Genomic DNA, 57,671 nt, shown 5'->3' on the forward strand with positions numbered 1-57,671 from the left:
TTTCTTTTTTAATGCAATTATCATTATCGCTGCTGGCTATGTATATGGATGGGAAAAAGCGTTGTATACGCTAGTGACTTTATATGTATCAACGAGAATTATTGATGCAATTCATACTCGTCATGTAAAGATTACAGCATTAATTGTTACGAAGAATGGGGCAGACGTAAGAAAGGCGATTCACTCGCGATTAGTAAGAGGGATTACAACGATACCAGCAACAGGTGCTTATACGAATGAAAATAAAGAAATGTTAATGATGGTTATTACCCGTTACGAGTTATACGAATTAGAGAGGATTATTAGACAAGTGGACCCAGGTGCATTTACAAATATACTGCAAACAGTTGGGGTGTTCGGATTGTTTCGGAAAGATTAAAGAGGACCAAAGTTGGTCCTCTTTTTTAATGTAAATTCGTAATGTTTTGCAATTGCTCTTGCATTTCACGGAGCTGAACTTTTTCAGCAGTTGAAGAGTTTGCGTAAGCGGATTGCAAAGCATTTTTTGCTCTATACACGAGATCTTGTTGCTCAGTACCGCTTGAACAAGATACGGCATTTTCAACAGCATCTCTAGCTTGTTGGAATAGTAAGTTCCCCATTTAAACCCCTCCAAAAGAAGAGTTACTTCTTGCTTTTTCTGCCTCAGCTAATGTACCTCTGTACGGGAATCTTGCATCGTGCTTCATAACAGCATCGGCTCCTTGTTGGATAAAACGTTTTGATTTGTTCTTTTTACCCATTCGAAAAACCCCCTTTATTTAGCTGAAAACAATCGACGCAAAGTCTCATGCGTCTACTTATAGTATGGACATTTGGCAGGAAACTATAAGTAGGGAATTTTTAGATTACAACCCAAGAACCTCTTCTAAATATAAAGCAATACCATCTTCTTCGTTCGTTAACGTCGTATGGTTTGCGAGTGATTTTAATTCAGGGATGGCATTTCCCATTGCGATGCCATGACCAGCAAATTCAATCATTTCAAAATCATTATCTTCATCACCGAAAGCGATAATGCGCTCTTGTGGAATGTTGTAATGACTAGAAATTTTTTGTAATCCAACTGCTTTATTTAATCCGCTTTTCACAATTTCAATAATCGGCCAAGGTGCGCCCCATTTTCTATGGTCGATTACTTCCGCATGCATATCCGTTAAATGTTGACGAATTGCAGTAGAATGCTCGTCATGTGCGTCAATTAATAAGCAAGTTGGATGATCGTTTAAAATATTTAATAAGTCTCCGGTAAAAATCTTAGGAGAGCCGAATTCGAAAATATGTTTTTTATCTTCATCAATTTCACGAACATACACATCGTCCATTACTTCCGCGTATATATTTTTTACGCCAAAATCAAAGCAAGCTCGGACAATTTCTTGCGCTGTTGCTAGCTCAAGAGGAGAGTGATGTGTTCCCCAGTTTGAATCAAGAGGATGATGTACGTAAGCGCCGTTAAAGTTTACGATAGGTGTGTTAAGATCAAGTTCTTTATAGTAATCGTAACTAGCACGGAATGGACGTCCTGTTGAAATAACAACAATATGTCCCTGTTCCTTTGCTTTTGCAATTGTATGTTTCGTTCGAGTGGAAATTATTTTGTTGTCTGTTAATAAAGTGCCGTCTAAGTCTAATGCGATTAAATGTTGTTTGTTCATAATTTCACCTCTTATAATAATTTTTTGTATCTATCTGTATTTCCGTTTTTAATATGCAGAAATAAGAGGTTAGGCTCGGTGAAATCACCATAGATGGAAATTTCACTATATATCCATCTTACGTCTCAAAGTGCTGTGGTGTCTACTATTTATCGTTGGAAATTAAGAAAAGTCAACATCTTTTTAGAAAGTTCAAACAATGTTTCTTTCATTATGTACAAATTGTGAAAAGGGTTACATTGCTCGTGTGGTGAGGCATATAATGAACATGTAATCTTCTCGTATATGTTTGACTCTCCTTTGAAACTAGCCTAGAGTAGGTTGGTTTCTTTTTTTTTCTACAAGTAGGAAAGAAATCCCTGCTTACGCTTGTGTCATTCATATATATGTACAAGAATGAGATGTAGTACTGTTTCCTAAACATGACAGAAAAGCTTTCTTTTAAAATGGATATACTAATGAGGCAAGACGTCATGGAAGGAGAATGAAGATGGGACAAAATCGCAGGTTTCGTTCTGGACAAAAAGCGCCGAATGATGGCATTTACGTAGAAATTGGTGAAACGGGAAGTATGGTGAAAGATCCGCAAATGGTGAAATTAACTGCCGGTGAAAAGTTTCCGGATAACACGAATCATAACCGCCAGTGGACATATAAAAGAAAACCGTAACAGAAGCCGCAATCATTATTGCGGCTTTTTTGTCGTTACACATTGTAATTTCATTTACCGTATTTTTAGCAGTATAATGAATGCTCTCTTTTTCTTTTTCAAATAATAAGTTTGAAAATACATAGGCAAAATTATTGTATAAAAAAGTCAGTTGGCGTATAATCAAATCAAAGGTCAAAGAAAGTCAAACTTTTGGAGGGCTGTAAAGATGGACTTAAATCAAATGACAACAAAAACACAAGAGGCGATTATGAGTGCCCAATCTTTAGCGGTATCTCATCATCACCAAGAGGTGGATACTGTTCATCTATTACTTGCATTATTAGAAGAGCAAGATGGATTAGCAGTACGTATATTTCAAAAAATGAATGTTGATATAGAAGCATTAAAGCAAGGTGCTGAAAGTTTAATTAAAAAGAAACCTTCTGTAACGGGGAGCGGTGCAGAAGTTGGAAAATTGTATGTAACGAGCGCTCTGCAACAACTGCTTGTAAGAGCAGGGAAAGAAGCAGAAAAACTGCAGGATGATTACATTTCAGTAGAACATGTGTTGCTTGCTTTTTCTGAAGAAAAAGGCGATATAAATCAATTATTTACAAGATTGCATATTACGAAAGATAACTTATTACAGTCTTTAATGACAGTTCGGGGGAATCAAAGAGTGACGAGTCAAAATCCAGAAGCAACTTATGAAGCGTTAGAAAAATATGGTCGTGATTTAGTGGCGGAAGTGAGAGCAGGGAAAATTGATCCTGTAATCGGCCGTGATAGTGAAATACGACGTGTAATTCGTATTCTTTCACGTAAAACGAAAAACAATCCTGTTTTAATTGGGGAGCCAGGTGTTGGTAAAACAGCAATCGTTGAAGGGCTAGCACAGCGTATCGTGAAAAAGGATGTACCTGAAGGATTGAAAGATAGAACGATTTTTGCGTTAGATATGAGTGCGCTCGTAGCAGGTGCGAAATTCCGTGGTGAGTTCGAAGAGCGTCTGCAAGCTGTATTAAATGAAATTAAAAAGAGTGAGGGCCGCATTTTATTATTCATTGATGAACTTCATACAATAGTTGGAGCTGGTAAAACAGAAGGTGCGATGGATGCAGGAAATATGTTAAAACCGATGCTTGCGCGTGGTGAACTGCATTGTATCGGGGCGACGACGCTCGATGAATATCGCAAATATATTGAAAAAGATCCAGCACTAGAAAGACGTTTCCAACAAGTATTAGCAGAAGAACCAACTGTTGAAGATACAATCTCAATTTTACGTGGATTAAAAGAACGCTTTGAAATTTATCACGGTGTAAATATTCATGACCGTGCGATTGTAGCGGCGTCAGTTTTATCAGATCGATATATTTCAGATCGCTTCTTACCTGATAAAGCAATTGACCTTGTTGACGAAGCATGTGCAACAATTCGTACAGAAATTGATTCTATGCCGACAGAATTAGATGAAGTAACGCGACGCATTATGCAGCTGGAAATTGAAGAAGCGGCTCTTGGAAAAGAAACGGATCGTGGTAGCCAAGAGCGTCTAAAAACATTGCAACGTGAATTATCGGATTTAAAAGAAGTTGCAAGTGGTATGAGAGCGAAATGGGAGAAAGAAAAAGAAGAAATTCACAAAGTTCGTGACTTACGTGAACATTTAGAACGTCTGCGTCGTGAATTAGAAGAAGCAGAAGGTAATTACGATTTAAATAAAGCAGCCGAACTTCGTCACGGGAAAATTCCAGCAATTGAAAAAGAGTTAAAAGAAGCGGAAGAAATGGGCGCGCATAATAAACAAGAAAATCGTTTATTACGTGAGGAAGTAAGTGAAGAAGAAATTGCAGATATTGTTTCACGCTGGACGGGTATTCCTGTTGCGAAACTCGTGGAAGGTGAACGCGAGAAATTATTACGCTTAGAGCAAATCTTATCAGAGCGTGTTATCGGACAAGAGGAAGCAGTAAGCTTAGTGTCAGACGCAGTTCTTCGTGCTCGCGCTGGTATTAAAGATCCGAACCGCCCGATTGGTTCTTTCATCTTCTTAGGACCAACAGGTGTTGGTAAAACAGAACTTGCAAAAACGCTAGCCCAGTCTTTATTCGATAGTGAAGAGCAAATGATTCGCATTGACATGTCTGAGTATATGGAGAAACACGCAGTGTCACGCTTAATTGGTGCACCTCCTGGATATGTAGGATATGAGGAAGGCGGTCAATTAACAGAAGCGGTAAGACGTAAACCATATTCCGTTGTTTTATTAGATGAAATTGAAAAAGCACATCCAGAAGTATTCAACATTTTATTACAAATGTTAGATGATGGACGCATTACAGATTCGCAAGGTCGTACAGTGGATTTTAAAAATACAGTTATTATTATGACTTCAAATATCGGATCTGCTCATTTACTAGATGGATTAGAAGAAGATGGTTCGATTAAAGAGGAATCAAGAGACCTTGTAATGGGGCAATTAAGAGGACATTTCCGCCCTGAATTTTTAAACCGTGTTGATGAAATTATTTTATTCAAACCTCTTACAACGAATGAAATTAAAAGCATTGTTGATAAAATTGTAAAAGAACTACAAGGTCGTCTAGCTGACCGTCACATTACAGTAGAATTAACAGATGCAGCAAAAGAATTTGTTGTGGAAGCTGGTTTCGACCCAATGTACGGAGCTCGTCCATTAAAACGATACGTACAGCGTCAAGTGGAAACGAAATTAGCACGAGAATTAATTGCAGGAACAATTACTGACAATAGTCACGTAGTTGTTGATGTAGAAAATAACGAATTAGTCGTTCATGTGAAATAAAAATAAAAAAGAGTTCGGATAAAATCCGGACTCTTTTTTTAGTGTTGTTCTACTGGCTCGTTTGGAATTGCAGCTGAAATTGCTAGTACTAACACAGCAAGAACAACTGAGAAAATAGACGCTTGGTTAAAGTCGTATGTACCGCCAGTCATAGAGCCGATTACATAGCTCATCATATGTACAAGTAAGAACGACCAAATTAATGCCCAAATGAAACGCATATTTTACACCTCTATTCGTTCAATCTGTCCTTATTGTAACACAATTGAAAAAAGAATATAGAAAAATATTTGTAGATTTTTCAACGCAAATTTGCATTCCGTTCATACATTATAAAAGAGTACTTTTATATGTTTAGAAAATAAGGCGGGGGAAAAATGAGTATTACGGAACGTTTTTTTTACTTAGAAAAAGAACCATGTGTCATTTATTTACCGGAGAAGCCAAATGGATTTTCTGTTATGCTCCTCGGTGATTATAACTACTTTATTGAGAATGGTACAAGTTTATGGACACAACATGCGGGTAAATCTTATTTTTTACATGGTCTTATTGAACAAGGATACACGGTCTTTTCCTCTAATTTATACGGAAGACATTGGGGAAACGATCAATCTGTTCGTCTGGCAAAACGTTTATATGATGTTGTTTTGAGAAAAGAGACGTTAAATGCGAAAATGCACATTATGGCAGATGGTATGGGAGCGCTTGTAGCACTTGAAATGATGAACAAATATCCTGAATGTATTCGTTCTGTTGTTATGCTAAATCCGTGTTTAGATTTACCGGAATATGTAAGTTTTGAGAAAGAGCATAAATTTTTTTACAAGAGACTCGTGAAGGAATTAAGTTTGGCGTATGATGCCAAAGAAGAAGAATTAGAATCAAAAATAAATAAGAAATCATTTACGCTTCTTCCATCTTGTGTACCTGTTAAAATTTTCGTATCAACACAAGAAAAAAGAGGAAGAAAACAGCAGTTGCGTAGATATGAGAAAATGAGGCAACTAAATCAATGTGATACTTCTGTCTTGTTCCATCTGCAAGATGTGAAATATAAAATGGTTAGGCAAACGACTGATTTCTTTAAAAAATATGAAGAAGAATTATGAAGCTCCCATATACATAAATGAGGAGCTATTTGTTTCAGAGGGAAAGGGTTGGTGGTATGGAACGCGTGCTGATAATAGGTGCACTTACGTTTGTAGGTTATCACCTTGTAAATAAAATGATTGCAGAAGAAGTGGAAGTCTATGGTCTTGATTTTGATGAATTCGATAGTATGACCAAAATTAATGAAGAGAAGTTATTATTAATTGGGCGAAATGCGTTATTTACGTATTATTCGATAAGAGATGAAGATGGATGGAGATCGGTTGAGGAAGAGAGATTCGATACTGTTTATTTTTGCTTATATGAGCCAAATCAGCAAAGTGGATTTCGGAATGAAAGAGTCATATTACAATATTTAAAGCGAATTATAAGAATGTGTGAAGAACAAAAAGTGAAGTTAAATTTAATTTCTTCTATTGAAGTAGGCAGTACAGATGAATCCGAAAATAAGCGCCTATTTTTGAAAGTAGAAGAAGGATTGAAAAAAGGGAATTTACAATATAGTGTATTTCGAGTTCCAACATTATATGGACCGTGGCAACCGTCCTTTATGATGTTTCATCAGCTTATTTTATCAGAATTAGTTGAAAAAGAGTGGCGTTGTACGATTGAGGAAAAGGGGAATGATTTACTTTACGTTGAAGATGTATGTGAATACTTATGGGAACATGGAACGAACGGGGCGCATCTTGGTATATACAATTTACTTAGTGGTAAACAGTCATTATGGGAAAAAGGTATGAATCTTTTACGCGCGGATGATAAAGTAAATAAAAATAATAACGAAGTAAGAGATGAGGCTATCGAAGTAATTTCAATAAAAAGAAATACTCCGTTAGAATACGGTTTAAATAAGCAACTGGCACACATGAAAAAATATAAAGAGTTATACGAAGGGTAGTACGCGTGTTACACTATTGTATGTGAAAGTTTTAATGGAGAGGAAGAGTATAATATGAACGAAAAAAGCATGCAGTTTTTACAAATCGCAATGAAGCATTTACCGGAAGCAAAGGCAATTTTAGATGATAATGGAATTGCACTTGATATGGAGAAGGCACAGCCGGTGTTAGAGTTGTTAATGAAAGTTATGAACGAGGCTTATGAGCTCGGGAAAGCAGATAAAGAATAAAAAGCATCTTTTTAAGATGGAAGAGAGGCCCGAACCGTGGATAGAAGCGGTCAGGGCCTTTTTTATTCTCGCCTGGGGGAAAACCAGAGATATGAAGAGGATAAAGGAAAAGTAGTGAGGAGAACTGTCTAGTTTAGAAGGAAAGCAGATAAAGAATAAAAAGCATCTTTTTAAGGTGGAAGAGAGGCTCGAACCGTGGATAGAAGCGGTCAGGGCCTTTTTTATTCTCGCCTGGGGGAAAACCAGAGATATGAAGAGGATAAAGGAAAGGTAGTGAGGAGAACTCTCTAGTTTAGAAGAAAAGCAGATAAAGAATAAAAAACATCTTTTTAGATGAAAGAGAGGCTCGAACCGTGAACAGAAGGGTTTGAGTCTTTTTATATTTGAGAGGTATGTTTCTGTTTCTTTTAATGAAAAATAAAGTGGATAATGCGTTAGCTTTCTGTTTTATGCGAAATATATTCTAGACAAAAATACATTTATGTTTTAAAATTAGTACCAAGTCATAATAATTGATATAAAACGGAGGGCTGCGATGTGAACGTGGGCATTTTAGGGATCGGAAGATATGTGCCAGAAAAAGTAGTCACAAATCACGATTTAGAAAAAATAATGGATACATCCGATGAATGGATTCGTACGAGAACGGGAATTGCAGAAAGACGCATTGCCGATGATACAATAGATACTTCATATATGGCCGTAGAGGCTGCAAAAAAAGCACTTGAAGATGCAGGGGTTAGCGGAGAAGATATCGATCTTATTTTAGTGGCGACAGTAACACCAGATCGTGCGTTTCCAGCAGTAGCTTGTGTCATTCAAGAAGCGATTGGAGCGAAACATGCAGCTGCAATGGATGTAGGTGCAGCATGCGCTGGCTTTATGTACGGAATGATTACAGCGCAGCAATTTATTAAAACGGGGACTTATAAAAACGTATTAGTAGTTGGTAGTGATAAGCTATCTAAAATTGTAGACTGGAATGATCGAAATACAGCGGTATTATTTGGAGACGGAGCCGGTGCTATCGTAATGGGAGCAGTTTCAGAAGGAAGAGGCGTTCTATCTTTCGAATTAGGAGCAGACGGAAGCGGCGGTAAGCATCTATATCAAGACGAGTATGTTATGATGAATGGCAGAGAAGTCTTTAAATTTGCCGTTCGTCAACTTGGTGAATCTTGTCTTCGCGTTTTAGATAAGGCTGGTCTTACGAAAGAGGATGTGGATTTCTTAGTACCGCATCAAGCGAATATTCGTATTATGGAATCTGCAAGAGAGAGATTAAATTTACCACAAGAAAAAATGAGTATGACAATTGAAAAGTTTGGTAATACATCAGCTTCTTCAATTCCAATTGCAATGGTAGAGGAATTGCAAAATGGACGTATTCAAGATGGTGATTTAATTATACTTGTTGGTTTTGGTGGCGGATTAACATGGGGAGCAGTCGCTCTTCGTTGGGGTAAATAAGGACTGAGAGAAAAAAAGGAGTGTATTTTGTATGGAAAAAAAGAGGGTCGTAATTACAGGACTAGGAGCTGTTACACCGGTCGGAACAGATGTTGAAACAGCATGGGAAAACATTAAAAAGGGTGTATCTGGAATCGGGCGACTTACAAGAATTGATCCAGAACTATTTCCAGCAAAAGTAGCAGCGGAAATTAACGACTTTGAAGTCGAGAAATATATTGATAAAAAAGAAGCGCGCCGTATGGACCGCTTTACACAATATGCAGTAGCAGCAGCGAAAATGGCAGTTGCAGATGCAAAGCTTGAAATTACAGAAGAAAACGGACCTCGAATTGGTGTATGGATTGGATCAGGTATTGGCGGTATGGAAACATACGAAGAACAATTTAAGATTTTTACTGAGAAAGGCCCACGCCGCGTGAGCCCATTCTTCGTACCGATGATGATTCCGGATATGGCAGCAGGTCAAGTATCAATCGCAACAGGAGCAAAAGGAATTAACACTTGTTCTGTAACGGCTTGTGCATCTGGTGCAAACTCAATTGGTGATGCATTTAAAGCAATTCAGCGTGGTGATGCTGATGCAATGATTACAGGCGGAGCAGAAGCACCGCTAACAAGTATGGCATTCGCAGGATTTAGCTCAGCGAAAGCATTAACATTTAATGAAGACCCAGCAACGGCTTGCCGTCCATTTGATAAAAATCGTAGCGGTTTTGTAATGGGTGAAGGCTCAGGTATTCTAATTCTTGAAGAATTAGAGCACGCATTAGCGCGTGGTGCTCACATTTACGCGGAAATTGCTGGTTATGGTGCAACTGGAGATGCGTTCCATATTACAATGCCTGCTCCTGGTGGTGAAGGCGGAGTGCGTGCAATGCGTCAAGCTTTAGCTGATGCAGGCCTACAGCCAGAAGATATTGATTACATTAATGCGCATGGTACAAGTACGGATGCGAATGAAAAATATGAAACGATGGCAATTAAAGAAACTTTCGGTGAGCACGCGTATAAAGTAGCGATTAGCTCAACGAAATCAATGACAGGTCACTTATTAGGAGCAGCTGGTGCTGTTGAAGCGATTTTCTCTATTAAATCAATTACAGACGGAGTAATTCCGCCAACAATTAACTATGAGACACCAGATCCAGAATGTGACTTAGATTACGTACCGAATCAAGCGAGACACCAAGAAGTAAACGCGGTGTTAAGTAATTCATTAGGATTCGGTGGTCATAACGCAGTATTAGTATTTAAATCGTATAAATAATAGATAAAATAAGGAGTTTTTTCGCAATATATTGCGAAAAAACTCCTTATTTATTTTTACGCCTTTTTCTCCTGTAGCATATACATAAGAAAAAGGAGGGATAAAGATGGGGATTGTTGAAACAGCTGAATGGCTACATTTATATTATGGGCGGCCAGAAAAACTTTGTGAGAAATTTACGAAGTATATTCCGTTGCCAAAAGAAAGGTTGTATCGCTTTTTAATTTCAAAAGGGATGTATCGCCCGATCATGCGCGGAGAAAAGGAAATTAAAGAATTAGAGGAAAAGGAAATTTGGAAAGAATTGAGCCTGGAGTATGATAAACTGAAAAACTGGTTAAAAGGTCCAGATGTCCCTGTCTTTATTTTATTATCAGATTCCTATAATCGAACTGTACAAGAAGAGTATAACGGTAGGGCTGGATTATCTATGCGTCATGTTATTTTCTTATTCGTATGTGGACGGAATTCGGTAGAAGAATTAAAAGTGTTATTAGCGCATGAATATCATCACATATGCAGGTTACATCAAATTGAGACGAAAGAAACAGAATATACATTACTTGATACGATGATTATGGAAGGGCTAGCTGAACAAGCAGTAACAGAAAGGTATACAGAAAAAAACAATGCACCGTGGACGGCGTATCTTTCAAAGGAAGAGGCTATTTATTATTGGAAAAATATTGTACATGAAAGAATAAGTATAAAACGAGGAACAAGGGAACATGACATCTTATTAAATGGCTTTCACTCTTATCCGAAGATGCTTGGCTATGCGCTTGGATTTCATATTGTCAAAGATTGTGTAACTTTGGAAGGAGAAGATACACTTTCTTTATTATCTATAGATGCAAAAGAAATATTGAATAAAGCAAGTACATTTCATATATAAAAAAACAGGAGTTCTATTTCCTGTTTTTTTAGTATTAATAGAAGAAAAAATAATAATTAGAATATATTTCCTCAAGTGGAATAAAGTTAAGCAAAAATGAACATAATGATTGGTACAAACAGTAGTGAAGTGAGGGGTAGTGAATGTTATATCTACATGATGTATGGGTAAATTGGTTTGAAGGTGAAGAAAATGGGTATAACGTTTGTCATTTTTACGAATGGCGGAAAGATGATACGATTGAGCTATTAGATCAAGTGCCATTATTAAAAGTAGATGCCACATTATATCATTACATCGAGAACGAATTGTTAGAGCTTCCGCAAAAAATGCTGGAAGACGTACATCATAAGGCTTATATTCGTAAAAATCATGAACGTTTGCAGCAAGAGTATTGCTTTGTTGTTACAGATGGAAAAGGAATTATTGCGATTGACACAATTGGCTACAATGTACCAATTCGCAAAAGCAGACTTATACCACGCCAAGAGCAGATGGTATATGAGATGGTAGAAAACGTACAAGCAGAAAAGTATGAGTTCCAAGTAGAAGAAACAGAAAAAGAACATCACATTTTATCACCATCGCCTTTCATTATGAATGGCTTGACTCGTAAAGAAAGACAGCTAAAACAATTATTATTTATGGCGTTAGATCAATTACATACAACGAAAAATACAGCAGAAATTCGCTATTGGTTCACAGAGTGGGATCCATCAGCATATGGAATGGTTCAACATATGGAATTTGAAGATATTTGGGTTAAGCTGTATGATGAAGCGAAAACAGGCTGGTCTGATAAGCATGAACAATTATGCGAGCGTCTCGTAAAAGGACAGCCATTTTTTGAAAAGTTATGGGAAATGGAAAATGAGCAAAAGGTAAATTAAAAAACCGCCAATTGGCGGTTTTTTAATTTTGTAGTAATCCAGCTCCGGCGGCAAGAATGTTCGGTGGCTTCGCGCCTTCCTGTGAGGCAAAAAGCGCCTCTACGTCAGGAGCTCTATCCCCCTCGCATTCTAAACGAGCCGCTTCCGCTTTATATGTAATCCAGCTCCAGCGGCAAGCTCTTCGTGTCTAAGAACCTTCCGCATAAGAAGGAAAAAAGCTCCTTTTATGCGAAAGAACCTTAGCCAGTCAGAGCTGAACGAGCCGCTTCCACTTTATATGTAATCCAGCTCCAGCGGCAAGAATGTTCGGTGGCTTCGCGCCTTCCTGCGAGGCAAAAAGCGCCTCTACGTCAGGAGCTCCATCCCCCTCACATTCTAAACGAGCCGCCTCCGCTTCCACTTTATATGTTACCTACGTTTTCTGCTTAGTCCCATTGCGTTTTCTACTTTGCGTAGTTGTTTGAATGCAACGCGGTTTGCTTTTTCTGCACCTTTGTCTAGAATTTCGTCTAGTTCTGGTGAGTTGATTAGTTCGTTATATTTGTCTTGGATTGGACGAATTGATTCTACGACTACTTGCGCTAGGTCGCCTTTGAAGTCGCCGTATCCTTTTCCTTCGTACATTGCTTCAATTTCTTCAACTGTTTTTCCAGAGAATGAAGAGTAGATTGTTAATAAGTTAGAGATACCAGGTTTGTTTTCTTTATCAAATTTCACAATACCTTCAGAGTCAGTAACAGCACTCTTAATTTTCTTTTCAATTGTTTTTGGTTCATCAAGCATACTGATCATTGATTTTGGATTCGGATCAGATTTACTCATTTTCTTCGTAGGTTCTGTTAATGACATAACGCGAGCGCCTACTTTTGGAATACGAATTTCAGGAATTGTGAACACTTCACGGAAGCGTTTGTTGAAACGCTCTGCTAGGTCGCGTGTTAATTCCATATGTTGCTTTTGGTCATCACCAACTGGTACGATTTCAGTGTTGTAAAGTAAAATATCAGCAGCCATTAATGGTGGATACGTAAGTAATCCAGCTGGAACTGAATCTCTACCCGAAGCTTTATCTTTATATTGCGTCATACGTTCTAATTCTCCAACGTAAGCAACAGATTGCATGATCCATCCTAATTGAGCGTGTGCTGGTACTTCTGATTGTACAAATAAAGTAGCTTTTTCAGGATCGATGCCGCATGCTACATAAAGTGCAGCAAGACTGCGGATGTTTTTACGAAGTCCGACGGGATCTTGAGGTACTGTAATCGCATGTTGGTTTACAATACAGAAATAACAGTCGTGTTCATTTTGAAGCTCTGTAAACTGCTTCATTGCGCCTAAATAGTTTCCAAGTGTAATCGTTCCACTTGGCTGAATACCAGAAAAGATAACTGACATAAGTAATTCCTCCTAAAATTGAATGCGTGATGGGGGGGAGAGAAGGCAAACAAAAAAGCCCATTCATCCCAAAAACTATAGGGACGAATGGACCGCGGTACCACCCTAATTATTTCACTACTGTGAAATCTCTCTAATCCATAATAACGTTAGGATATAACGCCAAAGCCTACTACTTTCGGTTCGGTTTGGTGCTCAAAAGCCCATTCCATACTGTACAATTACTTGTTCACACCAACCACAAGCTCTCTGAAATTGCCTCAATATGTACTCTTCTTTATCATCGCATACATATAAATTTATTTATTGTTACTTGAGCTCTTTTAATATGAAAGAACTAAAGTTTTATAACAAAATGTTTTGCTGATTATTATATCATATGGGATAGTGTTTGCAAACTACATCAAAATAGTAAAGCTAATAAGGGTCGAGAACAACCCAAGGAAGATACCTGTAATACAAATTGGATATGTCCATTTGAATGAATATGTTTTATAAATACGTTCTTTCTTATCTGTAGGTTCCTCGACTTCTTCAATTAAAGAGTCAATCTTTTTGTTCGTACCAAATACTCTTTGGAATGCGTAAATGGTTACATTGAAAAAACCATTTTGAAATATGTATAAAAAACCGCCGATAAGAATAAAAAACAGTGCAATATAAAACAAAATGTTGACAAAGTTCAACAAAAATTGAGATGAAATGAGGAATGCACCAATACTAGAAGCAATCATCGCTATAAAAATTAGTATACAAGTATGAAAAAAAACTTTATTCAAAATATTCCCCTCCGTCAAAATATTACTAGAATTATTATACTATAAAAGCTATAATAAGTACTAGGATTAATTTTTTGAAAATTATACGCAATTAAAGGTCTGATTTTAAGATGATGGTAGCAATGTTAATGTATCCCTTTACGAAAAATTAAAAATATAAATATTTTATTAAAAATTTTAACAAAAAAACAAAAAACTATATTCACAATTGTTATATTATATGTATAATGAAAATTGTAGAAACTTGGAGATTATTCTTTCAATTCTACTTTTTAACAAGTTAGGGTACAGGAAGTGCAATTAGGGGAGGCAACACAACATGAAGAAAAAGATACCGTTATTACTTGCATCAACTTTAACTGCAAGTATGTTGCTTAGCGCGTGTAGCTACCAAAAAGATGACGCAAAAGCAAAAGGGAAAGAGAACGCTACGAGTAGTAGTAACGGAAAACAGATTCTTAATTTAACAGAGTTATCTGAAATTCCGTCAATGGATGCATCATTAGCATCTGATTCTTCATCTTCTACAGCATTAAATAATACGATGGAAGGTTTATATCGTATTGGCAAAGATCAAAAGAGAATGCCTGGAGTTGCAGAAGATGTCGAAAAGCTAGATGATGGGAAGAAATACATATTTAAATTAAGAAGAGATGCGAAATGGTCGAATGGGGAACCTGTAACAGCTAAAGACTTTGTGTATTCATGGAAAAGAGCAGTAAATCCAGATACAAAAGCAACGTATTCATACATTATGTTCGATATTAAAAATGCAGAGAAAATTCATAAAAAAGAATTACCTGCTGACCAATTAGGTGTAAAAGCGATTGATGATTATACATTAGAAGTAGAATTAGACAATCCCGTTCCTTACTTTATCGATTTAACAGTTTATCCAGTATTTTACCCACTAAATGAAAACTTTGTAAAAGCACAAGGTGATAAATTTGGTTTAGAGGCAAATACAACATTATATAACGGTCCATTCGTTATGAGTGATTGGAAACATGAACAAAGTTTCCAATTCAAGAAGAATCCTTCATATTGGGATAATAAAACGGTTAAAATCGAAGAAATCAACTTTAATATTGTAAAAAATACAGCAACTGATGTAAATTTATATGAGACAAACGCGATTGATCGGGCGGCTTTAACGTCTGAATTTGTTGATAAGTTTAGAAAAAGCCCAGAGTTCCAAACAAGAAAAGAGGCAGGGGTTGCTTACTTAAGATTTAATCAAAGTAATCAGTACTTAAGTAATAAAAACTTAAGAAAAGCAATTTCAATGTCCTTTGACCGTGATAACATTGCAAAAGTTATTTTAAATAACGGCGCAATTGGAGCTTACGGATTTGTTGGAAAAGATTTCGCTGAAGGTCCAAATAAAAAAGATTTCCGAGCTGAAAATGGAAAGCTAGTTGAAACAAATCCAAAAGAAGCAAAAAAGCTTTGGGAAACAGCGAAGAAAGAGCTTGGAACTGATAAAATCGAACTAGAATTCTTAAACTTTGATAATGAAGATGCTAAAAAAGTTGGGGAATTCTTAAAAGGTGAGATGGAAAAGAACTTACCAGGTTTATCAATTAAAATTAAACAGCAACCATTCGCACAAAAAAATAAATTAGAAGATTCTCAGCAATATGATATTGCGTTTGGTATTTGGGGACCAGATTTCCCAGATCCAATCTCATATTTAGATATGTTTGTTACGAATGGTTCTCAAAATAAAACAGGGTATTCTAATCAGAAATATGATGAGTTAATCCTAAAAGCTAAAACAGATACAAAAGATTTACAAGCTCGCTGGGACAACCTTCTAGAAGTAGAGAAGATGTTAATTAAAGAGGATGCAGTTATCACTCCAATCTTCCAAAAAGGTTCAGCGTATGTAGTAAAAGGTGCCGTAAAAGATATTATCCCAATTAACTATGGTGGTAAATTAACTTACAAATGGGCATCTGTTGAACAAAAATAATCTTTTTTTTCCATCGTTTACAAGGGTATATGCCTATGATGGGCATATGCTCTTATTTTAAAAAAATAAAAGTAAGAATATTTTAAACTATCTTATTGCTTTTGAGAAAAACGGGGAGGTGCTTGACTATGGGACGTTATGTATTAAAACGTTTCGTGTACATGGCTTTGACATTATTTTTAATTACTACAATGACTTTCTTTTTGATGAAATTACTTCCGGGTTCTCCGCTTAAAAACCAGGAGAAGCTATCACCGGCACAAAAAGAAATCATTCTTGAAAAATACGGATTGAATGATCCGGTACCAGTTCAATATGCACGTTACTTAGGTAACTTAGCAAAAGGTGATTTAGGGGTATCATTCCAATATGATAACCGCCCAGTAACAGACATGATTGTGGATCGTATTGGACCATCAGCCCAATTAGGTTTACAAGCGATTATATTAGGAACATTTATCGGTTTAATTTTAGGTATTGTTGCCGCACTTCGTAATAATACGTGGGTAGATTATAGTGCAACAGTTATTTCGGTACTCGGAATGTCGGTACCATCATTCGTATTCGCCGCATTACTGCAATATTTCGTAGGGGTAAAACTAGGCTGGTTCCCAGTAGCATTCTGGAAAGGACCAGAGTTTACTGTAATGCCTACAATTGCATTATCGATGGGAGTTATCGCGACAATCGCACGTTTCTCTCGTGCAGAATTAATTGAAGTTATGCAAGCCGATTACATTTTAACAGCGAAAGCGAAAGGAATTAGCCAAGGCGTTATCATTGTCAAACATGCACTTCGTAACGCGTTAATTCCAGTTGTAACAATTTTAGGACCAATGGTTGCGGCATTAATTACAGGAACACTTGTTATCGAGCAAATTTATGCTGTACCAGGACTTGGGGAACAATTCGTTAAATCGATTACTTTAAATGACTATACAGTTATTATGGGAACTACGATTTTCTATAGTGCGATCTTCATTTTAGTTATTTTCATTGTCGATATTTTATACGGAATTATTGATCCTCGTATTCGTTTAGCGGGAGGGAAAAAATGATGAAAGATGTACAAAAATTATCTCCAGATTTATTTCAACAAGCCAATCAAAATAATGTTGATAATGAAGTCATTGCCCGTCCAAGCTTAACGTTTTGGCAAGATGTAAGAAGACGTTTATTCCAACATAAAGGTGCGATGCTTGGCCTTGTATTGTTAGTTATCATTGCGCTATTAGCGATTTTTGGACCGATGGTAAGTAAACACTCGTATAAAGAGCAAGATTTAGGTCGTGCGAAATTACCACCAAAAATTCCAGTTATTGAAAATGTTCATTGGTTACCATTTGACGGTACAGATCAATATGGTGTTGACCAATATGAAAAACGTGATATTAAAGAGTACTTCTGGTTTGGTACAGATGACCTTGGCCGTGACTTATGGACAAGAACATGGGAAGGTACACGCGTATCATTATATATCGCTCTTTTAGCGGCAGCAATTGACTTAGTAATTGGGGTTGCATACGGAGGTATTTCAGCATTCTACGGCGGTAGAGTAGATAACATTATGCAACGTATTATGGAGATTATTAACGGTATTCCATACTTAATCATCGTTATTTTAATGGTAATCATTATGGGATCTGGTATTTGGTCAATTACACTTGCGATGGCGATTACAGGTTGGATAGGGATGTCGCGTATTGTTCGTGGACAAATCTTAAAGTTAAAAAACCAAGAATATGTATTAGCATCTCGTACATTAGGTGCAACAAATACACAATTAATTGTGAAACATTTAATTCCAAACGTAATGGGACCTATTATCGTAATGACGATGTTTACAATTCCATCAGCGGTGTTTGGTGAAGCGTTCTTAAGTTTCATCGGTTTAGGAATTCAGCCACCATTTGCGTCACTAGGTTCTCTTGTAAATGATGGTTATAAATCTATTCAAACGTATCCGCATATGATGTTCATCCCTGCGGTTGTCATCAGTATATTAATTTTAGCGTTTAACTTAATGGCAGACGGATTACGCGACGCGTTAGATCCAAAAATGCGTAAGTAAAAGAGGGGAGAGGCAAAGATGAAAACATTGTTAGAGGTAAAAGATTTACAAGTCTCCTTTGATACACATGCAGGTGAAGTACAAGCTGTACGCGGCGTTACTTTTGATTTGAAAAAAGGAGAAACATTGGCGATTGTAGGAGAATCTGGTTCAGGGAAATCAGTTACTTCTAAAGCGTTAATGGGATTAATTCCGAATCCTCCTGGACGCATTAAAAATGGTGAAATCGTATTTGAAGGTCGTGACTTAACAAAATTAACAGAAAAAGAAATGCAGCAAGTACGCGGTAAAGATATTGCGATGATTTTCCAAGATCCAATGACATCATTAAACCCAACGATGACAATTGGAAATCAAATTATGGAAGGTCTAATTAAACACCAAGGGATGAGTAAAGCAGATGCACGTAAAGTTGCTTTAGAGTTAATTGACCTTGTAGGTATTCCAAATCCAGAAGCTCGTTTAAAACAATATCCTCACCAATTCTCAGGTGGTATGAGACAGCGTGTAGTTATTGCGATGGCGTTAGCTTGTAACCCGAAATTATTAATTGCCGATGAGCCGACAACAGCGCTAGACGTTACGATTCAGGCGCAAATTTTAGAACTTATGAAAGACATTCAGCAAAAAACAGAAGCAGCAATCATTTTCATTACGCATGACTTAGGTGTAGTAGCAAACGTTGCGGACCGAGTGGCAGTTATGTACGCTGGTAAAGTTGTTGAAATTGGAACTGTAGATGAAATTTTCTACAATCCGAAACATCCATATACTTGGGGTTTAATCGCATCTATGCCAAGTTTAGATGGTTCAGAAGAAGAGTTATATGCAATCCCTGGAACACCTCCAGATTTATTGAAGCCGCCAAAGGGAGATGCTTTTGCACCACGTAACCCACAGGCACTGAAAATTGATTTTGAAATGGACCCACCTTTATTTAAAGTAAGTGATACGCACTATGCGGCAACTTGGTTACTTCACGAGCAAGCTCCAGAAGTAAAACCGCCGGCAGTCGTTGAAAAACGCATTCTTCAAATGAAAGCAGGTGAACAACATGACTAAACAACGTGAGAAATTAATTGAAGTAAAAAATGTAAAGCAGCACTTCGACGTGAGTGGTGGTGTTGTCAAAGCGGTTAATGATATTTCATTTGATATTTACCGCGGAGAAACATTTGGTCTTGTAGGAGAATCAGGTTGTGGTAAATCGACAACTGGAAGAACGATTATTCGTTTATATGATGCAACTGCTGGTGAAGTGTTATTCGATGGTGAAAATGTACATGGTAAAAAATCACGCGCAGAGCTGAAGAAATTCAACCGTAAAATGCAAATGATTTTCCAAGATCCATATGCATCATTAAACCCTCGTATGACAGTAGGGGATATTATTGCAGAAGGTATCGATATTCACGGACTAGCGAAAAGTAAAAAAGAGCGCATGGACCGTGTTCATGAACTATTAAACACAGTTGGTTTAAATAAAGAGCACGCAAACCGTTTCCCACACGAATTCTCAGGTGGACAACGTCAGCGTATCGGTATCGCTCGAGCGCTTGCTGTAGACCCAGAATTTATCATTGCCGATGAGCCGATCTCAGCACTTGACGTATCGATTCAGGCGCAAGTTGTAAACTTACTGAAAAAGCTACAAAAAGAAAAAGGTTTAACATACTTATTCATCGCCCATGATTTATCAATGGTAAAATACATTAGTGACCGTATTGGTGTAATGTATCGTGGCCAAATCGTTGAGTTAACAACAAGTGATGAATTATATGCGAATCCAATTCATCCATATACGAAATCACTATTATCAGCGATTCCACTTCCAGATCCAGATTATGAGCGCAATCGTAAACGTATCGTATATGATCCATCACAGCATAATTATGGTAGTGAAGCACCAACAATGCGTGAAATTCGCCCAGGACATTTCGTACTATGTTCGGAAGCGGAGTACAAGAAATATAAAGAGATTTATCAATAAGAAAAAGAGCCATTCTTCTGTTATGGAAGGATGGCTCTTTTTCTACTATATAAAAGAATTGTATACATTTGTCGGTCAGTCGATATATTTAAAGAATCGCCGATATAAATCTCATGTATCATTAGTGATATCCATATGCAAAATTACTGAACTTGAACAGAAACATTCTCCTCTTGTTCTTCAGGTTTAACAAGCGCATAACGCTCCCATGCTCTACTTTTCCAGCGGAAGAACATAATAATGGCACGTGTCCATTCGTCGATGGCGATTGCTAGCCAAATACCAACGAGCCCCATATCTAAATGAAAGGCGAAAAAGTAACCTAGTGGTAAACTCATTAACACCATAGAGAATGCACCGATTAAAACAGGATATTTTGCATCACCAGCTGCACGAAGCGAATTAATGATGACGATGTTCATCGTACGTCCCGTTTCAAGTAGTACACTTAGTAAAAGAACACTTGCGCCTAACCCGATAATGTGCGGATTATCTGTAAACAGTCCCATTAATTGTGTACGGAATGTAATAACGAGAGCGACCATACATAAAGTTACACCAATTGCCCATTTTACACTTTTCCACAAGCGTTCGTATGCTTCATCTTTTTCGCCACCACCAACGAGGCGGCCAATAATAATGGCTGTTCCCATACCAATTGCAATTGCAAATAAATAAGTGAACATGGAAATGTTAGTAGCGTATTGTCTAGCAGCTAATGATTCCGTTCCTAAGTACGTTGCGTAATAAAGGAAGACGATTTGACAAGCTTGATACATCACTTGTTCAAATGCAGATGGAATGCCAATTTTTAAAATTTTCCCAATGTATTCTTTGGATAAAGTGAAGTAATATTGTAATTTCACACGATATTCCATAACGCGGTATAGTAACCAGAAGAAAACAATAAGTGCGATCAATCGACTGATAGCGGAAGAAATTGCAGCCCCTTGTACACCGAGCTCAGGGAAACCAAATTTCCCGAAAATGAGTACGTAGTTTCCAGCGATATGAATCATATTCATTCCGAGTGAAATAAACATCGCTTGCTTTGTAAAACCGTGTACACGGATAATTGCGGCTAATGAGTTAATAATAGCTTGTAGGAAGATGGCTCCTCCGACGATAGATAAGTAGTTTTGCGCATACGTTAGTACATCGCCTTGTAAGTTCATTGCGAGCATCATATGTTTCGAAAATAAAAGAAAACCAGCGCTTATAACGAGCCCAACTATTAAATTTAATGTGACGGCTAATGCTGATATTTTAGATGCTTCCATAAAGCGTTTGGAACCGAGGTATTGAGATACAACGATAGCAGCGCCGTTCCCGATGACTTCTAATACCAAAATCGCAATATGAAGATATTGATTCGCTGCACCAACCCCAGATACAGCATCGTCTGATAATGCACTTAACATGAAAGTATCAGCGATCCCCATTAACATAAAAAGAAAAACTTCTAGAAAAATAGGCCATGTTAATAAGAATAAACTTAATTTCTCAGTAGGCCCGTTTTTTGCCTGAATTGCTGCCATGTCCGTCCCCTCTTTACCGATATCTATTTTTAGCAAAATGTATCGTAACATACTTTCTTAACCTTTGCACTCATTTTAGCCTACATATTTTTATTATGAAGAGAGTGCTATTTTATGATAAAAACAAAAGGATAATTATACATAAAATATTATGAGATATAAAATTCGTTTTTCTCTGATAATTTAGAAAAGTATAAAAATATTATTTTTAACACTTTAGTATGAATAATCAGCAATATGAAACGTTTACAAAGGTATATTTTTTAACGAAAAATTTTAATGAAATAGAAATATAAATATACAAAAAATATATTTGTGTGTATAATATGAATTATTAGAACATATATATATTTCTTTTTGTTTGAAAATGAAAGGGTTAACATTTTTTTGGAGGGTGGAAGTATGAAAAAAAAGATACCAGTTTTTGTAGCATCAACAGTAGCGATGAGCATGATGTTAGGGGCATGTAGCTATCAAAAAGATGAATCGCAAGCAAACGCTAAAGGGGATAGCGGAAAAAGCGGCGCGAAGCAAGTTATTAACTTAATTGAAACACAAGAAATTCCAACGATGGATCCAGCGTTATCAGCTGATGCAGTTTCTTCAAGAGTAATGACTAATACGATGGAAGGCTTATACAGTTTAGGAAAAGATGATAAGCTAGTTCCTGGTGTAGCGAAGGAATTCAAAAAATCAGAAGATGGTAAAAAATATACATTTAAATTACGTGAAGACGCAAAATGGTCAAATGGTGAGCCTGTGACGGCAAAAGATTTCGTATATGCATGGCAAAGAGCGATTAACCCAGATACAACTGCGAAATCAGCGTACATTATGTATGATATAAAAAATGCAGAGAAAATTAATAAAAAAGAGATGAGTCCGGATCAATTAGGGGTAAAGGCGATTGATGATTATACATTAGAAGTGGAATTAGATAATTCAATTCCATACCTTGTAGATTTAATGGTATATCCAATCTTCTATCCTGTGAATGAAAAGTTTGTGAAAGAGCAAGGTACGAAGTTTGGTTTGGAAGCGAATACAACGCTTTATAACGGGCCATTTACATTAAGTGATTGGCAACATGAACGTAGCTTTAAAATGACAAAGAGCGCGTCATATTGGGACAATAAAGAAGTGAAGATTGAAGAAGTAAACTTTAATATTGTAAAAGATACATCTACGCCAATTAACTTATATGAAACAAATGCAATTGATCGAGCGTCGTTATTAGCGGAGTTTATTGATAAATATAAAGGAAAACCAGATTTCCAAACAGTAGAAGATACATCTGTATTCTTCCTTCGTTTAAATCAAAAAGATCCAGCTTTAGCAAATAAAAATATTCGTAAAGCAATTTCACTTGCTTTTGACCGTAAGCCATTCGTGGATACATTATTAAATAACGGTTCTAAGCCAGCGACAGGATTAATTCCTGATAACTTCATTAAAGGACCAGATAAAAAAGATTTCCGTGCTGTAAACGGGGATATTGTAAAACCAAACGTGAAAGAAGCGAAGAAATATTGGGAAGCTGGTAAAAAAGAACTTGGTAAAAATGAAATCGAATTAGAATTATTAAATGAAGATGTAGAGTTATCAAAGAAAACTGGTGAATATTTAAAAGGTGAATTAGAAAAGAATTTACCAGGTTTAACAGTAAAAATTAAACAACAACCATTCGCACAAAAACTAAAATTAGAAGATGCGGGCGATTATGTCATGTCATTCTCTGGATGGAGTGCGGACTTCCCAGATCCAATTACATATCTTGATATGTTTGTAACAGATGGGTCACAAAATAAGATGAAGTACTCTAATCCAAAATACGATGAAATCATTATGAAGGCGAAAAAAGATGGAAGCGATGTAAATGCTCGTTGGAAGAACTTATTAGAAGCAGAAAAAATGTTACTTGATGATGCTGCGATCGTTCCAGTATATCAACGTGGTAGAGCATATTTACAAAGAGATTCAATTAAAAATATGTATAACCATAAATATGGCGGCGATTTAAGCTTTAAATGGGCGTCAGTAGAGAAATAAGAAAAAAAGCAGGTGATCACCTGCTTTTTTTAATACGTTCGTTTCTTATAAATGCCTTTTCCGCCAACTTGGTTCCAGCCAGATTGTACATCCAAACTTTTGTTAACAAACTTCATTTTTTCTTTTCCACCAAAGAGCTTTTCGCCGATGCTATTTGTAATGACACCAATCAATGCTGTTATTCCGATGATGAGGGCAGCAACCGTAATAAAATCAATAAAAAAAGCAATCATTTGAAAACTCCCCCTTTGCCTGTCTGTATGTTTATTGTATGAGATAAAAAATGAAAAAGAAAGAAATGTCAGAAAAATATTTAATTTACTTTAGAAATCATGTAGACAGGAGGGAGGATATTTGTTAAAATAAGAACAAATGTTCCTTTTTATTCTCATTTGTATAGTCTTACATTTCTTAATTGATTTATCAAGAAAAAGTAAGAAAACGTTCTCTTTTTCATAGGGAAGATTATAGATAAATAACTATATATTATATGAAAAATCTATGGGAAGTGAGTAGTAAAAGGGTTGAAAGTTATTGTTAAAGTACAGCTGAAATGAGCGTAATCATGTTACATAGCAGTGAAATACACGGGAGAGTTTTCTCAACTAGCAGGAAATTTACTGTATATTTCTTGCAAAATCTATTGTATAATGATTATAGAAGTTACTTATTAAAAGTAATTGTTGTTTATTATAAGTTGTTGCTTACATGAAATGTGATTTTTGTACTTTTCAATAAGACAAGTTATCACGAAAAATTGCTGAAGTTAGAAATTAAAACTGTATTTAGTACAGAATTTGTACTCTTTAAGGAGAGTGAGCTTTGTATGGTAACATTATATAGTTCTCCAAGCTGTACGTCTTGTAGAAAGGCGAAATTATGGCTAGAGGAAAATCATATTCCCTATACAGAACGTAATATTTTCTCAGATCCATTAACGATTGAGGAAATTAAAGAGATTTTACGTATGACAGAAAGCGGAACGGATGAGATTATTTCTACTCGTTCGAAAGTTTTCCAAGAATTGAATGTAAACTTAGAGTCTTTACCACTTCAAGATTTATATAAGATGATTCGTGACTATCCAGGGATTTTACGTCGTCCAATTATGATTGACGAGAAACGCCTTCAAGTTGGTTACAACGAAGACGAAATTCGTCGTTTCTTACCACGTACAGTAAGAACGTTCCAATTACGTGAAGCACAACGTCTTGTAAATTAATTATAATAATATGAAAACCTTCTACCTATTATATAGTAGAAGGTTTTTTTTAATGTTTCACATTGCGTAATCGAACTTGTTGTACAATAAAGCCGATGCATAAAATAGTGAAAATGAACAAATAAGGAATGCTTGCAGTGAAACTTGGATTGTTATGAAAAAAGGTTGCAAGTCTGTCTTCATGTGTAACCATTTTTCCTGCAGTATAGGCAAGAATTGCTGCACCGCAATAAATGAGGAATGGAAATCGCTCCATAAGTATTAAAATAAGTTTGCTGCCCCAAATAATAATCGGGATAGAAATGAGTAAGCCGATTATGACGAGTAAAAATCTCCCGTGAGCTGCACCTGCAATGGCAATAACATTATCAAACCCCATAACGAGATCCGCGAAAACAATTGTCCGCACAGCTTGAAATAAAGTTGTTTTTCCTTGAATAGAAGATAGATCGTTGCTATTATCGGTTAATAAATTGACTGCAATTAATGTAAGTAAAACCCCGCCAATCAATTGTAGAAATGGAATATCGAGTAAATAGACAGCTAGTATAGTAAGGACAATTCTTAGTACAATCGCTAAAAGAGTACCGATCAAAATAGCCTTATTTCGTTTCGATTCAGGTAAATTTCGGCTAGCTAGTGCGATGACGATTGCATTGTCACCACCTAATACAACATCGATACCGACAATCATTAGTACGGATGTTAAAAACTCTAAGTCCATTCGTCTGCCTCCATTTATGATGTTTTAATAAGCGAACTATATGTATGTGATGAAGAAAGTTGTTGTTAAATAATCTCTTCTAATAGAAGTTTCACTTTATTACAGTGTACGGGGGAATGTGGAAATGTATGTCCAAATTTTTTGTAAGTAAGAAATCGCTATAATAATATATTTACGTAGTTGATCGAGTAAAGATAGGCATATAACTATTTTTGTAAAATAAATCGATTTTATTTCCATTCTGGAGAATCTTATCATAAAATGAGAGTACAAGAATCTATTGATTTGTCATATGAGTGGGGAATCCCTTCATAACAATTCTAAGCAGGAAGGGAGAGTTGTATTTTGGATATTGAAAGAATTAATGATCATACGATGAAATTTTTTATTACGTACATTGATATAGAGGATAGAGGATTTAATCGTGAAGAGATTTGGTATGATCGCGAACGAAGTGAAGAGCTCTTTTGGGAGATGATGGACGAAGCTCGTGATCATGACGATTTCTTTATTGATGGGCCGTTATGGATTCAAGTGCAAGCAGTCGATAAAGGGATTGAAGTACTTGTCACGAAAGCAGAGCTTTCAAAGGACGGGCAAAAGCTGGAACTACCGATAGGGGTAGACAAAATTATAGATATTCCTCTAGATGAAGGCATCGAATCATTATTCCAGCAAGAATTAGTCGAAGAGGTAGAAGAACAAACAGGAACAAACTTTAATGAAGATGGTACGTTTGGCTTTTTAATTAAGTTTAATGATTTTGAAGATGTCATTTCATTAAGTCATCGTCTTATCTTTGAAGATATAAAAGATGAGCTGTATTCATTTGAGAACCGCTATTATGTATATGTGGAATTCGATGAAGTGCTACATGATGAAGAAGAAATCGATCGTATTTTAAGTATTATTTTAGAATATGGAGAAGAATCAACTTTAACAATTCATCGTGTAAGTGAGTATGGAAAACAAATTGTGAAAGAGCATGCGCTTGAAACGATTCGCAATAATTTTCCTGCTAAAACGTAGGCCGATTTCTGTAGTATGAAATCGGCTTTTTATATGAAGAATAGGAAAGCTTTCTTAGTTAGGAGGTAAGAGATGAAAAATACGTTAAAGCTGATTTTCTTTATACTGCTATTGTTCGCATTATTTGTTTCGTTACGTATGTTTATTGATGTAGCATTTTATTCAGATGTGATTGGGATAAAAGATGTTTCGGTTTTAGGTATTATTAGTATTTTATTTACAGTATCTGCGTTTTTAATTGGTTGCGTTATTTTCTTAGAGAACCGTCATCCGTCAAAAACACTTACATGGCTCATTGTGTTAGGTATTTTTCCGGTATTTGGATTCTTCGCTTATTTATTATTCGGACAGAACTTTCGGAGGAAGAGAATGTTCCAAAAGAAGGCGTTGCTCGATGAACAAGCGTTTTTACAATATAAGGGGCATGAAGATTACGAAGAACGGATTTTACGCAATCATAAGCATCAAGAGCTGTTATTTCGTTTAGCGGATCGCTTAGGCGCTTTAAATATTTCATTTCAAACTGAAACGAGAACATTAACAAATGGAGATGAAACGTTTCAGGCCATTTTAGATGGATTAAAACGAGCGAAACATCACATTCATATGGAATATTACATTGTGCGTGATGATAAGCTTGGAACGGAAATTAAAGATATTTTAATACAAAAATCAAAAGAGGGCGTAGTCGTTCGTTTTTTGTATGATGCGGTTGGAAGTTTTAAATTATCAAAATCGTATATTGAAGAATTAAACGATGCAGGAGTCGAAATGATTCCGTTCTTCCCTGTACGCTTTCCGATTTTAAACGATAAAATTAATTATCGAAATCATCGAAAAATCGTTATTATTGATGGAAATGAAGGCTTTGTAGGTGGATTAAATATTGGTGATGAATATTTAGGGAAGGATAAGTACTTCGGCTTTTGGCGAGACACACATTTATATTTGCGTGGTGAAGCTGTACAAAGTTTGCAGCTTATTTTCCTTCAAGATTGGTTTTATATGACTGGTGAGGCTGTGCTAGCCCCTGAATATTTACAAGCGAAAGCAGTTGAGGGGGAGCATTGGGGAGGCGTGCAGCTTGTTGCAGGTGGGCCTGATAATAAATGGGAAACGATTAAGCATTTATATTTTGCCATGATTGCTTCTGCTCGGAAATCCATTTGGATTGCAACGCCGTATTTTATTCCGGATGATGATATTTTATCCGCATTAAAGGTTGCTGCACTTGCTGGTATTGATGTTCGTTTATTAATGCCGAGTAAACCGGATAAGCGTACTGTCTTTTACGCATCGAGATCTTACTTCCCAGAGCTTTTAGATGCAGGTGTAAAGATATATGAATATGAAAAAGGTTTTCTTCATAGTAAAGTTGTCATCGTCGATTCTGATTTAGCTTCAATTGGGACAGCTAATATGGATATGAGAAGTTTTCATTTGAATTTTGAAGTAAATGCCTTTTTATATGATACAGATAGCATTCGAAAACTTGTTCAAGACTTTAAAGATGATTTAGAAGAATCAAGTGAAATTCATGTTGATCATTTTCATAAAAGACGTCTTCATAGACGAATTGTTGAATCAACATACCGCTTATTATCACCTTTATTATAAAAAGAGATGTCCGAAATTGGGACATCTCTTTTTTAAAAGGAATTTGTAACAAATTGTAGAATATAAGGAGCTGAAAGGGTGTGATTACGATATTTATCGCTAAAAGAGAAAACGGAGAGAAAATTCATTTACTCTATAATTGTAATGAAAAGCTTTTGCGCCGTATGCGTCAACAAGAACGATTCTTTTGTGTAGCTTGTGGAAAGGAAGTGCAAATGAAATTAGGGAAACAAAAAAGTTGGCATTTTGCTCATAAAAAAGTGGATTCATGTCTTGCCTTTTATGAAGCGGAATCAACGTATCATATGCACGGTAAAGAATTGTTATATAGATGGTTCAAGCGTCAAAACTTTCAGGTGGATATAGAGTACTACCTTCCAGAAATTAAGCAACGACCAGATGTTTTTGTAGAGAGGGCGGGCAGAAAAATTGCAATTGAATACCAATGTGCAAACCTAGCTATAGAGCAGCTGTACAAAAGAACATATTCGTATTGGCAAGCTGGTATACAGGTCATTTGGATCGTTGGTGGAAATCAATTGAAAAAGCAATCTGCATATTGGATGAAATTTTCCTCACTTATGGCTTTCTCCTTACAATCTTATCCTCAGCCACTTCTTATTTTCTTCTGTCCGAAACAAAAATCATTTATGAAAGGTGTATTTGTCACTCCCTTTTCTACAAATGTCTTTTTCTCACATACTATATATTTACCAACTGATACGACTACTTTTGAAATGCTTTTTTCTCCCGTTCCTTTCGGGAAAGAAAGATTGGGTGAAGAGTGGAAGAAGAGAAAGAACTACTTCCGCAAAAATGCCCTGCCGATTTGGAATTATAATTATAAGTCATTATTACGCCTCTTATATCAATTTAAATGTACCCCAGCAAGCTTTCCTTCTGAAATTGGTGTTCCACTCCCTTCTGCATTTGCTTTACAAACAAACCCATTTATATGGCAAGCTTTTCTATATATGAAGTGTATAGGGAAGCTTGCAGTGGGAGAGTGTATTTCTCTTCAATACGTGTGTAGTTATGTAAAAAGGTATACGAAAAGGCGGATACTTCTGTACTTTTCAAAGCATATATGGAAAGTGGCAGTTACTGAATATATGACATTTTTATGCTATATAGGTGTTTTGCGTAAAGTGGGAACTTATACGTACCGGAAAATAAGGGATGTCATGATGTTAAAAACAGAGGAGGAGATTATAAAACATGATGAGATTTGCTTAATACATGCGCTATCTTTATTTGAGGCAAATTTTAACATGAGAGGAGGAAAAGGGGATATAATAAAGAATGATTGTGAAGGAATTACATAAGAAAAAAACGAATTGTACTTAAGTAGAGATATTTAAAGGAGGGCTTAAAGAATGTCTGAACAAAACAAAGCGAAAGCATTACCAGATCGCAACGAGATTGAAGAAGCAAGTACGTGGCGATTAGAAGATATTTTCCAAACGGATGCAGAATGGGAAAAAGAATTTCAAGCTATTAAAGAGCTATTGCCGAAGTTAACTGAATTTAAAGGGAAACTTGGTGACTCTGCGGACAATTTACTTGAGGCATTACAATATGAAGATGAAATTTCAATGCGATTAGGTAAGTTATATACATATGCTCATATGCGTTACGATCAAGATACAACAAACTCTGTATATCAAGCATTAAATGATCGCGCAACAAATTTATATTCACAAGTATCTAGTAGCACAGCGTATATTGTTCCTGAAATTTTATCGATTTCAGAAGATACACTGCAAACATTCTTGAAGGAAAATAGAGATTTAAGTGTATATGAACATGCATTAGAAGAAATTACACGTCAACGCCCGCACGTATTATCAGAAGCTGAGGAAGCTTTATTAGCGGAAGCATCTGAAGTAATGAGTTCATCAAGCAATACATTCGGTATGTTGAATAACGCGGATTTAAAATTCCCATCTATTAAAGGGGAAGACGGAGAAGAAATAGAAATTACACATGGCCGTTACATTCAGTTTTTAGAAAGTGATGATCCTCGTGTTCGCAAAGATGCATTTAAAGCTGTATATGAAACGTACGGAAAATTTAAAAACACATTCGCAAGTACGTTAAGTGGAGCAGTAAAACGTAATAATTTCAATGCGCGTGTTCGTAAATATGATTCTGCTCGCCAAGCTGCATTGAGCAATAATAATATTCCGGAAGCGGTATACGATCAACTCGTTGAAACAGTAAATGACAACTTACATTTATTACACCGTTACATCGATATTCGTAAGCGTGCACTAGGACTTGATGAGCTTCATATGTATGATTTATATACACCACTTGTACCAGAAGTGAAAATGAATGTGAAATACGAAGAAGCGCAAGACCTTTTATTAAAATCTTTAAACGTACTTGGTGATGAATATGTTGATATTTTGAAAGAGGCATATGAAAATCGCTGGGTAGATGTGTATGAGAATAAAGGAAAACGAAGCGGGGCATATTCATCTGGTGCATATGGAACAAATCCGTATATTTTAATGAACTGGCATGATAATGTAAATAATTTATTTACACTTGCTCATGAGTTTGGTCATTCGGTGCATAGTTACTATACAAGAAAAACACAACCGCACGTATATGGTGATTATTCCATCTTCGTAGCAGAAGTGGCATCTACTTGTAATGAAGCGCTTCTAAATGATTATTTATTAAAAACGACAGAAGATAAGAAAGAGCGTCTATATTTATTAAATCATTATTTAGAAGGGTTCCGTGGTACTGTATTCCGTCAAACGATGTTTGCAGAGTTTGAACATATTATTCATAAGAAAGTACAAGAAGGACATGCTGTCACGCCAGACATGCTAACGGAAATTTACTACGATTTAAATAAGAAATATTTCGGTGACGCTTTAGTAATCGACGAAGAGATTGGTTTAGAATGGTCTCGTATTCCACACTTCTACTACAACTATTACGTATATCAATACGCAACAGGATTTAGTGCAGCGACAGCTCTATCTAAACAGATTTTAGAAGAAGGACAACCAGCAGTAGAACGTTATATTAACGAGTTCTTAAAAGCAGGAAGCTCTGATTATCCAATTGAAGTGCTGAAAAAAGCAGGAGTAGATATGGCATCTCCTGAACCAGTAAAAGAGGCGCTACAAGTATTTGAAGAGAAATTAAATGAATTAGAAGCATTATTATTTGAAGAAAAGTAATGAAAAAAGACGAGGGATTGTATCCTCGTCTTTTTTGTTGAATAGATTTAATGTCGATATTTGTTGAAGAGAAAGGTGGATTTTTTTGTTTTTTCTAACTGAAAGGATAGCTTTACGGCTGATTTTTGAAATTAAAACCCTTTGAATCGTTTTTTATAATTGAAATAAGAGAGTGTAATAACGATGATTCCGAATAAAAGAGGTAAGGCAATAATTTTAGGAAAAGCTTGTAGTAGAGAGAGGATGTACAAGAAAAAAGAAACGATGACAGCTAGAAAGAGAAGAGCAATATAAGATTTTTTCATAAATAAACCCCCTAAATGACCTTTTTTATAGCTTATTCAAAAATGAAAACGTTTAGAATGTGACAAAAGTGTGAAATTCGACAAAAGGGGTTGTCATCTGACGTCGAATCTTGTAATATAATAAGCGTGAACGAATTCACATACAAACATATACCCCTTTGTTTGAACGTGAAAATTTCTCCCATCCCCTTTAATATTTTTATAAGCCGTAAAGAAAAAGACCTGGTGTTTACACCAGGTCTTTTTCTTTTGCTATCCATTTCCAATAACGTTCGCATTTTACTTCTATCATTTGTACTTTTCGTTTCAGTTGTAATTTTTTTAGTTCGCGTTCAATTTCTTGTTGCGGACAGTCATAAATAAATGCTACTTCTTTTGAAGATATAAATTGTGTTGCTTCTAGTAGCACTTCTAAAGGTGGTAATGGTTCTGGCTCAATTTCACATTTTACAAGTTCTTTCAATAATTGTACGTATACATCGTAGGAATAATTTCCAGCGATTTTAATACCTTCTTCATCTGAGTTCGCATGAAAAAAGACGAGGGAAGGTATTTCTGTAATATGCATTTCATTCGTGAATTTCAAGTCACATTGGAAAGCTTTTTTTGCACTAGCAGAATGTAGATCTTTTTTAAATTCTTCTACATCAATATTGCTATCTCTCGCACATGCAAGTAATAGTTCGCAATCAGGGTTTGATACATTTTCAAGGAAAATGTATTCTTGGAGTTTTCGCAAAAACTTCGAACCTGCTTTTCGGCCTTGCAACTCCGCTGCCTTAATTGCCATCGAAACTAAATATGGTGTTGACGATGCTTCTTGCATATGTACCTTTCCATCACATGAAAAACCTTGTAAACTGGTTGTCTTTTCCCACACAAATCGAATATTAGCAGGTTTATTCCATTTGTGTGAGGAAGCGTTCGTTCCATCCACTTTCCCTGTTACGATATGACGAATAGAGAAGTATTTCCCGTATTCAAGCCATAGTTTAATAATAAAAGGCTCAATTTCCCAGCAATCTTTACAAAGTGGATCAATAAATAAATATGCTTCTACAGACTTATGCTCGCATGCGGAAGGAGATGGCATATTTATATGCTTTGCTTCCTGCTTATCCATTACACTTCACCTGTTTCGTTTGGAGTATTAACCATATGCTGAGCGGTTAATGCTAAACGTTCAAAAACAAACTCTCTTATATGACCATGCACTCCAGTATCATCCATTGCTTGCTCCATACATGATAGCCAAGCCTCTGCTCGTTTTGGGGTAATCTCAAACGGGAGATGGCGTGCTCTTAACATAGGATGACCATGTTCTTCAGTGTACAAATTAGGACCACCTAAATATTGGGTTAAAAATTGCTTCTGCTTCCTAGCGGTTTCTGTTAAATCTTCCGGGAAGATGGGAGATAAGTCAGGGTGTTTACTGACATAGGAATAAAATGTATCTACTAATATTGCAATGCATTGTTCACCGCCAATTGCTTCAAATGGTGTCATCGGTTGCTTGCTCATCCTTTATAAACTCCTTTTTCCATGAAATGTATATCTATTGTAGCAATGGAATGTTCGAGAGGGCAAATAAACAGCCTTCTCAAAGATTCTTTGCTTATTCTACGGGTGTAACCTTTTTTAGTGAGATGTATCCACTAGTGAAACATATTCACTAGTGGAATTTTCACTTTAGCGTGCTTTGTTTTGTTTGGCAAGGAAAAAGCGTTTTACTTTGTTATTTGTATGGCGAACAGGTATGTTATGTTGCGTTAATAAATCAATAAATGCAGCTTTTCCTGTTTCTTCATCTTGCACTTCAAATTCAATTTCATAATCATCGTGATTGTAATAGAAACTATGATCAAAGACAAGCGTTCCGCCTTTAAATAATGTTTCTGCTCTTTCTGTTGTTAAACTACCCATATATGTTAAAGCAGAAACAGGAATTTGTAATTTGTGTAATTGATCTACTACTGCTCCTTGAATGATTGTGTTTGTTTCCATCATCATTTTTGCTTCGTCTTCTGTTACGACTTGATGCGTTTCTAATAAACCGATTTCTGCAGGTTGTTTCAATGTTAACGTATAAGTTTCTCCTTTATGACGAATACGAAGTGCAGAGCCAGCTTCTTTTAACGAGAAGTCAGGTGTTTCAAAGTAGTGATTCACTTGTTTTGTAAATGCTTCAATAGAAAACGATTTACATAATGTATCGAATTCTTCTTTTGTAACGATATTTTTGAATTCAATTTCAATTTCTTGTGTCATTGTATAATCTCCTTTTGAAAAATAATTCTTTACACATTATCGCTTTTTCATAAATTTGGTTCAATGTTTTATTTGTTTGCGTCCATGTTATGATACAATAATACTGTTAAGTAAGACAGGAAGTTGAGATGGAGGAGTTAGAGCATGCAAAATAAAATCCAAGTTAAGAGCGTAGAAAAGAGAGAGAATGCTCTTATTTTTTGTGCGGAAAATAGTGAAATAGAGGTAAAGGAGTTAAGTGCGCGTAATCACGTACTTGTAGACTCAGACAATTTATCATTTTTATATATCTTAGAAAATGAATCATCTTTCATTTATGTAAGTATTCCGCACACATGCTGGGAAGCAATGCATGAAGCGATGAATAACGATGTGGTTATGTTCGTTCGCGTGAATGACATTGAAATGGAATTAGAAGGATTAAAAGAAGAAGTAGAATATTTAGTTGAAAATATTGAAGGTAATGCAAATTACGGAGAAGAATTAGTAACTGCTGTAGAAAAAGTATTTCTATAAGCAAATGGATTGATTTTGGTGGTGGTTGAAATGAATCGAAATTGGGAAGAATTTTTAGCACCTTACCACCAAGCGGTGGCAGAGCTGAAAGTGAAACTAAAAGGAATGCGTACTCAATTTGCAATGTTAACAGAGCATTCTCCAATTGAGTTTGTAACAGGAAGGGTAAAGTCGGTTGCAAGTATTATTGATAAAGCGGAGAAGAGAAATGTACCGCTAGACCGATTGAGAGAAGATATGCAGGATATTGCTGGGCTTAGAATGATGTGTCAATTTGTTGATGAGATTAAGCCTGTTGTAGAATATCTTCGAAAACGAAATGACTTTGAAATCGTGGAAGAACGTGATTATGTTACGCAAAAGAAAGATAGCGGTTATCGTTCTTATCATGTTGTCATTAGTTATCCTGTTCAAACGATTCAGGGTGAACAAAAAGTATTGGTAGAAATCCAAATACGCACGCTAGCAATGAACTTTTGGGCAACAATTGAGCATTCTTTAAATTATAAATATAGTGGACGTTTTCCTGAAGATATTAAAATAAGGTTGCAACGTGCAGCTGAAGCGGCGTTTTTATTAGATGAAGAAATGTCTTCTATTCGTCTTGAAATTCAAGAAGCGCAAAAGGCTTTTTCAAGAAAGCAAGAAACGAAAGATTCTGAATCATAAACTAAAGGGTGTTGGGCGATGAAATTTACAATTATGTCAAAGGGAGATCAATCATCAGATACACTGGCAAGCACGATGAAAGAGTACTTGCTAGATTTTGGATTTATAATGGATGAAAAGGAACCCGATATTGTAATTTCTGTTGGGGGAGATGGAACGCTTTTATATGCGTTTCATCGTTATTATAATCGATTGGATGAAACAGCATTTGTTGGTGTACATACAGGACATCTAGGTTTCTATGCAGATTGGTTACCGACAGAAGTAGAGAAATTAGTAATTGCAATTGCGAAAACACCATTCCAAGTGGTGGAATATCCGCTTTTAGAAGTTATTATTCGCTATGTGAATGGAAGTAAAGAGTCACAGTATTTAGCGATGAATGAGGCGACTGTAAAAAGTGCAGAAGGTACATTAGTAACAGAAGTAGAAATACGCGGAGAATATTTTGAAACATTCCGCGGAGACGGCCTTTGTATCTCTACTCCTTCAGGAAGTACCGCGTATAATAAAGCGCTTGGCGGAGCGATTATTCACCCATCTATTGAAGCGATACAAATTGCAGAAATGGCGTCCATTAACAATCGTGTATTTCGTACTGTAGGATCTCCACTTGTATTGCCGAAGCATCATACATGTGTGTTAAAGCCAGCTGCAGGAATGAACTTACAAATTACAGTGGATCATTTAACGATGGTTCATCAAGATGTGAAATCAATCCAGTATCGCGTCGCAAACGAGAAAGTACGATTTGTTCGTTTCCGTCCATTCCCGTTCTGGAAACGAGTTCGTGACTCGTTTGTTGCAGATAAATAGAAAGGGTTATATATTTGAACAGATTTACATTGAAATGGGATATAGGTCCGGCTGAAGAGGGAACTTTAGTTAGGGAATTTTTGAAAACGAAATGTATTTCTAAAGCCGCTTTAACGGATATAAAGTTTCACGGCGGGGCAATTGAAGTAAATGGTCAACATGCGAGTGTTCGTCATCAGTTGCGTGTTGGTGAAGAATTACGTGTCTTTTTTCCAGTTGAGGAAAGAAGTGAAGGGATGATGGCAGAAGATATCCCTTTAAGCATTGTATATGAAGATGACGCGGTTCTTATCATTAATAAAGAGGCGAACATGTCAACGATTCCGTCTAGAGAACATCCGACAAGGAGTATTGCCAATGCGCTTTTATCTCATTATGATAAGCAGCACCTTGCAAGTACAGTGCACATCGTAACACGTTTAGATCGTGATACTTCGGGGCTTATGCTTATTGCAAAAAATCGTTTCGTGCATCATCTTTTATCGAAGCAGCATCAACAAAAAGCTGTGAAACGAACGTATGAAGCAATTGTTCACGGAAAGATTGTAGAACGAGAAGGAATGATTGATGCACCAATTGGTCGAAAATCTGATAGCATTATTGAGCGAACGGTTTGTGAGGATGGACAAAGGGCAGTTACTCATTTTAAGGTAATTGATAGTACATATCATAAGACACATGTAGCGCTTGAGCTTGAGACAGGAAGAACGCATCAAATTCGTGTGCATATGGCTCATATAGGACATCCGTTACTTGGTGATAGCTTATATGGAGGGAGAAGGGATGAAATGAAACGGCAAGCACTTCATAGTAAATCTTTGACGTTTTATCATCCTATTTTAGAGAAAGAGATGTCTTTCACTATAAAGCTTCCAAGCGATATGCAAGAAGTGTTGCGGCATACTTAAAAAGGGGACAAAATTCTTATATTATAAAGAATTTTGTTCCCTTTTTTCTTAGCGGAATAATATTAAAATTTGGTTTTCACCCGTACGCTTTATAATGAAAAATCCACTTTCGGCTTTTGTAGCAATGCCATTGTCATTTGGACGACAATATCCATGTGCTTCGCAAGTGCCGTCATCACGTACTAACATTTGTCCAATTAATCCGACAGGAAGCCACTCGGCGCGATCTTTTCTTGCTACATATTTGCAAGTTGGATCCCATTCTGTATTTAAAAGAGGTTGTATTTCTTCGGCTTCCGTCCATACATATTGGCGTTTTCCAAAGTTATCTGTTTTATAACGTTTTTGCCAACTTAAAGCCCCGCTATTTCCTATAAGGGCAGGGGTTGCACTAGATATTCCTAAAATGAACGAATCGCGTGAAGTAGCTATCCGAATTTTTTCTTCGTTACTAAATGTAACGAAATAACCGACATCAATAGGTTTATAACCTTCGATTTCAAACATTTGTGCAAAATCCGTTCCGCTTGCATTGTAAGACGCGCCCTCAATGTACATTTCTCCATTATGAGCAAGCCATTTAGCCCCGATATTATGGTCGGTGTCGCTTACACCATTTGCAATAAACCAAGAATAAGCTTCTTCTGCAGTGCCGAAGCGCCCCATAATATGGCTACCTGCAAAATGAGCTGTTGATGTATGATGACCTTCCGCATGAGAAGAGGATCCGTTAGCGATAGTTGCGTTTCCTTCTGCGTGTGCTGCTTCGCCTAAAGCAATTGTCTGTTTACCCTCCGCATGAGAATAAGCCCCGCCTGCTGTCGTTTCACTTCCCTCACTATGCGAACTATGTCCAGTTGCTTTTGAGTTTGATCCTTCTGCATGAGAGAAAGAACCTTTTGCGTGTGTTAATAAGCCTTCCGCATGTGCTGCCATGCCCTCCGCATGAGAGTGAAGCCCCTCTGCATATGCATATCGGCCGCCCCTTTTAACTTTTGTATTTTCAGGTGTAGGTGTCTCAATTATGAGTGGTTTTTCAATTTGTATATCATTCGATGAAGCTAATGCTTCTTTTATTTTTTTTACTTTGTTTATAATAGCAGCTGGAATTTCTGGTTCCACTTTTTTATTCATTGCTACAGAAATATTTTCTTCCGTCTTTTCTTCTGTTTGGTTAGAATGTAGTATCTGTTCATCTTGATTTGAAAGCTGTTTATTTTTTTGTTGCATCTTTATTTTTCTGCGATCGATTATGCGGCTCATCACAGCATTTTCTAAAGAGACATATGTTGGTTTTACTTTGCTTTTTTTTGATGACTCTTGTTCTTCCAGTTCTTCTATCGCTGCAGCCCGAATACTACACCAGTTGTTAATTCCGTACATGGGCAGATATAAAGGGGGGAATTTTCTTTTTTGTTTAGAAGATTTTTTCTTCATTCTGTCACCTCCTGCGACATTATATGTAGTGTAATTAAAAAAAGATGCACTTTATTGCATCTTTTTTTAATTACTTTACCTAGTTTCATATGAAATCTGCCTAAATAATACGGTAATCTCTCGCTAAGTAAGGTAGTTATGAAATTGGACGGAATTTCTCAGCGACAAAAGGTAAAGAAGAAGGGACAGAGATAGTCTCCATTTCAGGATAACGTAATCCGGTTAATTTGCCACCAAATACAGCACCAGTATCAATATTGACTGTCTGATTGACGAATCGAGGTTCTGCTACTGGTGTATGTCCATATACAATCCAAGCTTGCCCCTTGTATTCTTGCGCCCAATCGCGACGGACAGGTGAGCCATCGGCATGCTTTTCTCCTGTAATATCACCATATAATACAAAGGTTTGTACTTTTTTATCTCGTCTTCCTATGTAATCTTGCCGAATCCCAGCGTGACATACGATTACTCTTTTTTCATCTAGTATGTGGTAGAGCGGTGATTGTTCATAAAGAGTGATAAACTTTTCTTTTATAATGTTTTGCTTATTAGGAGGAAGTGCCTCATATTCAGCAACAGTTGTTTCAAGTCCGTGAGCGACTGTTACATTACGCCCAAGGAAAAATCGATATAGTTTATTACAGTGATTTCCAGGAGCGTAATAAGCTTCTTTTTTATGTATGACAAGTTCCCATACAATTTCAATCATACGTAATGAATGAGGACCACGGTCTGTAATATCGCCAACGAATGCAAGTTTACGTTGGTCAGGGTGAACCGGTAGACCGCTACTCCAGTTATATCCTAGCTTCTCTGTTAAATTTTGAAACTCTTGGAAGCATCCATGAATATCTCCTATAATGTCATATTTCATATTTAAACCTCCATCGTATTTTTCATTAGTATATCTAAAAAAGGATAGAGATAAAAATATAGCGTTTTTGTGTTGTTCATTTAAACATAAAGATTTTCGTTCTTGAGCGAACATTTAAAATGAATCCAATCGCAATCATGTATGTAAGCAGTGAACTTCCTCCGTAGCTCATAAGAGGTAATGTTATCCCTGTAATGGGAAGTAATCCGATTGTCATCCCGATATTTTGGAATACTTGGAAAGTAAACATTCCGATTGTACCAGCGCAAATGTAACTACCGAAAGGATCATTACTTTCTAAAGCAATATGAATCATTCGAAAAATGAGTAAGAAAAAAAGAGAAATAATGACACTTGCGCCTAGAAATCCAAATTGTTCAGCGACATTAGTGAAAATAAAATCTGTATGTGGTTCTGGAAAATATACTTGTCCATTTTCCCACCCTTTTCCTTGCATTTCTCCGGATCCAGTCGCTAAGAATGCTTGTCTTAATTGATAGCCTTGTGCATCATATTTGTAAGGTGCTAACCATCCGTAGAAGCGATTTAATTGATATTCTTTTAAAATGTGTGCTTTAAAGAAATCTGTGTGAGTAAAAAAAATATATATTAATGTAGTTCCAGCAACGAAAGTAGCTGAAACTAATCCGAAAATAAAACGCCATCGTATGCCAGAAACTAGTATCATTGCTGCAAGCATCGCTGAAATGACCATTGTATTTCCTAAATCTGGTTCCTTTGCGATGAGTAGTAGTGGTGGCAAACTTGTTGCAAATATTTTTCCAAGTAGTAAAAAATCGTCATGTATTGTTTGGGAAAAATATTTCTCATTATGGTTTGCTATAATTCGTCCAATGACGATAATTAAAAATAATTTCATAATTTCAGAAGGCTGAAAATTTCCGATGCCTGGGAGCCTGTACCAAGCGGTAGCGCCTTTAATTGTAACGGCACCTGGTACTTGAAGTTCTAGTCCAATAAGTAGTACCATTGCAAAGCTGTACAAATACCAAGCAATTTTTTGATAACGATCGAAGTCGATAATCATAATAACACCAATGGCTATAAATCCAATGAAATACCATTGGATTTGCTTTAGTACAAAATTGACGTTTTGTAAAAATGGCGGTAAAGAGGCTTGCGCACTTGCAATAGCACAACAACTAACAATCCCAATGGCAAATAAAATAAATAGTAATACGTAGTCTATTTGATATTGAGAATTTGGATCTTTCAATGTAGGTATTCCTTTCTACTGCTCTTTATAGTAATGGATTTTATCCCGCATTAATGGGCAGTAAGACCCCTACCTCAAAATTCAGCGAAAGCGAAGAAGTTAGGTGGGGGATCAACTGCCCGTAAAAGCCCGATTGGTGAGAGCTGATTAAAGTTTCACTTTATAGTATGAGAAAGAATGTATGAACTATACGAATGATTCACATATAGTCCATACACTTTTAATTTTGCAGAGTAGTTTAATTGTTTAACTCTTTAATAATTATATCCAAACAATGGGAAAGACGTACATGTGCGTCAGGAAAAATATCTAGTTGATGAAGATAGTATTTTAAGGAACTTTTACACCATTGGTAAGCACTAAGTAGAGCTGCTCTATAGTCTGTAGTATTTTGTAAAAAGCCATATTCTTTTGCTGTTATAACGAGGTGTGTGAAATCTTCACAACCTTGAAGGAGCTTATTGTGTATTTGTTGTCCAGCATGGTAGCGAAATTGACTTAAAGGCTCAGAAATGTATATTGCATTTCCTTTAGAAAGTAAAGAAATCCATGAGGCCATATCAACACTACAAGAATATTGTCGCTCTTTAAGGGTGCCAAAAGGTTCAGTGAGCAATTCCTTTCGGAACAAGGTAGTTGTAGGCTCACCGATAATGTTGTGTCCACCCTTTAACATCCAATTACCTAAAAATATCCCGTTTAATGGGGTGTCTTCACTATATAACCTTTGTGTTGGATGGGAATCACCTATTAGATTTCCATGATCATCAATGCGTACTCGATAAGAAGTAACAAGAGCAAGATTTTTATTGGGATCTTGCTCAAAATAGGTCATCATTTTTTGTATTTTATGCTTATAAAACACGTCATCGTCCATTAAAAAATTTATATACTCACCATTTGATTTTTCTATGAGCATAAGATCATTGTGAAATTGTCCTAGAGTAGGGATATTTCGAATGTATGTTATATTTTTATAATTTGGTAAGTATTGTTCGCGTATTAAAGTTGCTGTTTCATCATTTGTACTATCATCTCCGATGATGATTTCAATATTAGTATAAGTTTGTGCCAATGCACTTTCTAGAGCAATTTTGAAATAATGAGGCCGATTATAAGTGGGAATAAGGATGGAAACGAGAGGTGGATTTTTTTCATTCATCATACATAACTTCCTTTCAGAAGCTTTTTTTTGTAAGAACAATATCTTGGTAACTTGTATATTCATGTCTGCCGCACCATAAACCGTAATGCGGCTTATTGATTATTTCTAGGCCGTACTTATTCAATAGATTGCAAATATCTGTCTCAGGATAAGCAACTGCGAAATTCGGAATATCTTTATTTACAACGTAGCAATTTTCGATTCGATGATAAAAACCTAATGTACTTTGTCCTGCATTTAAATAATAGGACGATTCAGGATTTATAAGAAAGAATGTAATGAAACATCTCCCGTCTTTTTTTAATACACGTACAATTTCAGATACGTAATGTTCTAATTCTTTTGGGAGAAGATGCGTAAATACAGAAGTTAAAAAGATAAAATCGAATGTCCCGTCTTCATAGGGGAAACGATATTGAGAGGCATCTTCTTTTCCTTCTGGATTATAGAATTGATTGTATATGTCAACATGTTCAAAGTGAAAATTATTACGCATAGTTGAAATGTTATTTTGACACCAAGTAATTCCATCTTTAAACAAATCAAATCCATAATACGCTCCATCATCATTTAAGTAATTCAATAATGGTACAGCCATTCGACCGACGCCGCAGCCTACATCTAATACTTTTTCATTTGGTTTTAAAGCGCCAATTTGAATAAAATGCTTTAGGAACTCTTTTCCAACTTTTTTGAAGTCGCCACCTACATATTGGACGAGTTCAGGAGGGGGGAGTAAAGTCATTTCTTTGTTAAGTTCACTCATGAGTATACCCCTTTCTTGTATGAGAAGATGCAGTAAATCTATTAATAAAATTTTCAATTTGTATTGAGAGAACACAGGAAAACAATTGTTATATGTAAGGAGATTCCGAAAAAGAATACTTAATTGGATTAGAAGTGAGAGAAGGATGAGTGAAAATGAAATCTCCTATAGATTAAATCTTTTTTATTCTTTTCTCCAATAAACGCCAAATACATCAATTTTAGTAATAGGGGCTTTTAAATTTCGTTGGTTTCTAAAGTCTGTCACAGCCTCAGCGCATGGCGGTAGCCCGTAGTCATCGATAATTATATAGCCACCTTTAGAAACTTTATCATATAAGTTCACGAGACCATCCATTGTGGATTCGTACATATCACCATCAAGCCGTGCAATTGCTATTTTTTCAATTGGTGCTGTTGGTAAAGTATCTTTAAACCAGCCTTTTAAAAATTTCACTTGATCATTTAGTAAATCATATTTTTTGAAATTCTCTTGTACTTGTTCTAAAGAGACGCGTAAATAATCGAATGTGTGCAAATAATCACCGTAATCTTTTGGATATTGTTCTAGATTCGGTGCTGGCAAACCTTCAAATGAATCAGCGACCCACACATTACGATTCGTAATGTTGTTTGCTTGTAAAAAACCATTCATAAAAATGCACGATCCTCCGCGCCATACACCTGTTTCAATAAAATCTCCCTCTATATTTTCACGAACAACGGTTTCCATTGCCTCTTGTAATTGGTTCATACGTTCTCGACCGATCATGCTATGTGCTGCTCTTGGCCAATCCATTCCATCATGGCGTTCACTTTTTGAAACATTTGGTTTTACAATTTTTAAGTTATGGTTTTCAGCATATTGCTTAATGAATAAAGGGAGGGGGACTGTAACTGGCTCGAATTCTAGTTCTTTTGAAATATGTAGAGATGCGGGTAAGTATGCCTCATATTCTAACCATATTTCAAATAAAATGGTCTTCTTTAGCAATTCGAGATAAAGCTGAACAGCAGATTTACTTTCCATATTTGTGCCTCCTGCAAAATGTCATACAACAATATGATTATGTAGATAGCGAATGTTTCATGATTGAATTTGAAATTGAAAAAGCAGTAAAACTGATATCAGTTTTACTGCTAAGTAAAAAATTAAGCGATTTTTTCAATAATAATAGATGCATTTGTACCAACAGCTAATGATAGCCCAAGCCCTGTAACGATTACTTCAATTAATGATGGAGTTGTCGTAATTTGCGTAATTGCTTGAACAACGATAGGTGCTCCAACTGAGATTAAAGTGGCCCCAGTACCTGGAACAGATACCCCATTTACTTGGATTGTAAGTCCTCCTAATAGACTTACTGCTGCAGTGTATACGATAACGGTAATTTTATAGAATCCAGTTTGACTAATTACGAAAGTATCAGGATCTAATTGAGAAATTGCTGTACCAAACTGAGATCCAACAGTATTAAATGGTACTGGAGCATTAAGTCCAATATCCAAAGAAATCCCAGCGGAGTTAAATGCATACAATCCTGCTGGAAGCCCTAGTCCAGATGGTCCAGTCGGTCCAGTCGGTCCAGTAGCCCCAGTCGGCCCCGTAGGTCCAGTAGCCCCAGTGTCACCAGTCGGCCCTGTAGGTCCAGTAGCCCCAGTGTCACCAGTCGGCCCCGTAGGTCCAGTAGTCCCAGTGCCACCAGTCGGCCCCGTAGGTCCAGTAGCCCCAGTGTCACCAGTCGGCCCCGTAGGTCCAGTAGTCCCAGTGCCACCAGTCGGCCCCGTAGGTCCAGTAGTCCCAGTGCCACCAGTCGGTCCTGTAGGTCCTGTAGGTCCCGTAGGTCCAGTTGGCCCAGTCGGTCCAGTTGGCCCGGTAGGTACAGTCGGCCCAGTAGGTCCCGTAGGTCCAGTCGGCCCGGTCGGCCCAGTCGGAAGGGTAAACGGTGGTATCGGTGGTAATGTAGGTCCTACAAGATTAGGGTCAAATGCACTAGCTGATAAAGATTCATCGGGATTTAATCCATTTGAATAATTATTATTTGACATAAATTCACCTCCATAAAGCGTTCATTATATAGTAGATGCAAAACCGAAAGAAAATGACACGGACATTTGAATTATTGAAAAGAAATCTTAAACTACTTGAACAATTTAAAAAAATGGAAAGTTTAGTATATGTATAACATATGATTGATTTGGAAGAGGGTGATTATGTTGAACAAGCAAGGAATTACAATTAGTTTATGTATGATTGTTCGAGATGAGGAGGAGACAATAGCCCGTTGTTTAGAAACAGTTGAAAAAATTGTGGATGAAATTATAGTAGTTGATACAGGTTCCGTCGATCGAACGAAAGAAATCGTAGAGAAATACACTTCTAACATATATGATTTCCAGTGGATTGATGATTTTGCAGCAGCAAGAAATTTTTCTTTTTCAAAAGCGACGCAAGAGTATATATTGTGGCTAGATGCAGATGATGTCTTATTAGAAGATGCTCAAGAAGCATTGAAACTTTTAAAAAGAGAATTAGATCCTAAAATTGATGCTGTTTCGATGCCTTATCATCTTGCAATGGATTCTAACGGGAAACCTTTATATTGTACAAAAAGAAATCGACTTGTAAAGCGTGAAAAACAATTTCAATGGTTTGGAAAGGTTCATGAGTATTTAGCTATTTCTGGTGAGGTTTTTAGTAGTAATGTTGCTATTACACATAAAAAAGAAAAAAAAGTAACAAATCGTAATTTGAAAATTTTTCAAAATACTGTAGCGGCAGGTGAAGAATTAAGTCCGAGAGATTTATTTTATTACGCAAATGAATCTACGGATAACCAAAAATATGATGATGCAGTTCTTCTATATGAAACATTTCTTAATCAAGACGAAGGATGGTATGAAGAGAAAATTTATGCATGTGGTAAGTTAGGAGATTGCTATGCAAAGCTAGGAATGTGGGAGAAGGCAATCGAATCTTGTGTGAAGTCGTTTCGGTATGACGTCCCTAGAGGAGAGAATTGTACAAGAATAGGATATATATATATGGAACAAGAAAAATATAATGAAGCGATATTTTGGTTTAAACTTGCCACGGAAGTAACAATGGCAACGGAAAGTCCTTTCCATAGTCCAGCTAGCTACACATGGCTACCCTATTTACAAATGTGTATTTGTTATAGCAGGTTAGGGGAGCAGGATAAAGCGTATTATTACAATGAATTAGCAGCTTCTTATGTTCCGAATAATGCTGCAATTGAATATAACCGTAAATATTTTCGGGGAGTTTTTGATAAACCATATAAAGTGTAATAGGTTTCGTTTTTTAGAAATGATTTATCGCTATTCTAACTCTAATAGATTGGTTATATATTAGAGTATCAGTAACGTAACCAATATAAATAAAAGATTTTATACTGCTATTTGCGGGCTAATAATCATTGGGGGATGAACAAAATCTGCACTTTATAGAATTCATATGAGATTTATATTTCTAATTCAATTTGCATAAGGAGTGTGTGAAATGAATCGCGAAAAAAGTTCTTTATATGAAGAAAAATCCGAGCATTATTATAATGCAGCGAATCCGAATTTATTAAAGCATATAAAAAAGGAATGGAAAGAAGTTCTTGATATTGGTTGCTCGAGCGGTGCATTGGGAGCAGCTATTAAAGAAAACGGTACACGTGTATCAGGAATAGAGGCATTTCCAGAGGCGGCAGAAAAAGCGAAGGAAAGACTAGATCATGTTATTTTAGGGGATATAGAAAAAATAGATCTTCCTTATGAGGAGGGGCAATTTGATTGCGTCCTATTTGGGGATGTATTAGAGCATTTATTTGATCCGTGGGCTGTGATTGAAAAGGTTAAGCCATATATAAAGCAAAATGGTGTGATTTTAGCAAGTATACCAAACGTTGCTCATATTTCAGTATTAGCTCCCTTACTTGCTGGAAATTGGACGTATACAGAATATGGTTTATTAGATAAAACACATATTCGTTTCTTTACATTCAATGAAATGCTAAGAATGTTTTTAAAAGCAGGATATTCAATTAGTAAAGTAGATCGTGTATATGTTGATCATAAAATGTATGAGCCGCTTATTGAGGAGTTATATGGAATTTGTAAAAAATATCGTCTTGGAAGTGGCTTCATGGCTGAGACAGTTGTATTTCAGTATATTATTGAAGCTGAAAAATCACAATTATGAGTGCTGCAGACAAAACAATATTATTTGTTACATGCATAAATGATCGGAAATTGTATGCAAACTGCGTGCGACATATATTGCAATTGTTAGTACCGCCAGGGTATATTGTCCAATTTATGCCGATTCGAAATGCGAAAAGTATGACGAGTGGATACAATCAAGCCATTTCGCATCCAGCGAAGTATAAAGTGTATTTACATCAAGATGTTTTTATTATAAATAGGGCTTTTTTATACGGATTACTTCAATTATTTGAGGAACATGAAAACCTTGGGATGATTGGGATGGTTGGAGCGCAATATGTTCCTCCGACTGGCGTATGGAACGAAGGGCGTGGAATTGTAGGAAAAGTCATTGGTTATATGAATGATTTGTTTTATATGGCAAGTTTAGAACAACCGTATCATGAATCAAAAACATTTATTCCTGTAGAATGTATTGATGGTTTATTAATGGCGACACAATATGATGTTCCGTGGCGAGAAGACTTATTTGACGGATTTGATTTTTATGATGTATCTCAATCATTTGAATTTAAAAAAGCAGGATATACAGTCGGTGTACCTGTACAGCGCGATGCTTGGTGTATCCATTATCATTTTGATGTGAATATGACGAACTATGAAAAGTATCGGGAAATATTTGTGGAACACTATATGTCAGATGTAAATAAGGAAGAATAAAAGGGGGGACAAAAATGAAAGATCATACAATATTAGTCGTTGTTTGTGTAAATAATGAGGAGCTTTTCAAACAATGTGAGAGCCAAATAAGAAACATTTTTGTTCCCTCTGGTTATGTCGTGCAAATTTTTCCGATACGAGATGCGCAAAGTATGGCAAGTGCATACAACCGAGCTCTTTCATATCCAGCGAAATACAAAGTGTATATACATCAAGATACATATCTTATTAATCGAGACATGTTTTCTACACTTATATCTCTTTTTAAAGAAAATGAAAAGCTTGGTTTAATAGGAGTCGCTGGGGCTCAGTTTTTACCGAATAACGGGATATGGTGGGAAGGAAAAAATTTAGTAGGGAAAGTGATTGAGTATAGAAGACGGAATTATCAATTATTAAATTTAGATCAGGTTTTTTATGGTAATCAACCATTTTTGTCAGTTCAGGCAATTGATGGTTTATTCATGGCAACGCAGTATGATATTCCGTGGCGAGAAGATTTGTTTCAAGGGTTTCACTTTTATGATGTGTCACAGTCTTTAGAGTTTCAAAGGGCTGGTTATTTAATTGGTATCCCAAATCAAGCAAATTTATGGTGTATTCATTACAACGGGGATGAGTTTGATGCGGATACATATGAGAAGTACCGGAAAGTGTTTGTAGAACATTACAAAGATATATTATCTCCATCATAAAGGAGAGATGAAAAGTGAAAGGAATTATTTTAGCAGGTGGTACTGGATCGAGATTATATCCAATAACGAAAGTAACGAATAAACATTTACTTCCTGTTGGTCGGTATCCGATGATTTATCATGCGGTATATAAGCTAAAACAATGCGATATTACAGATATTATGATTATTACGGGTAAAGAGCATATGGGGGATGTTGTTAGCTTTTTAGGGAGTGGTCATGAATTTGGAGTGTCCTTTACGTATCGTGTGCAAGATAAAGCGGGCGGGATCGCACAGGCGTTAGGGCTTTGTGAAGATTTCGTCGGGAATGATCGTATGGTAGTTATATTAGGGGATAATATTTTTTCAGATGATATTCTTCCGTATGTTGAAGAGTTTGCAAATCAAAAAGAAGGTGCGAAAGTGCTATTGCAATCTGTAGAAGATCCCGAAAGATTTGGCGTAGCACATATTCAAAACCGAAAAATAGTTGAAATTGAAGAAAAGCCGAAAGAGCCGAAAAGTTCTTATGCGGTTACGGGAATTTATTTGTATGATTCGAAAGTCTTTTCTTATATTAAAGAATTAAAACCTTCTGCACGGGGAGAACTTGAAATTACAGATATAAATAATTGGTATTTAAAACGAGGGGTACTTACTTATAATGAAATGAGCGGCTGGTGGACTGATGCGGGAACTCATGCTTCGCTTCAAAAGGCGAATACGTTAGCGCGTGATATTAATTTTGGGAAACAGTTTAACGGAGAATAGGTGAGAATATGAAAGTTGTAGAAACAAATTTTACCGATGCAAAATTGTTAGAACCGAGGTTGTTTGGAGACGAGCGTGGCTTTTTTTCAGAGAGTTATAATAAGCAGGTGCTAGAAACATTAGGGATAACGTATTCATTTGTACAGGATAACGTATCTTATTCGGCTAAGGCAGGAACGATTCGGGGACTACACTTTCAAAAAAAACCGAAAGCACAAACGAAACTCATTCAAGTTATGCAAGGGGTAATTTATGATGTTATCGTTGATTTACGAAAAAAATCACCAACATTTAAACAATGGAAAGGATATATTTTAAGTGCAGATAACCATCGGCAATTACTAGTGCCAAAAGGGTTTGCGCATGGATTTTGCACGCTTGTTCCGCATACTATCGTTATGTATAAAGTAGATGAATATTATAGCGCAGAGCATGACTCAGGATTACTTTGGGAAGATAAAGATTTAGCAATTCCTTGGCCAGTAACCGATCCTATATTGTCCGATAAGGATCAGATATTACCATTATTAGAGGAATATGAAGATAGTTTTTAAGTAGGAGCGTTGTTTATGAATATATTAGTGACAGGTGGGGCTGGATTTATTGGAAGTAATTTCGTTCATTACATGCTACAAAGTTATGAAACATATAAAATTATTAATTACGATGCCTTAACATATAGCGGGAATTTAAATAACGTAAAATCTCTTCTGGATCACCCGAATTACTCTTTTGTAAAGGGAGAAATTCAAAATGGAGAGCTATTAGAACACGTTATAAAAGAGCGAAACGTACAAGTGATTGTAAATTTTGCAGCCGAATCACATGTGGATCGTAGTATTGAAAATCCGATTCCTTTTTATGATACAAATGTAATCGGGACGGTCACTTTATTAGAACTAGTTAAAAAATATTCGCATATAAAACTTGTGCAAGTATCAACGGATGAAGTGTATGGCTCTTTAGGAAAAACAGGGAAGTTCACAGAGAAAACGCCGTTAGCTCCAAATAGTCCATATTCTTCAAGTAAGGCGAGCGCGGACATGATAGCTCTATCTTACTATAAAACATATCAATTACCGGTTATAGTAACGCGTTGTTCTAACAATTATGGACCGTACCAGTATCCTGAAAAATTAATTCCATTAATGGTTACGAATGCACTAGAAGGAAAAAAACTACCGTTATATGGTGATGGTTTAAATGTAAGAGATTGGTTACATGTAACGGATCATTGCAGTGCGATTGATGTTGTTCTGCATAAGGGACGTGTAGGAGAAGTATATAATATAGGTGGAAATAATGAAAAAACAAATGTAGAAGTTGTGGAACAAATTATTACTCTTTTAGGAAAAACAAAAAAAGACATTGAATATGTTACAGATCGTTTAGGGCACGATCGTCGTTATGCGATTGATGCAGAGAAAATGAAGAATGAATTTGATTGGGAACCGAAATACACGTTTGAACAAGGATTACAAGAGACGGTGAAATGGTATGAAAAGAATAAGGAATGGTGGAAATCACTAAAAGACCAGTAAGGGGCATGTTAAATGAAAGAGAGGGTTATCATAACAGGAGCAAACGGTCAATTAGGAAAGCAACTATTTGAAGAGTTAGACTCTGAAGAATATGATATATATCCATTTGATAAAAAGTTATTAGATGTGACAAATATATCCCGAATACAACAAGTGGTACAAGAAATAAAACCACATATAATTATTCATTGTGCTGCCTATACGAAAGTAGATCATGCGGAGAAAGAACAGGATTTTGCGTATAGAATAAATGCAATCGGAGCTCGAAATGTAGCGGTTGCTTCACAATTAGTAGGGGCGAAGCTAGTTTATATTAGTACTGATTATGTATTTCAAGGTGCCAGACCAGATGGATACGACGAATTTCATAGTCCAGCGCCGATAAATATATATGGGGCCTCTAAGTATGCGGGGGAGCAGTTCGTCAAAGAGTTACATAATAAATATTTTATCGTTCGCACATCGTGGCTATATGGTAAATATGGAAATAATTTCGTGAAAACGATGATGCGATTAGGAAAAGAAAGAGATGAAATATCCGTTGTAGCGGATCAAGTTGGCTCTCCTACGTATGTGGCGGATTTAAATATGGTTATTAATAAGCTCATTCATACTTCTTTATACGGTACATACCACGTATCAAACAGTGGTTCATGCTCTTGGTTTGAATTTGCACAAAAGATATTTTCGTACGCCAATATGAAAGTGAATGTATTACCTGTTTCAACGGAAGAATTCGGGGCTGCAGCTGCGAGGCCCAAATATTCTATCTTTCAACATAACATGCTACGATTAAATGGTTTTTCACAAATGCCGTCTTGGGAAGAAGGATTAGAGCGGTTTTTTATAGAAACCAAAAGTCATTAACAAATTTCTGTTAATGACTTTTTTGTTTGCCTTTAAGCGGTTTTATGGTACTATAATTATAGTATCAGGTACTAATAACAAGTATAAGTATTTCTGGGAGGATATATCATGGAACTATTACAAGGGAAAACATTTGTTGTTATGGGCGTTGCGAACCAAAGAAGTATTGCATGGGGAATAGCTCGCTCTTTGCATAATGCAGGTGCAAAATTAATATTCACATATGCAGGAGAACGTTTAGAAAGAAACGTTCGTGAATTAGCGGACACATTAGAAGGACAAGAATCACTTGTATTACCTTGTGATGTAACGAATGATGAGGAACTTACAGCTTGCTTTGAAACAATTAAACAAGAAGTAGGTACTATTCACGGTGTAGCACATTGTATTGCTTTTGCAAATCGCGATGACTTAAAAGGTGAATTTGTAGATACTTCTCGCGATGGATTTTTACTTGCACAAAATATTAGCGCATTCTCTTTAACAGCTGTAGCAAGAGAAGCGAAGAAAGTAATGACAGAAGGCGGAAATATTTTAACATTAACATACCTTGGCGGCGAGCGCGTTGTGAAAAATTATAACGTTATGGGTGTTGCGAAAGCTTCATTAGAAGCGAGCGTGAAATATTTAGCGAACGATTTAGGTCAACACGGTATTCGTGTTAACGCTATTTCTGCAGGACCAATTCGTACGTTATCTGCAAAAGGTGTAGGCGATTTCAACTCAATCTTAAGAGAAATTGAGGAGCGCGCACCACTTCGTCGTACAACAACGCAAGAAGAAGTTGGCGATACAGCAGTATTCCTATTCAGTGATTTAGCACGCGGTGTAACAGGAGAAAACATTCATGTTGATTCAGGGTATCATATCCTAGGATAAATATAATATTAATTTTTAAAGGACAATCTCTAAATGCTGAGATTGTCCTTTTTATTTGTTCTTAGAAAGAACGATTTTTAACGAAAGTTCTTACCACGTGATGAATATAACTATAATAGTACACGATTTATTTAGCTACGTATGGAAGTGGGAGGGACGAGTGTGAAGAATAAAAATAAAAGTTCAACAGTTGGAAAACCGTTGTTATATATCACGCAAGTAAGTTTAGAACTTGCTGCACCGAAAATAAAAAGGATTATCCTGACAAACTTTGAAAATGAAGATCAAAAAGAGAAAAGTAATAGACAAGAAAATATTGTAAGAAGTGCTGTGGAAGAGGTAATAGAACAAGAACAACAAGAAGAGCAGCAAGTGGAAGAAAAAATAGAAGAAGAAAAAGAAGAACACATAGAACAAGAAGAGCAAGAACCAGAACCAGTAAGAACTGTCCCGTATAATAAATCATTTAAGGATATGAATAATGATGAAAAAATTCATTTTTTACTAAACCGCCCTCATTACATTCCGAAAGTAAGATGCAGAATAAAAACAGCTACAGTCTCATATGTTGGATCGATCATATCGTATCGTCATGGCATTGTATCTATTATGCCGCAAAATAGTATGAGAGATATTAGGTTGTCTATAGATGATATCCAATCGATTAGTATGGCCGGTTTTTAAATATGTAAAGGTGGTAGAAAACTTCTACCACCCCAATAGTTTTTTAGTTTACTTTACGATAGAAACGTCGCGTAAGCATTGAATCGCACAGAAACAGCTTAAATCAACAGTAATGCAAGTAGTTGTAGATATTAATCTTGCATTTGGTACAGCTAAAAACGTACAAATTGGATCGTCACCAGGTGGTACCGGAGTACCGTCACCTAATACTACAGTTAATACACGTAGCACAGCACAGCTATCATCATCTACACTTTCCACACGGAAAATTGGAGATCGGCAGCTAGTAAGGCTTGAAGATGGTGCAAATGCTTCAAAAGGTTCTCCAGTTTTTGTGTATAAAATAAAAGGGCGTGTATTTGCTACTGATGCAGTATTGTGTGCACCTAAAAATGGGATTTCACAACCAGATCCACATGTTGTTGTAGAACAATCTTGTAATTCATTGATGAATTTTACAACGTCAACTACACAATGAGAAGAGCCATGGTGTTTATTTTCGTTACAACTCATTAATGTCACTCCTTATCTTCTTGTTTGTATTTACATTAATAAGATATTGGAGTCGAGGAGATTTGGTCACAATCTCAAGACCTTTTTTTTTAAATAGGCGAAAGAGGATAAGGGAAGGTGGAATTATGCTGTTTACAAGCTGGCTTTTATTTTTTATTTTTGCGTTAGCTGCTTTTAGGCTCACTCGTTTAATTGTTTATGATAAAATTACAGCCTTTTTGCGAAGACCATTTATTGATGAATTAGAGATTACGGAGCCGGATGGAAGTGTATTAACGTTTACAAAAGTGAAAGGTAATGGATTAAGAAAGTGGATTGGCGAATTATTAAGCTGTTATTGGTGTACAGGTGTATGGGTTAGTGCTTTTTTATTAGTCTTATATAATTGGATCCCTATCGTTGCAGAACCGTTACTTGCATTATTAGCTATTGCAGGAGCGGCAGCCATCATTGAAACAATTACAGGATATTTTATGGGAGAATAATATATTTTCATAATACGAGAAAAAGCGGAGTTTAAAAGAATGAGGGAACGGAAATAAAGAGTTGTTCATATAGTAAATAGACAGAATTGACAGTAGAGGAGATGTTTGCTGTGAGCAATAATCCAAGGCAGAATTCATATGACCTGCAGCAGTGGTATCATATACAGCAACAACACCAAGCACAACAACAGGCATATCAAGAACAATTACAACAACAAGGATTTGTGAAGAAAAAGGGATGCAATTGTGGGAAAAAGAAGAACACAATAAAACAATATGAAGAATGAAACACTCATGCTACTGTGAGTGTTTTTTATTATATATAAAAAGCGGTATTTCTGTATTAGAAATACCGCTTTTTACTAGCTAATTTGTGCAACTGTTAATGCTGCAGCACGAATGTCTACAGTTCCAATTAACTGAACTGGCACAATTTGAATTAAGTCACCAGGATTTAAGTTAATAAGAATAACACCGCTGGATACGTCTACTTCACCAGTACCAATAACGTTAGAACGAACTGCTGTACCTGATCCAGGAATAATATTAGCTGGTGTATTTAATGATAAGAAGAAACGACCAGCTTCTGGTGCAACAGGTGAGTTATCAAGACTAATTGTTAATGTATAACTGATTTGATAAATACCAGCTCGTAGAATTCGAATGCCATCTCCGACACTTACTGTATCATTTATTACAGGAACAGTAATATTTGGGTTTGGACTTACGCTAGGTAATAATAGTGGTGTAAATAGTGAAGCAAACTGAGGTGCAGACGCGTTGAAAGCAAAACCAAAGGCAGGTAGTGTACTAGCTGGCTTCGCCTCACAATCGATTTTAGTAAATTCACAATCAGAAGAGAACATGTTTTTCACTCCTTTATCTGTTTCTACTTTCAGTTAATGAAAAGGACAGGTTCTATGTTCTAGACAAGTTCCCAATTTTAAGAAATTTACATAAGAATACTCTTTAAGCATGGATTGGGTGGCAGAATACTCTGCCACCCAATCCATGCTTAACTCATTATTTAGTTTTAAATAGAAACATCACGTAAGCATTGAATAGCGCAGAAGCAACTTAAATCAACAGTAATGCAAGTGGAGGTTGATATTAGTCTTGCATTTGGTACAGCTAAAAACGTACAGATTGGGTCGTCACCAGGTGGTACAGCGGTACCATCACCTAAAACTACAGTTAATACACGCAATACAGCACAGTCATCATCATCTATACTTTCTACGCGGAAAATAGGAGATCGGCAGCTAGTAAGGCTTGAAGATGGTGCAAATGCTTCAAAAGGTTCTCCAGTTTTTGTGTATAAAATAAAAGGACGTGTATTCGCTACTGATGCATTGTTATGTGCACCTAAAAATGGAACTTCGCAACCAGATCCACATGTTGTCGTTGCACATTCTTGTAGTTCATGTATAAAACGAACAACATTCGATACACAGTTGAAATCACACTCATGTTGATGATCTTCATTACAATTGCAGCTCATTATGTTCACTCCTTCTCGTGAGTTCTGACATACACTATTACAATATGAGTGGGATATGGCTGATATTACGTTAATTCTCACGATAAAAACAAGGAATTTATATAGGAGGGATGTACATAACGTGATATAAAAAAAGACATCCTTATTTAGTGGATGTCTTTTCAGGTAAATCTTTTCGCACAGTATATAAAAAACGAGATATGTCTAATTTCTTTCCTCTGAAAAATTGCGGAGAAGAAATGTAAAGTTCTTCTTTCGCACGTGTAATGGCAACGTAAAGTAATCGGCGTTCTTCTTCTAACGCTTCAGAAGTTTCCGTAACACGATCATTTGCATCTTTTAAAGAAGAAGTATGAGGCAGGATTCCATCACTCGCTCCAAGTAAAAAGACACATGGAAATTCAAGGCCTTTTGCGTTATGAATTGACATAAGTGAAACGGCATCTTTTTGCGGCATTGTTTTTAATGCTTCCATTTCTTTTTGACCTTGAATCGCCTCGTCGATAAATTGTAAATAAGCTGGAATATCGGTGAAACGAGTTGCAGACTCCATTAATTCTTCCAACATTTCTTCTTGTATGTCTTTATGCATCGTAAAGGAAGAACGATCGTTACTTTGTAAGTACTCTAAATATTTTCCTTTACCATGAATGATTTCTTTTAATGCTTTTTTCGGTTCTAATTCTTTAATAAACTTAATAAAATCGATGCGCTCATTTACCTTTTTCACTTGAAAAGGTTTTAAGCTTGGATTTAATAGTAAGAAATGAAGAAGAGAAGGGAAGCGCCCCTCACCATATTTCCATTGTTCACGTTCAATAAATGAAATACAATCATCACGTCCGATATACATCGTCGGCAATATGTTTGAAAGGGATTCTAGTCGAAACGGCTCAATCACGAGTCTTAAATGATCTAATACAGGCTTAATTAAAGAATGTTCATAAAATGATTGGCTCGCTCCGTGTTTAATAAACGGAATTTTATGAATGGTAAGCTGATCAAGTAACGAACGACTTACAGAATGTGTGCGATACAGTAAACAAAAATCTTTATAGTTTCGTTCACCACTCTCTACTTTTTCTTGAATAAGCTGCAAAATTTGATTTGCTTCATCAAGAGTCGTAGCAGGTCTTGCATAAAAAGGTTGTACACCTTCCTCACGAACAGAGTATAGCTCTTTATCAAAACGTTCTTGATTTAATTTTATAACTTCATTTCCAAGCCCGACGATAAAGGGATTGGATCGATAATTCGTATTTAGTGCAATGATTGTTGTGTTATCAAATTCTTTGGGAAAAGATAAAATAATTTGGTGACTTGCTCCTCGCCAGCCGTATATCGCCTGGTCGTCATCACCTGCGATAAATAAATTATTTCTTGGCGTGGCTAACAATTTTACGATTTCATATTGTGCATACGATGTATCTTGAAACTCATCTACTTCAATGTAGTGAAAACGTTGCTGTAATTGAGTTAGTAAAGGAGCATTATTTTCTAACATATAATATGTTTCCAATAAGATGTCATCGAAATCAATATAATTGTATCTTTGTTTTACCTCTTCAAAACGTTCGTATACTTCTTTAAATTCTTGTTCGACTGGTGTTTTCGCTTTTACATCTTTCGGACGATTTAATTTGTTTTTCTCAAGTGAAATCATCGCGAGCATCGTTTCCGCATCATAATCGTCTTTTAAACGCAATTCTTTTAAGATTTTCTTTATCATAATTTGTTTATGTTTTTCATTTGCTAAAATTTGCTGATTATAACCTTGGCTACGAAGCAATTTTAAGAAAACAGAGTGGAATGTACCAGCAACAACATAGCTACTTGCTGCATGATTCATACCCGGTAACTTCGCAACACGACTTCGTATTTCTTCAGCTGCTTTTTGTGTAAATGTAAGTAATAAAATATTTCGTGGATGAACTTGTTTTACATTTACTAAATAACCAACGCGAGTTGTTAAAACAGATGTTTTCCCGCTTCCGGCACCAGCTAGTGTAAGAACAGGACCTTCTGTTGTACGCACGGCTTCTAATTGTTTTTCGTTTAAAAAAACATTTTGTTGCTCGAGAGCGCGGAAATAAGCCGCATCTACATCTTCTTCCATAATTAAATGGGTAGATGTTTTCGGAATATGATATGTCGCACGCGGAATATCAGCGTGTGTTAACGATTTTTGTGAAAATTTTTCTTGTGTCATATGTTCACCTTCAAAACTATAGCATCAACATTTAACTTTAGCGGAAGAAAAAGAAAATAGCAATGTAAAAAAACAGGAGGGGTCACCTCCTGCTTTCAAATTACAATTCTTTTATCATTACGACGTGCGGGATATTTGCTTCCATAAATACATCAGAACTTGTTACATATCCAAGTTTTTTATA

General features: G+C 36.2%; 62 protein-coding genes and 1 other annotated feature (2 of these 63 running past the window's edge). Of the genes, 37 read left to right on the forward strand and 25 right to left on the reverse strand.

Annotation, left to right across the window (positions count from 1 at the left end; translation table 11 throughout):
* A protein-coding gene (locus DN407_RS05840; protein WP_000364432.1) for a YitT family protein crosses the window boundary here: on the forward strand, positions 1-379 show its final stretch. The gene continues 479 nt to the left of window position 1, outside the view; only the last 379 of its 858 coding nucleotides appear in the window; the start codon falls outside the window, past its left edge; it ends in the stop codon at positions 377-379.
* A 25-nt stretch (positions 380-404) separates the two neighbouring features.
* On the opposite strand, the gene DN407_RS05845 is transcribed toward DN407_RS05840, so the two are convergent.
* The 3 genes from DN407_RS05845 to DN407_RS05855 form a co-directional block, all read right to left on the reverse strand.
* Positions 405-602 carry a DUF3813 domain-containing protein gene (locus DN407_RS05845; RefSeq protein ID WP_000527407.1) on the reverse strand — a complete coding sequence of 66 codons (198 nt, stop codon included), beginning with the start codon at positions 600-602 and terminating at the stop codon, positions 405-407.
* Positions 603-743, reverse strand: coding sequence for a hypothetical protein (locus DN407_RS05850; RefSeq protein WP_000516816.1), 141 nt, complete (start codon positions 741-743; stop codon positions 603-605).
* Between the two features lie 105 nt (positions 744-848).
* A complete protein-coding gene (locus DN407_RS05855) occupies positions 849-1,658 on the reverse strand; it encodes a Cof-type HAD-IIB family hydrolase (RefSeq protein WP_001041232.1) in 810 nt (269 codons plus the stop codon).
* 490 nt (positions 1,659-2,148) lie between these two features.
* Here DN407_RS05855 and DN407_RS05860 point away from each other — a divergent pair, with 490 nt between their 5' ends.
* Both DN407_RS05860 and clpB read left to right on the forward strand, forming a co-directional pair.
* Complete coding sequence (locus DN407_RS05860) at positions 2,149-2,328, forward strand: YjzC family protein (RefSeq protein WP_000531421.1); 180 nt, start codon at positions 2,149-2,151, stop codon at positions 2,326-2,328.
* 208 nt (positions 2,329-2,536) lie between these two features.
* On the forward strand, positions 2,537-5,137 hold the full coding sequence (gene clpB, locus DN407_RS05865; RefSeq protein WP_000365404.1) for an ATP-dependent chaperone ClpB: 2,601 nt from the start codon (positions 2,537-2,539) through the stop codon (positions 5,135-5,137).
* A 38-nt stretch (positions 5,138-5,175) separates the two neighbouring features.
* On the opposite strand, the gene DN407_RS05870 is transcribed toward clpB, so the two are convergent.
* On the reverse strand, positions 5,176-5,358 hold the full coding sequence (locus DN407_RS05870; protein ID WP_001211116.1) for a YjzD family protein: 183 nt from the start codon (positions 5,356-5,358) through the stop codon (positions 5,176-5,178).
* 156 nt (positions 5,359-5,514) lie between these two features.
* Here DN407_RS05870 and DN407_RS05875 point away from each other — a divergent pair, with 156 nt between their 5' ends.
* From DN407_RS05875 to DN407_RS05905, 7 genes are all read left to right on the forward strand, one after another.
* Positions 5,515-6,249: a lipase family protein gene (locus DN407_RS05875; protein ID WP_000028691.1), complete on the forward strand. Its 735-nt coding sequence runs from the start codon at positions 5,515-5,517 to the stop codon at positions 6,247-6,249.
* Between the two features lie 29 nt (positions 6,250-6,278).
* Positions 6,279-7,151 (forward strand): NAD-dependent epimerase/dehydratase family protein, encoded by an 873-nt coding sequence (locus tag DN407_RS05880; RefSeq protein WP_002102826.1) that lies wholly within the window; start codon positions 6,279-6,281, stop codon positions 7,149-7,151.
* Positions 7,152-7,205: 54 nt separating this feature from the next.
* On the forward strand, positions 7,206-7,382 hold the full coding sequence (locus DN407_RS05885) for a ComZ family protein (RefSeq protein ID WP_001986215.1): 177 nt from the start codon (positions 7,206-7,208) through the stop codon (positions 7,380-7,382).
* A gap of 537 nt (positions 7,383-7,919) precedes the next feature.
* The gene (fabH, locus tag DN407_RS05890) at positions 7,920-8,852 is read left to right on the forward strand and encodes a beta-ketoacyl-ACP synthase III (RefSeq protein ID WP_001100532.1); all 933 of its coding nucleotides are present in this window, start codon (positions 7,920-7,922) and stop codon (positions 8,850-8,852) included.
* Between the two features lie 31 nt (positions 8,853-8,883).
* On the forward strand, positions 8,884-10,122 hold the full coding sequence (fabF, locus tag DN407_RS05895; RefSeq protein ID WP_000412656.1) for a beta-ketoacyl-ACP synthase II: 1,239 nt from the start codon (positions 8,884-8,886) through the stop codon (positions 10,120-10,122).
* Between the two features lie 106 nt (positions 10,123-10,228).
* A complete protein-coding gene (locus tag DN407_RS05900) occupies positions 10,229-11,017 on the forward strand; it encodes a DUF2268 domain-containing putative Zn-dependent protease (protein ID WP_000513275.1) in 789 nt (262 codons plus the stop codon).
* 143 nt (positions 11,018-11,160) lie between these two features.
* A complete protein-coding gene (locus tag DN407_RS05905; RefSeq protein WP_000966128.1) occupies positions 11,161-11,907 on the forward strand; it encodes a YjbA family protein in 747 nt (248 codons plus the stop codon).
* Between the two features lie 408 nt (positions 11,908-12,315).
* On the opposite strand, the gene trpS is transcribed toward DN407_RS05905, so the two are convergent.
* On the reverse strand, positions 12,316-13,305 hold the full coding sequence (trpS, locus tag DN407_RS05910) for a tryptophan--tRNA ligase (RefSeq protein WP_087948069.1): 990 nt from the start codon (positions 13,303-13,305) through the stop codon (positions 12,316-12,318).
* A gap of 76 nt (positions 13,306-13,381) precedes the next feature.
* Positions 13,382-13,598: a binding site (T-box leader), on the reverse strand.
* A gap of 105 nt (positions 13,599-13,703) precedes the next feature.
* Entirely contained in the window at positions 13,704-14,084 is a 381-nt protein-coding gene (locus DN407_RS05915; protein WP_001044997.1) for a DUF3899 domain-containing protein, read from the reverse strand.
* A 319-nt stretch (positions 14,085-14,403) separates the two neighbouring features.
* Between DN407_RS05915 and DN407_RS05920 the strand changes: the two genes are divergently transcribed.
* The 5 genes from DN407_RS05920 (at position 14,404) to DN407_RS05940 (ending at position 20,120) form a co-directional block, all read left to right on the forward strand.
* Complete coding sequence (locus tag DN407_RS05920; protein WP_000727219.1) at positions 14,404-16,059, forward strand: peptide ABC transporter substrate-binding protein; 1,656 nt, start codon at positions 14,404-14,406, stop codon at positions 16,057-16,059.
* 128 nt (positions 16,060-16,187) lie between these two features.
* Complete coding sequence (gene opp3b / locus DN407_RS05925; protein ID WP_000534172.1) at positions 16,188-17,117, forward strand: oligopeptide ABC transporter permease; 930 nt, start codon at positions 16,188-16,190, stop codon at positions 17,115-17,117.
* Positions 17,114-18,130, forward strand: coding sequence for an oligopeptide ABC transporter permease (gene opp3C, locus DN407_RS05930; protein WP_000974106.1), 1,017 nt, complete (start codon positions 17,114-17,116; stop codon positions 18,128-18,130). The genes opp3b and opp3C overlap by 4 nt, the downstream gene beginning before the upstream one ends.
* 18 nt (positions 18,131-18,148) lie before the next feature.
* Positions 18,149-19,192 carry an ABC transporter ATP-binding protein gene (locus tag DN407_RS05935; RefSeq protein ID WP_000854346.1) on the forward strand — a complete coding sequence of 348 codons (1,044 nt, stop codon included), beginning with the start codon at positions 18,149-18,151 and terminating at the stop codon, positions 19,190-19,192.
* Positions 19,185-20,120, forward strand: coding sequence for an ABC transporter ATP-binding protein (locus DN407_RS05940; protein ID WP_000166348.1), 936 nt, complete (start codon positions 19,185-19,187; stop codon positions 20,118-20,120). The genes DN407_RS05935 and DN407_RS05940 overlap by 8 nt, the downstream gene beginning before the upstream one ends.
* 143 nt (positions 20,121-20,263) lie before the next feature.
* Here DN407_RS05940 and DN407_RS05945 read toward each other — a convergent pair whose 3' ends face one another.
* Positions 20,264-21,709, reverse strand: coding sequence for an MATE family efflux transporter (locus DN407_RS05945; protein ID WP_009327244.1), 1,446 nt, complete (start codon positions 21,707-21,709; stop codon positions 20,264-20,266).
* A gap of 351 nt (positions 21,710-22,060) precedes the next feature.
* On the opposite strand from DN407_RS05945, the gene DN407_RS05950 reads away from it, so the two are divergent.
* Positions 22,061-23,707, forward strand: a complete 1,647-nt coding sequence (locus tag DN407_RS05950) for a peptide ABC transporter substrate-binding protein (RefSeq protein WP_149216100.1) — start codon at positions 22,061-22,063, stop codon at positions 23,705-23,707.
* Positions 23,708-23,736: 29 nt separating this feature from the next.
* On the opposite strand, the gene DN407_RS05955 is transcribed toward DN407_RS05950, so the two are convergent.
* Complete coding sequence (locus DN407_RS05955; protein ID WP_000559971.1) at positions 23,737-23,940, reverse strand: hypothetical protein; 204 nt, start codon at positions 23,938-23,940, stop codon at positions 23,737-23,739.
* 593 nt (positions 23,941-24,533) lie between these two features.
* Between DN407_RS05955 and spx the strand changes: the two genes are divergently transcribed.
* Positions 24,534-24,929: a transcriptional regulator Spx gene (gene spx / locus DN407_RS05960; RefSeq protein WP_000258267.1), complete on the forward strand. Its 396-nt coding sequence runs from the start codon at positions 24,534-24,536 to the stop codon at positions 24,927-24,929.
* A gap of 49 nt (positions 24,930-24,978) precedes the next feature.
* Here spx and DN407_RS05965 read toward each other — a convergent pair whose 3' ends face one another.
* Positions 24,979-25,653, reverse strand: coding sequence for a TerC family protein (locus DN407_RS05965; protein ID WP_000362615.1), 675 nt, complete (start codon positions 25,651-25,653; stop codon positions 24,979-24,981).
* A gap of 345 nt (positions 25,654-25,998) precedes the next feature.
* On the opposite strand from DN407_RS05965, the gene mecA reads away from it, so the two are divergent.
* From mecA to pepF, 4 genes are all read left to right on the forward strand, one after another.
* Complete coding sequence (gene mecA, locus DN407_RS05970; RefSeq protein WP_000350716.1) at positions 25,999-26,682, forward strand: adaptor protein MecA; 684 nt, start codon at positions 25,999-26,001, stop codon at positions 26,680-26,682.
* 72 nt (positions 26,683-26,754) lie between these two features.
* A complete protein-coding gene (locus DN407_RS05975) occupies positions 26,755-28,299 on the forward strand; it encodes a cardiolipin synthase (RefSeq protein ID WP_000799198.1) in 1,545 nt (514 codons plus the stop codon).
* A gap of 80 nt (positions 28,300-28,379) precedes the next feature.
* Entirely contained in the window at positions 28,380-29,624 is a 1,245-nt protein-coding gene (locus DN407_RS05980; RefSeq protein ID WP_149216101.1) for a competence protein CoiA, read from the forward strand.
* Between the two features lie 51 nt (positions 29,625-29,675).
* Positions 29,676-31,502 (forward strand): oligoendopeptidase F, encoded by a 1,827-nt coding sequence (gene pepF, locus DN407_RS05985; protein WP_000003348.1) that lies wholly within the window; start codon positions 29,676-29,678, stop codon positions 31,500-31,502.
* 131 nt (positions 31,503-31,633) lie between these two features.
* On the opposite strand, the gene DN407_RS31525 is transcribed toward pepF, so the two are convergent.
* The 4 genes from DN407_RS31525 to DN407_RS06000 all read right to left on the reverse strand — a co-directional run bounded on the left by DN407_RS31525 (position 31,634) and on the right by DN407_RS06000 (position 34,075).
* Complete coding sequence (locus tag DN407_RS31525; RefSeq protein ID WP_000750355.1) at positions 31,634-31,807, reverse strand: hypothetical protein; 174 nt, start codon at positions 31,805-31,807, stop codon at positions 31,634-31,636.
* Positions 31,808-32,036: 229 nt separating this feature from the next.
* On the reverse strand, positions 32,037-32,930 hold the full coding sequence (locus tag DN407_RS05990) for a ClpXP adapter SpxH family protein (RefSeq protein WP_000360656.1): 894 nt from the start codon (positions 32,928-32,930) through the stop codon (positions 32,037-32,039).
* On the reverse strand, positions 32,930-33,328 hold the full coding sequence (locus DN407_RS05995) for a globin domain-containing protein (RefSeq protein ID WP_000043386.1): 399 nt from the start codon (positions 33,326-33,328) through the stop codon (positions 32,930-32,932). The genes DN407_RS05990 and DN407_RS05995 overlap by 1 nt, the downstream gene beginning before the upstream one ends.
* Before the next feature lie 168 nt (positions 33,329-33,496).
* The gene (locus DN407_RS06000) at positions 33,497-34,075 is read right to left on the reverse strand and encodes a CYTH domain-containing protein (protein WP_000191120.1); all 579 of its coding nucleotides are present in this window, start codon (positions 34,073-34,075) and stop codon (positions 33,497-33,499) included.
* A gap of 144 nt (positions 34,076-34,219) precedes the next feature.
* Here DN407_RS06000 and DN407_RS06005 point away from each other — a divergent pair, with 144 nt between their 5' ends.
* From DN407_RS06005 to DN407_RS06020, 4 genes are read left to right on the forward strand one after another with little or no spacing between them, the layout of a single operon-like run.
* Positions 34,220-34,591, forward strand: a complete 372-nt coding sequence (locus tag DN407_RS06005; RefSeq protein ID WP_001180003.1) for a UPF0738 family protein — start codon at positions 34,220-34,222, stop codon at positions 34,589-34,591.
* A 30-nt stretch (positions 34,592-34,621) separates the two neighbouring features.
* Positions 34,622-35,260 (forward strand): GTP diphosphokinase, encoded by a 639-nt coding sequence (gene yjbM, locus DN407_RS06010; protein WP_001081482.1) that lies wholly within the window; start codon positions 34,622-34,624, stop codon positions 35,258-35,260.
* Between the two features lie 18 nt (positions 35,261-35,278).
* Entirely contained in the window at positions 35,279-36,076 is a 798-nt protein-coding gene (locus tag DN407_RS06015; protein WP_000673190.1) for an NAD kinase, read from the forward strand.
* Positions 36,077-36,090: 14 nt separating this feature from the next.
* Positions 36,091-36,984 carry an RluA family pseudouridine synthase gene (locus DN407_RS06020; protein ID WP_149216102.1) on the forward strand — a complete coding sequence of 298 codons (894 nt, stop codon included), beginning with the start codon at positions 36,091-36,093 and terminating at the stop codon, positions 36,982-36,984.
* A 48-nt stretch (positions 36,985-37,032) separates the two neighbouring features.
* On the opposite strand, the gene DN407_RS06025 is transcribed toward DN407_RS06020, so the two are convergent.
* The 7 genes from DN407_RS06025 to DN407_RS06055 all read right to left on the reverse strand — a co-directional run bounded on the left by DN407_RS06025 (position 37,033) and on the right by DN407_RS06055 (position 44,514).
* Positions 37,033-38,421, reverse strand: a complete 1,389-nt coding sequence (locus DN407_RS06025) for a peptidase G2 autoproteolytic cleavage domain-containing protein (protein ID WP_149216103.1) — start codon at positions 38,419-38,421, stop codon at positions 37,033-37,035.
* 136 nt (positions 38,422-38,557) lie between these two features.
* Positions 38,558-39,298 carry a bis(5'-nucleosyl)-tetraphosphatase PrpE gene (gene prpE, locus DN407_RS06030; RefSeq protein ID WP_000872694.1) on the reverse strand — a complete coding sequence of 247 codons (741 nt, stop codon included), beginning with the start codon at positions 39,296-39,298 and terminating at the stop codon, positions 38,558-38,560.
* Positions 39,299-39,374: 76 nt separating this feature from the next.
* On the reverse strand, positions 39,375-40,535 hold the full coding sequence (locus DN407_RS06035) for an FtsW/RodA/SpoVE family cell cycle protein (RefSeq protein WP_000654700.1): 1,161 nt from the start codon (positions 40,533-40,535) through the stop codon (positions 39,375-39,377).
* A 238-nt stretch (positions 40,536-40,773) separates the two neighbouring features.
* Positions 40,774-41,700 (reverse strand): glycosyltransferase family 2 protein, encoded by a 927-nt coding sequence (locus DN407_RS06040; RefSeq protein WP_149216104.1) that lies wholly within the window; start codon positions 41,698-41,700, stop codon positions 40,774-40,776.
* A 13-nt stretch (positions 41,701-41,713) separates the two neighbouring features.
* On the reverse strand, positions 41,714-42,466 hold the full coding sequence (locus tag DN407_RS06045) for a class I SAM-dependent methyltransferase (protein WP_001292838.1): 753 nt from the start codon (positions 42,464-42,466) through the stop codon (positions 41,714-41,716).
* A 183-nt stretch (positions 42,467-42,649) separates the two neighbouring features.
* Positions 42,650-43,495: a TylF/MycF family methyltransferase gene (locus DN407_RS06050; RefSeq protein WP_000444386.1), complete on the reverse strand. Its 846-nt coding sequence runs from the start codon at positions 43,493-43,495 to the stop codon at positions 42,650-42,652.
* Between the two features lie 122 nt (positions 43,496-43,617).
* A complete protein-coding gene (locus DN407_RS06055) occupies positions 43,618-44,514 on the reverse strand; it encodes a BclA C-terminal domain-containing protein (RefSeq protein WP_061139696.1) in 897 nt (298 codons plus the stop codon).
* 165 nt (positions 44,515-44,679) lie between these two features.
* Between DN407_RS06055 and DN407_RS06060 the strand changes: the two genes are divergently transcribed.
* From DN407_RS06060 to DN407_RS06105, 10 genes are all read left to right on the forward strand, one after another.
* The gene (locus DN407_RS06060) at positions 44,680-45,777 is read left to right on the forward strand and encodes a glycosyltransferase (protein ID WP_149216105.1); all 1,098 of its coding nucleotides are present in this window, start codon (positions 44,680-44,682) and stop codon (positions 45,775-45,777) included.
* A 211-nt stretch (positions 45,778-45,988) separates the two neighbouring features.
* Complete coding sequence (locus tag DN407_RS06065) at positions 45,989-46,678, forward strand: class I SAM-dependent methyltransferase (RefSeq protein ID WP_001078432.1); 690 nt, start codon at positions 45,989-45,991, stop codon at positions 46,676-46,678.
* A complete protein-coding gene (locus tag DN407_RS06070; protein WP_149216106.1) occupies positions 46,675-47,361 on the forward strand; it encodes a glycosyltransferase family protein in 687 nt (228 codons plus the stop codon). Before DN407_RS06065 ends, DN407_RS06070 begins: the two co-directional genes overlap by 4 nt.
* Positions 47,362-47,375: 14 nt before the next feature.
* Positions 47,376-48,056, forward strand: coding sequence for a glycosyltransferase family protein (locus tag DN407_RS06075; RefSeq protein WP_000651529.1), 681 nt, complete (start codon positions 47,376-47,378; stop codon positions 48,054-48,056).
* A gap of 14 nt (positions 48,057-48,070) precedes the next feature.
* Entirely contained in the window at positions 48,071-48,808 is a 738-nt protein-coding gene (locus DN407_RS06080) for a sugar phosphate nucleotidyltransferase (protein ID WP_000676160.1), read from the forward strand.
* 8 nt (positions 48,809-48,816) lie between these two features.
* Positions 48,817-49,362, forward strand: a complete 546-nt coding sequence (gene rfbC, locus DN407_RS06085) for a dTDP-4-dehydrorhamnose 3,5-epimerase (protein WP_149216107.1) — start codon at positions 48,817-48,819, stop codon at positions 49,360-49,362.
* Between the two features lie 15 nt (positions 49,363-49,377).
* Positions 49,378-50,349, forward strand: coding sequence for a dTDP-glucose 4,6-dehydratase (gene rfbB / locus DN407_RS06090; protein ID WP_134995145.1), 972 nt, complete (start codon positions 49,378-49,380; stop codon positions 50,347-50,349).
* A 12-nt stretch (positions 50,350-50,361) separates the two neighbouring features.
* Positions 50,362-51,216 carry a dTDP-4-dehydrorhamnose reductase gene (rfbD, locus tag DN407_RS06095; RefSeq protein WP_048568771.1) on the forward strand — a complete coding sequence of 285 codons (855 nt, stop codon included), beginning with the start codon at positions 50,362-50,364 and terminating at the stop codon, positions 51,214-51,216.
* 108 nt (positions 51,217-51,324) lie between these two features.
* A complete protein-coding gene (gene fabI, locus DN407_RS06100) occupies positions 51,325-52,095 on the forward strand; it encodes an enoyl-ACP reductase FabI (protein ID WP_000421886.1) in 771 nt (256 codons plus the stop codon).
* A gap of 141 nt (positions 52,096-52,236) precedes the next feature.
* Positions 52,237-52,779 (forward strand): spore coat CotO family protein, encoded by a 543-nt coding sequence (locus tag DN407_RS06105; RefSeq protein ID WP_002196304.1) that lies wholly within the window; start codon positions 52,237-52,239, stop codon positions 52,777-52,779.
* Between the two features lie 48 nt (positions 52,780-52,827).
* On the opposite strand, the gene exsY is transcribed toward DN407_RS06105, so the two are convergent.
* Entirely contained in the window at positions 52,828-53,292 is a 465-nt protein-coding gene (exsY, locus tag DN407_RS06110) for an exosporium assembly protein ExsY (protein ID WP_001277743.1), read from the reverse strand.
* A gap of 125 nt (positions 53,293-53,417) precedes the next feature.
* On the opposite strand from exsY, the gene DN407_RS06115 reads away from it, so the two are divergent.
* Positions 53,418-53,777, forward strand: a complete 360-nt coding sequence (locus tag DN407_RS06115) for a DUF1360 domain-containing protein (protein WP_149216108.1) — start codon at positions 53,418-53,420, stop codon at positions 53,775-53,777.
* Between the two features lie 101 nt (positions 53,778-53,878).
* A complete protein-coding gene (locus DN407_RS06120; RefSeq protein ID WP_029948404.1) occupies positions 53,879-54,064 on the forward strand; it encodes a hypothetical protein in 186 nt (61 codons plus the stop codon).
* Between the two features lie 75 nt (positions 54,065-54,139).
* Here the strand turns inward: DN407_RS06120 and exsF are convergent, their stop codons facing one another.
* From exsF to DN407_RS06140, 4 genes are all read right to left on the reverse strand, one after another.
* Positions 54,140-54,643, reverse strand: coding sequence for an exosporium protein ExsF (exsF, locus tag DN407_RS06125; RefSeq protein ID WP_000492939.1), 504 nt, complete (start codon positions 54,641-54,643; stop codon positions 54,140-54,142).
* A gap of 167 nt (positions 54,644-54,810) precedes the next feature.
* On the reverse strand, positions 54,811-55,278 hold the full coding sequence (cotY, locus tag DN407_RS06130) for a spore coat protein CotY (protein ID WP_001277719.1): 468 nt from the start codon (positions 55,276-55,278) through the stop codon (positions 54,811-54,813).
* Positions 55,279-55,420: 142 nt separating this feature from the next.
* Positions 55,421-57,487 (reverse strand): ATP-dependent helicase, encoded by a 2,067-nt coding sequence (locus tag DN407_RS06135; RefSeq protein ID WP_000191205.1) that lies wholly within the window; start codon positions 57,485-57,487, stop codon positions 55,421-55,423.
* Positions 57,488-57,587: 100 nt separating this feature from the next.
* Positions 57,588-57,671, reverse strand: the final stretch of a protein-coding gene (locus tag DN407_RS06140) for a GNAT family N-acetyltransferase (protein WP_000543306.1). It continues 339 nt past the right edge of the window; only the last 84 of its 423 coding nucleotides appear in the window; its start codon lies beyond the right edge, outside the window; the stop codon is at positions 57,588-57,590.

Source organism: Bacillus sp. JAS24-2, from assembly GCF_008274905.1.
Taxonomy (GTDB): Bacteria; Bacillota; Bacilli; order Bacillales; family Bacillaceae_G; genus Bacillus_A; species Bacillus_A cereus.

Bases quoted from the DNA above. Each gene is read 5' to 3' on its own strand.
- rfbB (WP_134995145.1), top strand. From the start codon at position 49,378: ATGAATATATTAGTGACAGGTGGGGCTGGATTTATTGGAAGTAATTTC.
- prpE (WP_000872694.1), bottom strand. From the start codon at position 39,298: ATGAAATATGACATTATAGGAGATATTCATGGATGCTTCCAAGAGTTT.
- DN407_RS05845 (WP_000527407.1), bottom strand. From the start codon at position 602: ATGGGGAACTTACTATTCCAACAAGCTAGAGATGCTGTTGAAAATGCC.
- fabF (WP_000412656.1), top strand. From the start codon at position 8,884: ATGGAAAAAAAGAGGGTCGTAATTACAGGACTAGGAGCTGTTACACCG.
- exsF (WP_000492939.1), bottom strand. From the start codon at position 54,643: ATGTTCTCTTCTGATTGTGAATTTACTAAAATCGATTGTGAGGCGAAG.
- DN407_RS06015 (WP_000673190.1), top strand. From the start codon at position 35,279: ATGAAATTTACAATTATGTCAAAGGGAGATCAATCATCAGATACACTG.
- DN407_RS31525 (WP_000750355.1), bottom strand. From the start codon at position 31,807: ATGAAAAAATCTTATATTGCTCTTCTCTTTCTAGCTGTCATCGTTTCT.
- rfbD (WP_048568771.1), top strand. From the start codon at position 50,362: ATGAAAGAGAGGGTTATCATAACAGGAGCAAACGGTCAATTAGGAAAG.
- DN407_RS06040 (WP_149216104.1), bottom strand. From the start codon at position 41,700: ATGATGAATGAAAAAAATCCACCTCTCGTTTCCATCCTTATTCCCACT.
- DN407_RS05990 (WP_000360656.1), bottom strand. From the start codon at position 32,930: ATGGATAAGCAGGAAGCAAAGCATATAAATATGCCATCTCCTTCCGCA.
- DN407_RS05860 (WP_000531421.1), top strand. From the start codon at position 2,149: ATGGGACAAAATCGCAGGTTTCGTTCTGGACAAAAAGCGCCGAATGAT.
- DN407_RS05870 (WP_001211116.1), bottom strand. From the start codon at position 5,358: ATGCGTTTCATTTGGGCATTAATTTGGTCGTTCTTACTTGTACATATG.
- DN407_RS05900 (WP_000513275.1), top strand. From the start codon at position 10,229: ATGGGGATTGTTGAAACAGCTGAATGGCTACATTTATATTATGGGCGG.
- DN407_RS05875 (WP_000028691.1), top strand. From the start codon at position 5,515: ATGAGTATTACGGAACGTTTTTTTTACTTAGAAAAAGAACCATGTGTC.
- spx (WP_000258267.1), top strand. From the start codon at position 24,534: ATGGTAACATTATATAGTTCTCCAAGCTGTACGTCTTGTAGAAAGGCG.
- DN407_RS05995 (WP_000043386.1), bottom strand. From the start codon at position 33,328: ATGAGCAAGCAACCGATGACACCATTTGAAGCAATTGGCGGTGAACAA.
- DN407_RS05965 (WP_000362615.1), bottom strand. From the start codon at position 25,653: ATGGACTTAGAGTTTTTAACATCCGTACTAATGATTGTCGGTATCGAT.
- opp3C (WP_000974106.1), top strand. From the start codon at position 17,114: ATGATGAAAGATGTACAAAAATTATCTCCAGATTTATTTCAACAAGCC.
- DN407_RS06050 (WP_000444386.1), bottom strand. From the start codon at position 43,495: ATGGAAAGTAAATCTGCTGTTCAGCTTTATCTCGAATTGCTAAAGAAG.
- DN407_RS06045 (WP_001292838.1), bottom strand. From the start codon at position 42,466: ATGAGTGAACTTAACAAAGAAATGACTTTACTCCCCCCTCCTGAACTC.
- DN407_RS06075 (WP_000651529.1), top strand. From the start codon at position 47,376: ATGAAAGATCATACAATATTAGTCGTTGTTTGTGTAAATAATGAGGAG.
- DN407_RS05945 (WP_009327244.1), bottom strand. From the start codon at position 21,709: ATGTTACGATACATTTTGCTAAAAATAGATATCGGTAAAGAGGGGACG.
- DN407_RS05905 (WP_000966128.1), top strand. From the start codon at position 11,161: ATGTTATATCTACATGATGTATGGGTAAATTGGTTTGAAGGTGAAGAA.
- DN407_RS05850 (WP_000516816.1), bottom strand. From the start codon at position 743: ATGGGTAAAAAGAACAAATCAAAACGTTTTATCCAACAAGGAGCCGAT.
- DN407_RS05950 (WP_149216100.1), top strand. From the start codon at position 22,061: ATGAAAAAAAAGATACCAGTTTTTGTAGCATCAACAGTAGCGATGAGC.
- trpS (WP_087948069.1), bottom strand. From the start codon at position 13,305: ATGTCAGTTATCTTTTCTGGTATTCAGCCAAGTGGAACGATTACACTT.
- DN407_RS06055 (WP_061139696.1), bottom strand. From the start codon at position 44,514: ATGTCAAATAATAATTATTCAAATGGATTAAATCCCGATGAATCTTTA.
- cotY (WP_001277719.1), bottom strand. From the start codon at position 55,278: ATGAGCTGCAATTGTAATGAAGATCATCAACATGAGTGTGATTTCAAC.
- DN407_RS06065 (WP_001078432.1), top strand. From the start codon at position 45,989: ATGAATCGCGAAAAAAGTTCTTTATATGAAGAAAAATCCGAGCATTAT.
- yjbM (WP_001081482.1), top strand. From the start codon at position 34,622: ATGAATCGAAATTGGGAAGAATTTTTAGCACCTTACCACCAAGCGGTG.
- rfbC (WP_149216107.1), top strand. From the start codon at position 48,817: ATGAAAGTTGTAGAAACAAATTTTACCGATGCAAAATTGTTAGAACCG.
- clpB (WP_000365404.1), top strand. From the start codon at position 2,537: ATGGACTTAAATCAAATGACAACAAAAACACAAGAGGCGATTATGAGT.
- DN407_RS05855 (WP_001041232.1), bottom strand. From the start codon at position 1,658: ATGAACAAACAACATTTAATCGCATTAGACTTAGACGGCACTTTATTA.
- DN407_RS06115 (WP_149216108.1), top strand. From the start codon at position 53,418: ATGCTGTTTACAAGCTGGCTTTTATTTTTTATTTTTGCGTTAGCTGCT.
- DN407_RS05935 (WP_000854346.1), top strand. From the start codon at position 18,149: ATGAAAACATTGTTAGAGGTAAAAGATTTACAAGTCTCCTTTGATACA.
- DN407_RS05955 (WP_000559971.1), bottom strand. From the start codon at position 23,940: ATGATTGCTTTTTTTATTGATTTTATTACGGTTGCTGCCCTCATCATC.
- DN407_RS05975 (WP_000799198.1), top strand. From the start codon at position 26,755: ATGAAAAATACGTTAAAGCTGATTTTCTTTATACTGCTATTGTTCGCA.
- exsY (WP_001277743.1), bottom strand. From the start codon at position 53,292: ATGAGTTGTAACGAAAATAAACACCATGGCTCTTCTCATTGTGTAGTT.
- fabI (WP_000421886.1), top strand. From the start codon at position 51,325: ATGGAACTATTACAAGGGAAAACATTTGTTGTTATGGGCGTTGCGAAC.
- DN407_RS06105 (WP_002196304.1), top strand. From the start codon at position 52,237: ATGGAAGTGGGAGGGACGAGTGTGAAGAATAAAAATAAAAGTTCAACA.
- opp3b (WP_000534172.1), top strand. From the start codon at position 16,188: ATGGGACGTTATGTATTAAAACGTTTCGTGTACATGGCTTTGACATTA.
- DN407_RS06000 (WP_000191120.1), bottom strand. From the start codon at position 34,075: ATGACACAAGAAATTGAAATTGAATTCAAAAATATCGTTACAAAAGAA.
- DN407_RS06005 (WP_001180003.1), top strand. From the start codon at position 34,220: ATGCAAAATAAAATCCAAGTTAAGAGCGTAGAAAAGAGAGAGAATGCT.
- DN407_RS06025 (WP_149216103.1), bottom strand. From the start codon at position 38,421: ATGAAGAAAAAATCTTCTAAACAAAAAAGAAAATTCCCCCCTTTATAT.
- DN407_RS06135 (WP_000191205.1), bottom strand. From the start codon at position 57,487: ATGACACAAGAAAAATTTTCACAAAAATCGTTAACACACGCTGATATT.
- DN407_RS05920 (WP_000727219.1), top strand. From the start codon at position 14,404: ATGAAGAAAAAGATACCGTTATTACTTGCATCAACTTTAACTGCAAGT.
- DN407_RS05885 (WP_001986215.1), top strand. From the start codon at position 7,206: ATGAACGAAAAAAGCATGCAGTTTTTACAAATCGCAATGAAGCATTTA.
- DN407_RS06070 (WP_149216106.1), top strand. From the start codon at position 46,675: ATGAGTGCTGCAGACAAAACAATATTATTTGTTACATGCATAAATGAT.
- pepF (WP_000003348.1), top strand. From the start codon at position 29,676: ATGTCTGAACAAAACAAAGCGAAAGCATTACCAGATCGCAACGAGATT.
- DN407_RS06120 (WP_029948404.1), top strand. From the start codon at position 53,879: ATGTTTGCTGTGAGCAATAATCCAAGGCAGAATTCATATGACCTGCAG.
- DN407_RS05940 (WP_000166348.1), top strand. From the start codon at position 19,185: ATGACTAAACAACGTGAGAAATTAATTGAAGTAAAAAATGTAAAGCAG.
- DN407_RS06060 (WP_149216105.1), top strand. From the start codon at position 44,680: ATGTTGAACAAGCAAGGAATTACAATTAGTTTATGTATGATTGTTCGA.